Annotated in this window: 53 protein-coding genes and 10 pseudogenes (2 of these 63 only partly in view); 49 read left to right on the forward strand and 14 right to left on the reverse strand. The window is 32.4% G+C overall.

Features of this window, described 5'->3' with window-relative positions:
* On the reverse strand, positions 1 to 168 hold the 5' end (the start) of the coding sequence (locus tag Q3V31_RS26120; protein ID WP_090814594.1) for a GNAT family N-acetyltransferase. 282 nt of this gene lie to the left of the window's left edge; 168 of the gene's 450 nt are visible here — the first part of the coding sequence; it begins with the start codon at positions 166 to 168; its stop codon lies off the left edge, out of view.
* Between the two features lie 383 nt (positions 169 to 551).
* On the opposite strand from Q3V31_RS26120, the gene Q3V31_RS26125 reads away from it, so the two are divergent.
* Genes Q3V31_RS26125 through Q3V31_RS26140 form a run of 4 tightly spaced genes read left to right on the forward strand, consistent with a single transcriptional unit; the run spans position 552 to position 3,182 of the window.
* A complete protein-coding gene (locus Q3V31_RS26125) occupies positions 552 to 851 on the forward strand; it encodes a TIGR04197 family type VII secretion effector (RefSeq protein WP_090814596.1) in 300 nt (99 codons plus the stop codon).
* Positions 848 to 1,198, forward strand: coding sequence for a DUF3958 family protein (locus tag Q3V31_RS26130; protein WP_090814597.1), 351 nt, complete (start codon positions 848 to 850; stop codon positions 1,196 to 1,198). Before Q3V31_RS26125 ends, Q3V31_RS26130 begins: the two co-directional genes overlap by 4 nt.
* A 4-nt stretch (positions 1,199 to 1,202) precedes the next feature.
* On the forward strand, positions 1,203 to 2,768 hold the full coding sequence (locus tag Q3V31_RS26135; protein WP_245749818.1) for an EndoU domain-containing protein: 1,566 nt from the start codon (positions 1,203 to 1,205) through the stop codon (positions 2,766 to 2,768).
* 24 nt (positions 2,769 to 2,792) lie between these two features.
* Complete coding sequence (locus tag Q3V31_RS26140; RefSeq protein ID WP_090814598.1) at positions 2,793 to 3,182, forward strand: hypothetical protein; 390 nt, start codon at positions 2,793 to 2,795, stop codon at positions 3,180 to 3,182.
* Positions 3,183 to 3,878: 696 nt separating this feature from the next.
* Here the strand turns inward: Q3V31_RS26140 and Q3V31_RS26145 are convergent.
* Entirely contained in the window at positions 3,879 to 4,349 is a 471-nt protein-coding gene (locus Q3V31_RS26145) for an NUDIX hydrolase (RefSeq protein ID WP_329767486.1), read from the reverse strand.
* Between the two features lie 337 nt (positions 4,350 to 4,686).
* A pseudogene (locus tag Q3V31_RS26150) lies at positions 4,687 to 4,855 on the reverse strand (IS4 family transposase); the annotation flags it as partial.
* A gap of 1 nt (position 4,856) precedes the next feature.
* On the opposite strand from Q3V31_RS26150, the pseudogene Q3V31_RS26155 reads away from it, so the two are divergent.
* The 25 genes and pseudogenes from Q3V31_RS26155 to Q3V31_RS26270 form a co-directional block, all read left to right on the forward strand.
* A pseudogene (locus Q3V31_RS26155) lies at positions 4,857 to 5,042 on the forward strand (ATP-binding protein); the annotation flags it as partial.
* An 83-nt stretch (positions 5,043 to 5,125) separates the two neighbouring features.
* Positions 5,126 to 5,397 (forward strand): annotated as a pseudogene (locus Q3V31_RS26160) (D-Ala-D-Ala carboxypeptidase VanY); the annotation flags it as partial.
* Positions 5,398 to 5,399: 2 nt separating this feature from the next.
* Positions 5,400 to 5,965: pseudogene (locus Q3V31_RS26165) on the forward strand (N-acetylmuramoyl-L-alanine amidase family protein); the annotation flags it as partial.
* A gap of 224 nt (positions 5,966 to 6,189) precedes the next feature.
* Positions 6,190 to 6,465, forward strand: a pseudogene (locus Q3V31_RS26170) (D-alanyl-D-alanine carboxypeptidase); the annotation flags it as partial.
* Positions 6,466 to 6,572: 107 nt separating this feature from the next.
* A complete protein-coding gene (locus tag Q3V31_RS26175) occupies positions 6,573 to 7,286 on the forward strand; it encodes a M15 family metallopeptidase (RefSeq protein WP_329767487.1) in 714 nt (237 codons plus the stop codon).
* 863 nt (positions 7,287 to 8,149) lie between these two features.
* Positions 8,150 to 8,848 (forward strand): response regulator transcription factor, encoded by a 699-nt coding sequence (locus Q3V31_RS26180; protein WP_098767921.1) that lies wholly within the window; start codon positions 8,150 to 8,152, stop codon positions 8,846 to 8,848.
* On the forward strand, positions 8,841 to 9,950 hold the full coding sequence (locus Q3V31_RS26185) for a sensor histidine kinase (RefSeq protein ID WP_329767488.1): 1,110 nt from the start codon (positions 8,841 to 8,843) through the stop codon (positions 9,948 to 9,950). The genes Q3V31_RS26180 and Q3V31_RS26185 overlap by 8 nt, the downstream gene beginning before the upstream one ends.
* An 82-nt stretch (positions 9,951 to 10,032) precedes the next feature.
* On the forward strand, positions 10,033 to 10,893 hold the full coding sequence (gene vanY, locus Q3V31_RS26190) for a VanY-A/VanY-F/VanY-M family D-Ala-D-Ala carboxypeptidase (protein WP_329767489.1): 861 nt from the start codon (positions 10,033 to 10,035) through the stop codon (positions 10,891 to 10,893).
* 1,037 nt (positions 10,894 to 11,930) lie between these two features.
* Positions 11,931 to 12,248 carry a PadR family transcriptional regulator gene (locus Q3V31_RS26195; RefSeq protein ID WP_046956610.1) on the forward strand — a complete coding sequence of 106 codons (318 nt, stop codon included), beginning with the start codon at positions 11,931 to 11,933 and terminating at the stop codon, positions 12,246 to 12,248.
* Complete coding sequence (locus Q3V31_RS26200; protein ID WP_098435411.1) at positions 12,245 to 12,982, forward strand: DUF2812 domain-containing protein; 738 nt, start codon at positions 12,245 to 12,247, stop codon at positions 12,980 to 12,982. Before Q3V31_RS26195 ends, Q3V31_RS26200 begins: the two co-directional genes overlap by 4 nt.
* Positions 12,983 to 13,424: 442 nt before the next feature.
* Positions 13,425 to 14,000, forward strand: a complete 576-nt coding sequence (locus Q3V31_RS26205) for a sigma-70 family RNA polymerase sigma factor (protein ID WP_001002328.1) — start codon at positions 13,425 to 13,427, stop codon at positions 13,998 to 14,000.
* The gene (locus Q3V31_RS26210) at positions 13,990 to 14,994 is read left to right on the forward strand and encodes a hypothetical protein (protein WP_000345154.1); all 1,005 of its coding nucleotides are present in this window, start codon (positions 13,990 to 13,992) and stop codon (positions 14,992 to 14,994) included. Before Q3V31_RS26205 ends, Q3V31_RS26210 begins: the two co-directional genes overlap by 11 nt.
* A 1,478-nt stretch (positions 14,995 to 16,472) precedes the next feature.
* Positions 16,473 to 17,018, forward strand: a complete 546-nt coding sequence (locus Q3V31_RS26215; RefSeq protein WP_090814602.1) for a GNAT family N-acetyltransferase — start codon at positions 16,473 to 16,475, stop codon at positions 17,016 to 17,018.
* A 101-nt stretch (positions 17,019 to 17,119) separates the two neighbouring features.
* Positions 17,120 to 17,644 (forward strand): DinB family protein, encoded by a 525-nt coding sequence (locus Q3V31_RS26220; RefSeq protein ID WP_329767490.1) that lies wholly within the window; start codon positions 17,120 to 17,122, stop codon positions 17,642 to 17,644.
* Between the two features lie 658 nt (positions 17,645 to 18,302).
* The gene (gene nrdI, locus Q3V31_RS26225; protein ID WP_329767491.1) at positions 18,303 to 18,662 is read left to right on the forward strand and encodes a class Ib ribonucleoside-diphosphate reductase assembly flavoprotein NrdI; all 360 of its coding nucleotides are present in this window, start codon (positions 18,303 to 18,305) and stop codon (positions 18,660 to 18,662) included.
* Between the two features lie 203 nt (positions 18,663 to 18,865).
* Positions 18,866 to 19,906, forward strand: coding sequence for an SMODS domain-containing nucleotidyltransferase (locus tag Q3V31_RS26230; protein WP_329767492.1), 1,041 nt, complete (start codon positions 18,866 to 18,868; stop codon positions 19,904 to 19,906).
* Positions 19,893 to 20,294 carry a type II CBASS E2 protein gene (locus Q3V31_RS31100; RefSeq protein ID WP_098631855.1) on the forward strand — a complete coding sequence of 134 codons (402 nt, stop codon included), beginning with the start codon at positions 19,893 to 19,895 and terminating at the stop codon, positions 20,292 to 20,294. The genes Q3V31_RS26230 and Q3V31_RS31100 overlap by 14 nt, the downstream gene beginning before the upstream one ends.
* A gap of 15 nt (positions 20,295 to 20,309) precedes the next feature.
* Entirely contained in the window at positions 20,310 to 21,266 is a 957-nt protein-coding gene (locus Q3V31_RS26235) for a CBASS cGAMP-activated phospholipase (RefSeq protein ID WP_329767493.1), read from the forward strand.
* Positions 21,267 to 21,653: 387 nt separating this feature from the next.
* A complete protein-coding gene (locus tag Q3V31_RS26240; protein ID WP_329767494.1) occupies positions 21,654 to 22,259 on the forward strand; it encodes a recombinase family protein in 606 nt (201 codons plus the stop codon).
* 23 nt (positions 22,260 to 22,282) lie between these two features.
* Entirely contained in the window at positions 22,283 to 23,101 is an 819-nt protein-coding gene (locus Q3V31_RS26245) for a YkgJ family cysteine cluster protein (RefSeq protein ID WP_329767495.1), read from the forward strand.
* Between the two features lie 792 nt (positions 23,102 to 23,893).
* Complete coding sequence (locus tag Q3V31_RS26250) at positions 23,894 to 24,592, forward strand: hypothetical protein (RefSeq protein ID WP_088010356.1); 699 nt, start codon at positions 23,894 to 23,896, stop codon at positions 24,590 to 24,592.
* A 319-nt stretch (positions 24,593 to 24,911) separates the two neighbouring features.
* Positions 24,912 to 25,124: a helix-turn-helix transcriptional regulator gene (locus Q3V31_RS26255; protein ID WP_090814533.1), complete on the forward strand. Its 213-nt coding sequence runs from the start codon at positions 24,912 to 24,914 to the stop codon at positions 25,122 to 25,124.
* On the forward strand, positions 25,121 to 25,555 hold the full coding sequence (locus Q3V31_RS26260) for a hypothetical protein (RefSeq protein ID WP_329767496.1): 435 nt from the start codon (positions 25,121 to 25,123) through the stop codon (positions 25,553 to 25,555). Before Q3V31_RS26255 ends, Q3V31_RS26260 begins: the two co-directional genes overlap by 4 nt.
* A gap of 18 nt (positions 25,556 to 25,573) precedes the next feature.
* Positions 25,574 to 26,050 carry a small multi-drug export protein gene (locus Q3V31_RS26265; RefSeq protein ID WP_090814535.1) on the forward strand — a complete coding sequence of 159 codons (477 nt, stop codon included), beginning with the start codon at positions 25,574 to 25,576 and terminating at the stop codon, positions 26,048 to 26,050.
* 580 nt (positions 26,051 to 26,630) lie between these two features.
* A pseudogene (locus Q3V31_RS26270) lies at positions 26,631 to 26,876 on the forward strand (integrase); the annotation flags it as partial.
* Between the two features lie 310 nt (positions 26,877 to 27,186).
* Here the strand turns inward: Q3V31_RS26270 and Q3V31_RS26275 are convergent.
* On the reverse strand, positions 27,187 to 28,557 hold the full coding sequence (locus tag Q3V31_RS26275; protein ID WP_329767497.1) for an MORN repeat-containing protein: 1,371 nt from the start codon (positions 28,555 to 28,557) through the stop codon (positions 27,187 to 27,189).
* Between the two features lie 294 nt (positions 28,558 to 28,851).
* On the opposite strand from Q3V31_RS26275, the gene Q3V31_RS26280 reads away from it, so the two are divergent.
* Positions 28,852 to 29,373 carry a hypothetical protein gene (locus Q3V31_RS26280; protein ID WP_329767498.1) on the forward strand — a complete coding sequence of 174 codons (522 nt, stop codon included), beginning with the start codon at positions 28,852 to 28,854 and terminating at the stop codon, positions 29,371 to 29,373.
* 364 nt (positions 29,374 to 29,737) lie between these two features.
* Here Q3V31_RS26280 and Q3V31_RS26285 read toward each other — a convergent pair whose 3' ends face one another.
* From Q3V31_RS26285 to Q3V31_RS26295, 3 genes are all read right to left on the reverse strand, one after another.
* Positions 29,738 to 29,962, reverse strand: coding sequence for a hypothetical protein (locus Q3V31_RS26285; protein ID WP_098403952.1), 225 nt, complete (start codon positions 29,960 to 29,962; stop codon positions 29,738 to 29,740).
* A 51-nt stretch (positions 29,963 to 30,013) separates the two neighbouring features.
* Positions 30,014 to 30,577, reverse strand: a complete 564-nt coding sequence (locus Q3V31_RS26290; protein ID WP_098403951.1) for a recombinase family protein — start codon at positions 30,575 to 30,577, stop codon at positions 30,014 to 30,016.
* A 336-nt stretch (positions 30,578 to 30,913) separates the two neighbouring features.
* A complete protein-coding gene (locus Q3V31_RS26295; RefSeq protein WP_329767499.1) occupies positions 30,914 to 31,837 on the reverse strand; it encodes a DUF4238 domain-containing protein in 924 nt (307 codons plus the stop codon).
* 509 nt (positions 31,838 to 32,346) lie between these two features.
* On the opposite strand from Q3V31_RS26295, the gene Q3V31_RS26300 reads away from it, so the two are divergent.
* Complete coding sequence (locus tag Q3V31_RS26300; RefSeq protein WP_002192535.1) at positions 32,347 to 32,811, forward strand: hypothetical protein; 465 nt, start codon at positions 32,347 to 32,349, stop codon at positions 32,809 to 32,811.
* A 414-nt stretch (positions 32,812 to 33,225) separates the two neighbouring features.
* Here the strand turns inward: Q3V31_RS26300 and Q3V31_RS26305 are convergent, their stop codons facing one another.
* Positions 33,226 to 33,498: an HU family DNA-binding protein gene (locus tag Q3V31_RS26305; protein ID WP_090814662.1), complete on the reverse strand. Its 273-nt coding sequence runs from the start codon at positions 33,496 to 33,498 to the stop codon at positions 33,226 to 33,228.
* Positions 33,499 to 34,075: 577 nt separating this feature from the next.
* Between Q3V31_RS26305 and Q3V31_RS26310 the strand changes: the two genes are divergently transcribed.
* The 3 genes from Q3V31_RS26310 to Q3V31_RS26320 all read left to right on the forward strand — a co-directional run bounded on the left by Q3V31_RS26310 (position 34,076) and on the right by Q3V31_RS26320 (position 35,706).
* A complete protein-coding gene (locus Q3V31_RS26310; RefSeq protein ID WP_098425869.1) occupies positions 34,076 to 34,486 on the forward strand; it encodes a DUF1878 family protein in 411 nt (136 codons plus the stop codon).
* 109 nt (positions 34,487 to 34,595) lie between these two features.
* A complete protein-coding gene (locus Q3V31_RS26315; RefSeq protein ID WP_044440147.1) occupies positions 34,596 to 35,033 on the forward strand; it encodes a GNAT family N-acetyltransferase in 438 nt (145 codons plus the stop codon).
* 190 nt (positions 35,034 to 35,223) lie between these two features.
* A complete protein-coding gene (locus Q3V31_RS26320) occupies positions 35,224 to 35,706 on the forward strand; it encodes an antitoxin YezG family protein (protein ID WP_329767500.1) in 483 nt (160 codons plus the stop codon).
* Positions 35,707 to 35,826: 120 nt separating this feature from the next.
* Here the strand turns inward: Q3V31_RS26320 and Q3V31_RS26325 are convergent.
* A pseudogene (locus Q3V31_RS26325) lies at positions 35,827 to 35,935 on the reverse strand (tyrosine-type recombinase/integrase); the annotation flags it as partial.
* 789 nt (positions 35,936 to 36,724) lie between these two features.
* Between Q3V31_RS26325 and Q3V31_RS26335 the strand changes: the two are divergent.
* A complete protein-coding gene (locus tag Q3V31_RS26335) occupies positions 36,725 to 36,859 on the forward strand; it encodes a hypothetical protein (RefSeq protein ID WP_000442701.1) in 135 nt (44 codons plus the stop codon).
* Positions 36,860 to 37,057: 198 nt separating this feature from the next.
* Here Q3V31_RS26335 and Q3V31_RS26340 read toward each other — a convergent pair whose 3' ends face one another.
* The 4 genes from Q3V31_RS26340 to Q3V31_RS26355 form a co-directional block, all read right to left on the reverse strand.
* Positions 37,058 to 37,186 carry a hypothetical protein gene (locus Q3V31_RS26340; RefSeq protein WP_257150040.1) on the reverse strand — a complete coding sequence of 43 codons (129 nt, stop codon included), beginning with the start codon at positions 37,184 to 37,186 and terminating at the stop codon, positions 37,058 to 37,060.
* Between the two features lie 377 nt (positions 37,187 to 37,563).
* The gene (locus Q3V31_RS26345) at positions 37,564 to 37,743 is read right to left on the reverse strand and encodes a DUF8096 family protein (protein WP_329767501.1); all 180 of its coding nucleotides are present in this window, start codon (positions 37,741 to 37,743) and stop codon (positions 37,564 to 37,566) included.
* A 93-nt stretch (positions 37,744 to 37,836) separates the two neighbouring features.
* Positions 37,837 to 38,166 carry a YolD-like family protein gene (locus Q3V31_RS26350; RefSeq protein ID WP_329767502.1) on the reverse strand — a complete coding sequence of 110 codons (330 nt, stop codon included), beginning with the start codon at positions 38,164 to 38,166 and terminating at the stop codon, positions 37,837 to 37,839.
* 15 nt (positions 38,167 to 38,181) lie between these two features.
* Positions 38,182 to 39,453 (reverse strand): Y-family DNA polymerase, encoded by a 1,272-nt coding sequence (locus Q3V31_RS26355; RefSeq protein ID WP_329767503.1) that lies wholly within the window; start codon positions 39,451 to 39,453, stop codon positions 38,182 to 38,184.
* Between the two features lie 341 nt (positions 39,454 to 39,794).
* Between Q3V31_RS26355 and Q3V31_RS26360 the strand changes: the two genes are divergently transcribed.
* The 6 genes and pseudogenes from Q3V31_RS26360 to Q3V31_RS26385 all read left to right on the forward strand — a co-directional run.
* On the forward strand, positions 39,795 to 40,643 hold the full coding sequence (locus tag Q3V31_RS26360; protein WP_329767504.1) for a hypothetical protein: 849 nt from the start codon (positions 39,795 to 39,797) through the stop codon (positions 40,641 to 40,643).
* 56 nt (positions 40,644 to 40,699) lie between these two features.
* On the forward strand, positions 40,700 to 41,170 hold the full coding sequence (locus tag Q3V31_RS26365) for a hypothetical protein (RefSeq protein ID WP_329767505.1): 471 nt from the start codon (positions 40,700 to 40,702) through the stop codon (positions 41,168 to 41,170).
* Between the two features lie 1,251 nt (positions 41,171 to 42,421).
* Positions 42,422 to 42,613, forward strand: coding sequence for a hypothetical protein (locus Q3V31_RS26370; protein ID WP_070145839.1), 192 nt, complete (start codon positions 42,422 to 42,424; stop codon positions 42,611 to 42,613).
* A gap of 10 nt (positions 42,614 to 42,623) precedes the next feature.
* Positions 42,624 to 42,761 (forward strand): annotated as a pseudogene (locus Q3V31_RS26375) (alanine acetyltransferase); the annotation flags it as partial.
* Between the two features lie 129 nt (positions 42,762 to 42,890).
* Positions 42,891 to 43,703, forward strand: coding sequence for an alpha/beta hydrolase family protein (locus Q3V31_RS26380; protein WP_033658677.1), 813 nt, complete (start codon positions 42,891 to 42,893; stop codon positions 43,701 to 43,703).
* Positions 43,704 to 43,837: 134 nt separating this feature from the next.
* Positions 43,838 to 43,996 (forward strand): annotated as a pseudogene (locus Q3V31_RS26385) (tyrosine-type recombinase/integrase); the annotation flags it as partial.
* A 56-nt stretch (positions 43,997 to 44,052) separates the two neighbouring features.
* On the opposite strand, the pseudogene Q3V31_RS26390 reads toward Q3V31_RS26385, so the two are convergent.
* Positions 44,053 to 44,760: pseudogene (locus Q3V31_RS26390) on the reverse strand (IS6 family transposase).
* 927 nt (positions 44,761 to 45,687) lie between these two features.
* Between Q3V31_RS26390 and Q3V31_RS26395 the strand changes: the two are divergent.
* From Q3V31_RS26395 to Q3V31_RS26430, 8 genes are all read left to right on the forward strand, one after another.
* Complete coding sequence (locus Q3V31_RS26395) at positions 45,688 to 46,554, forward strand: Rgg/GadR/MutR family transcriptional regulator (protein ID WP_016128396.1); 867 nt, start codon at positions 45,688 to 45,690, stop codon at positions 46,552 to 46,554.
* Positions 46,555 to 46,790: 236 nt separating this feature from the next.
* Positions 46,791 to 47,087 carry a WXG100 family type VII secretion target gene (locus tag Q3V31_RS26400; protein WP_002186998.1) on the forward strand — a complete coding sequence of 99 codons (297 nt, stop codon included), beginning with the start codon at positions 46,791 to 46,793 and terminating at the stop codon, positions 47,085 to 47,087.
* A gap of 75 nt (positions 47,088 to 47,162) precedes the next feature.
* On the forward strand, positions 47,163 to 50,834 hold the full coding sequence (gene esaA / locus Q3V31_RS26405; protein WP_329767506.1) for a type VII secretion protein EsaA: 3,672 nt from the start codon (positions 47,163 to 47,165) through the stop codon (positions 50,832 to 50,834).
* Positions 50,835 to 50,874: 40 nt separating this feature from the next.
* Positions 50,875 to 51,369: a type VII secretion protein EssA gene (gene essA, locus Q3V31_RS26410; protein WP_240514177.1), complete on the forward strand. Its 495-nt coding sequence runs from the start codon at positions 50,875 to 50,877 to the stop codon at positions 51,367 to 51,369.
* A gap of 3 nt (positions 51,370 to 51,372) precedes the next feature.
* On the forward strand, positions 51,373 to 51,645 hold the full coding sequence (locus Q3V31_RS26415) for an EsaB/YukD family protein (protein ID WP_016128393.1): 273 nt from the start codon (positions 51,373 to 51,375) through the stop codon (positions 51,643 to 51,645).
* Between the two features lie 3 nt (positions 51,646 to 51,648).
* Entirely contained in the window at positions 51,649 to 52,824 is a 1,176-nt protein-coding gene (gene essB / locus Q3V31_RS26420) for a type VII secretion protein EssB (RefSeq protein ID WP_098426034.1), read from the forward strand.
* Complete coding sequence (gene essC / locus Q3V31_RS26425; RefSeq protein ID WP_329767507.1) at positions 52,802 to 57,277, forward strand: type VII secretion protein EssC; 4,476 nt, start codon at positions 52,802 to 52,804, stop codon at positions 57,275 to 57,277. Before essB ends, essC begins: the two co-directional genes overlap by 23 nt.
* A gap of 93 nt (positions 57,278 to 57,370) precedes the next feature.
* On the forward strand, positions 57,371 to 57,671 hold the 5' portion of the coding sequence (locus Q3V31_RS26430; protein ID WP_097881443.1) for a DUF5082 family protein. 131 nt of this gene lie beyond the right edge of the window; only the first 301 of its 432 coding nucleotides appear in the window; the start codon lies at positions 57,371 to 57,373; its stop codon lies off the right edge, out of view.

The raw sequence follows: 57,671 nt of genomic DNA on the forward strand, positions 1-57,671 counted from the left end.
ATCGTCTTTAAGTACTAAGTAGTATGCTCCTTGTTCTAATGTTGTTTGTACAATTTCTTTTACTCGTTTTTGTGTAGGTTTAAAAGTCTTGACTGTTCCTTCGTATAGAGCATTATCTGATTTTGCTAGAATTTCATTCAGATCATTTTCACTAGCTTGTTTAATCATATTTTTCTCCTTTGTTTACATAAATTTCGATATAGGAAGTAGTTTTAAGCATTAGGTAATATAAATTTCATTTGCTGGCTCTTATTTTCGGCTGGTTTTTAGCTTTCGCCAAGCCGAACAGACCAAAAACGGGGTTAAATTGCTCGACTTGGACTAGCAATTGTACCAGCCGAACCGCTTATATCTATCGATCCAATCAATCAGCTCTTGCCATATCTAGTTACGTTAAAATCGTGGGGTTTAGCCCCCACACGACTAGCCAGCACTCACACCCAAAAACAAGGGGAAACATATGTTATGTATCTAATGCAAGACATTTTGATGTTTTCTCGTTTCATTTTGATATACTTAATTGATTTTTTTCACACTGAGGAGGTAATACATTGCCTGATATTAAAAGTGATTTAAGTGGGGCGCAACAGAAAGCGACCGCTTTAAAAAGTGCTACAGACATGATGATTCAATCTTCTTCAATATCAAGTGAGGCAGATACACAAACAACGGTTGCTGGCAATACGAATGCACAAGAAGCGATTCAGATTGCACAAGAGACAACGAAACAAATTGCGCTTGCTATTGCTACAGCGGCCAACAATCTACATAGTGTGGCAGAGAATTTTGAAGCATTAGACCAATTGGCGAGTCAAACTGTATTTAACCGAATGGGAGGGTTGAATTCATGACACAAACAGAATGGGAAAAATTGCATCAAAAAGAACAAAAACTAATGGAACAAGAAGAAACAATGGCAAAAGAAATAAGACAAATAAAACAAGTAAAAGATATATATGATGATCACTTTAGGAACTCCCAGCGTGTAATGGATCAACTGAGACATCTATTTTATAAAAATGATGAGCGTACTTTTTATGAAACGACAATGAGTGAATTTTCAAGGGAATCCAAAAAAATTATGAATTACGTAGACGAAGGAGAACGAAAGTTAAAGGCTCGATATAAAATTGTTGAAAATAAGTTGAGTGATGTAGCATCTGAAAAAAGAAGAGCTTCATTAGCTGAGAAGGAGTAAACATATGAGTATTAACATGTATGTTTCAGCTTCTCAGAGGCAAGCATCGAGCGCAAGTAATATATGTAAACAACAGATTCAAGGATATGAACAATTACAAAAAGCGATCAATGATTTTACCATGAACAGTCCTTTTTTAACGGGACAAGCATATGATTCAGCAAAGAAATATTTTTCTTCGGTCTTATACCCTCTTGCACAAGCAGGTATACTTTTAACTGAAGCAGTCGAACGTGCGGTTAAGAAGTTTCCGGAGACATATGTTGCTGAAGTCGATAGTGGTGATTTGAAACAAGCAGAGTTAGAAGCAAAAATTAATCAGGTCAATTCGATGTTATTACAGGCAGAGAACATTCAAAGTAATCTAATGTCGCTTAATGTACCAGATCTTGTTGGTATGAAAACAGCCCAATTATCAGCTAATTCAATGCTCATTCATATGTATCGTGATGTTAAGAAAAAGTTAGAAGAAAAATTACAAAAGTTGATAGCTTTTAACGCTAGTTCTCCTCATATATTTTCAGAAATCGCCTCTTTACAGCAAGCAGTTAATCAAGGATTAGCTCAAACTAAAACAGCATGGAATGCTTCAAGTGGTACTTTTACGATTCCAAGTCCAGAGGCATTAATTTGGACAAAAGGCATTCAAGACAAATGGAAGGATTATGTAGAACGTCATGAACCTAAAATAGAGGTACGAGCTGAAAAGGTAAATAAGGGTTCTGTAGGAGAACATACACATTATAATGTGTATGTTGATGGTGTTTTTGATGAGGATAAAACGAAGGAACTTAAGTGGATGTTTGATAAGGAATCTTTCAAAGAAAGCGCTCATTTCATAGGTGATTTTGTATTCATTAATGACATTTATAAATCAGCAACCGGTAAAGATTGGCTGTCAGAGGAAAAAAGCAGTAGAACGGAAGCAGCTGGAATGCTAGTTTTATCAGTCCTTCCTACTAAGAAGTTAGAAAATATAGCAAAAGAGTTAAAGGGTGGGAACAAACTTTTAAAAGGTGTAGAATTAACTGAAAAAGAAGAGAAAATATTAAAAGAGGCAGGGTTGCTTGACAAAGTTGGCAAAGTCGAAAATGTTGGGAAAGCCAGCGTGGTTAACAACTTTAAATTTGGTGATAATGCCGAAAATCATCTGAAAAATGTTGAAAAAGTAAATGCAAAAAGGGGAGTAAGTGGTGGTCATAATCTAGATGAATTTAGAAGAACCTTAGCTCCAAAGGATGTAAACTTTGAAGATTTAATAATAACAAAGAAATCTCATCCTACAATTAATGGTGTGTACGAAATTGAGTATAGGATTCCACGTAAAGATATGGCAGGAAATATTGCTAAACCTATAACATACAAAGATATTTATACGCCGAAGACAGTTTATGATCCAAAAGTAGTTTCAGATGCGCAAATGTTTGAATGGGGAAAAAATGCAATGCAAAATGGAACAATTCAAGCCGATGGAAGAACTGTGATAGGTACATCTTCTAATGGGTTAGAATTCAAAGGGTTTCTTGATTCAGAAGGGAATATTAAAAACTTTTATCCAATGTTAAACTAACTTTAGATTTTTAGGAGGAAAATAATGAGTGAGTATATTATTGTTACTGATAAACCAACAATTGATAAATTAATGTTGACGTATTTTTCAGTAGTAAATGACAAACAATTTAAGAAAGCTTTAAGATGCTTTTCTCAAAAAAGAGGATATGGAGAAGAATTTGTGGCAGTTCTTTTTAAATATGATTTTGATGATTTTGATTTAGCACAGCTTTCGAAGCCCATAGATGATTCTCATGTGATATTAGAAATGGACTATCCCGCTGCTGATAGAGATACTCAAGTCTACTTAACTTTTAATGAATTTTATGATTATTTGATTAACAGAGTTTCGGCTATTATAAAGGATAATCCAGACGAAAAATCTGAGTTAAATAAGCTGTTATTAGAAGTGAAAATAGGATTTAATTTATAAACTTGTCTATTTTGTTAGATTCTGAGAGTAAAGAGAATATTTTCAACACAGATTAAGTAACATCAAAAGGTGAATATCCTATACACCACTAGTTAACATAAGGCTACTATATTAAAGAATTTACCTAATAAATTATTCTAGGACTTGATTTTTCAAGTCCTTTTTTTGTTGTTATTTTGTGTGTCTCTTTTTGGGGATACACAAAAATCTCTAAAACTACTGATATATCAACTTTTTTAAAACTTTTTAAAGTCCTTCTCTTCTTACTCTCTATATAAGGGCTAAAAGTTCCGCAAGGAACAGGTAGTATTGCTTCCTCCTTGCAAAACTTTTTTCGGCTGGTTTTTAGCTTTCGCCAAGCCGAACAGACCAAAAACGGGGTTAAGTTGCTCGACTTGGACAGGCAATTGTACCAGCCGAACCACTAGTCCATTCGTTCTTATTATTTATCTTTTATGATATGTATTTACGCATATTTAGGGGCTATCCCCTCGCTTCGCTTCACCCCAGCCTTCACCATTCCACCCAAAAACAAGGAAGACCCAAGGACAAGATCAAAAAAAACTAAAAAACTAGCCCCTGTAAGAGGTGCTAGTTGACGTAAAATTCGAAAGCGGAAGTTAAAAGTTTTTAGTTTCTTGCTCAATTAAAGCGCCCGTTAGTTAAAGATTATGGATAATTAATTTGAAAGTGTTTTTATCTAAATACACCTTTTCTTTTGGAAAGCCAATCTTCTAAGGCATCTTCGTGTAGTTTTGTGAATAATTTCGGTATTTGGTCTATTGGGAAGTATTTTAAATCTAAAGTCTCAATACCATCTACTGTAAGTTCCCCGCCAATTGGCTTGCATTGAAAACAATGAACGATAGTCTGAGCTTTATCTCCGTTCGGATACTCACCAGAATATTTAGAGTAGACACCTATAAGATGTTCAACCTCAACAATTAATCCTGTCTCCTCAAGTATTTCTCGTTTAGCGGTTTCTTCAAGAGATTCTCCAAGTTCCATAGCACCACCTGGAAGACCCCACTCGTTTCTATCTCCCCGTTTTTGTAAAAGGATTTCATTTCGTTCGTTATAAACAATACCTCCAGCAAAATTAAGAAATATTAAATCGTGCCCTACTTTTTCCCGAATATAACGGATGTAGTCCTTATTTGTAGCCATAAATTTCCCCCTATTTATATAAAAAATACAAATTAATTATATATAAAGATGGAGTGAAATGGTAATAAGAGTTATATTTTTCCTTATTTAACTGATCTGTCATTTAGTTGAATAAGAAACAGTGTATAGCGTATACATGTGTGGTTAACATAACGTCTCATTATCAGTAGTAAAAAAACTCATTCCTTCTAGAGTTAGTACCAATGTCCATCAAGCTAATACTTTGAAGTCTCCAAAAAACGTAAAATTTTATTTTACAGTTATTTATGAGAATTTAACTTATTTTTTTCGTTTTGGGGAACAACCAATTTCTTAAGTTGATGGGCATGTGGTACTACCCCTGTTAATCGATTAAAAATAACACGTGCAAACAGTTGTTGTTTATCACCAATATAAGCATGTTTTAATTCAAATGCTTCTCCGGGCTGTAGTTGGTTTAAAATCTGTTTCACATCAATTTTTATGTATTCCCATTGTTTCTTAATTGCACCATTATTAAAGCATTCGTATCTTTTCGATATGTTTTATACAGGTGATAAAGCTAGAACGAAGCAGAAAGGTGGTACAGGCCTTGGGTTATTTATTGCAAAAAATATTGTCGAGCAGCATAATGGGACAATCACTGCTGAAAGTAATGTAATTCGAACTGTATTTGAAGTGAGGTTACCGAAAGAAGGGATTGTGGAAATTTAATAAAAATTTTAACTTTACCCCACTTTTTATTTAAATAGTTTTTTCTATCCTATACGTAAGTAAGGTTAAGGAGAAAACTAGAAATGAAAAAGTGGGTATTTTTTTGCTTTTTATATTGTGCACAGTATGTGCTGGTATTTATATAGTACCATTATTCCAAAATGGCGTAGAGGTTAAGAGAGTGGAAAAAGATGATAAGGTAGCTTCTACGCATACCGAAAAGAAAGAAATTACAAAAAAGCAATTTTATAAAGGTGATCTATTACTAGTTAATCAAGATTATCCAGTTCAGAAAGATAGCATAAAATCCGATATTATAAATTTATTTCAAAATAAAGAGTTAGTAAGAGGCTATGGAAAACAATTGTAATTGACCCTGGTCATGGCGGGGAAGACAGAGGAACAAAGGGAAAGAAATATGGAACAATAGAAAAAGATCTTAATTTAAAAGTATCCCAAAATATAAAAAAAGAGTTAGAAGAGAGAACGGATGCGAAAGTCATTTTGACACGTGAAAAGGATACTAGCTTATTATCAGAGACGAAGCAAAAAGAAGAATTACAAGCACGGGTAAATATAGCTAAAAATCATTCAGCAGATCTTTACATTAGCATTCATCATGATGCTTTTGAAGATACGAGTGTGCAAGGAATAACAACTCATTATGGAGCGAATAAATGGTCAGATAAGAAATTAGCAAAGAGCATACAAAAAGCTATTTTCAATCAAGATGTAGATGCTCGAAATAGAGGCGTTAAAGGTAGTGATTATCTTATTTTAAGGGAGAATTCAACTCCAGCTGTTTTAATTGAGTTAGGATTTACTTCGAATGAAAGTGATGAGAAACGAATGAATTCAGAAGAATTCCAAACAAAATCAAAAAAGGTATTGTTGATGGGATTATTGGATATTTTACAGCATGAACTTGTTTGTAATTAATCAATTAATGAAAAGATACAATTCTTTCAATAATATAAATAGAAAGAGTTGCATTCTTTAGAGTGAAAATCTTCCTCTTGTCTACAGGATAGTGTATTTCTTTATTAATTTCGACATCATCTGCATTTTATCTTTCTCTATTAATCTGTTTATTGTAAAGGCAAGATTAAACATAATAAATCTATTAATCAAGCCTAAATATTTTAATGGTACAACTTTAAAAATCACAAATAAGATGCTCTATACATCTAGTAATAAATTGCATTTTCAAGGAATCGATGGTTTAAAAACGGGATTTACAGATGAAGCAGGCTATTGTTTTACAGGAACAGCAAAACAAGGTGAAAGAAGAATGATTTCTGTTGTCATGGGAACCAGTGTAGATGCCAAGCGATTTATAGAAACAAAAAAATTATTTTCATATGGGTTTCATAAAGTTTATATACCTTTTTTTGAATCTGTAAAATGTATTTTGAAATTATAATAAATAGTTAAAGTGAAATTATATAAAAACCTCCCGGCAATTTATTAGATCGTTACATCACAATACGAAACAGGTTATAAAAGTGGTATCTATAAGGAGTAGATAAAATGAATAGAAAATTAATAGGCGGCTTAGTAGGGGTGAATTTTTTACTTTTCCTGTGCATATGTAATTTTCTCCCAAGTATATTTGATATTGCTAAAAGTAAAGAGAACATTCAAAGTGGTGATGGGGGGGTTATAACTATTACCTTTCCAGATGCTGTGGATGTGGTAGTGAATAAGCATAGAAAACTTCCAAGTAATTATAGACCTAATGATTTAATTGTGCCCAATGTTAAGTTTTCATTTGATGAAATTCTAGAGAAAAATTATATGCGAAAAGAATCTGCTATTGCTCTGGAAAAATTATTTTTCTTAGCAAAACAAGATGGAATAGTATTACATGCCATATCTGGTTTTCGCTCTGAAAAATATCAACAAAGTGTCTATAGGCGAAATGTAGAGACGCAAGGTCAGTTACAAGCTGATAAAGTTTCTGCAAAGCCAGGGCATAGTGAACATCAAACAGGGTTAACGATAGATGTTTCTGCGGATAGTGTCAATAATACATTAGAAACTCAATTTGCTAACACAGCTGAAGGAACCTGGTTAAAAAATAATGCTCATCGTGCCGGTTTTATTATTCGTTATTTAAAAGGAAAAGAACACATTACGGGTTATTCATATGAACCATGGCATATTCGATATGTTGGTGAAATTGCTAAAGATATTTATGAAAAAAACATTACCTTAGAAGAATATCTGAACATAATAGATTAAACTGTTTATCCCCCTTACATAGGGGTTCGACCGAGATACATGTAATTTCGGGTCACATACTGCATTCTATTTCCATTATCAGGATTTAGTGTAACAAAAAGGTATTTCATTAATAATGTTACGGATTATTTTTGATTTTGTTACAGCTAATTCAACGGTTAAGATATTTCATATTTTTAAATATAAAACGTAACAAAAACGACCGATTATGTTACAAATAACATCGAAAAACACTTATTGGTAAATAATGTATTTCTATGACCTAGTTTTACACGTATCTCGGCTGAACCCCTAGATACATTCAGAATCTAATTTAAACTAGATTCTTTTTTATTTATGGAAGCGTCAAATATTCCCCACCTACTATTTTTAAATAACCCATAAGTTAATCTCCTTACATACTACATGTGGAGTCTTTTTTGCATAAACAGTTATATAACCGGGTTATAGGAGTTGTAGCGACAATTCGTTCACTCATACACATAAGGCGACTAAATCTTTTACTTAATACTTACTGGTCCGTTGCACAAAACTAATATTTCTAGCAAAATCTCGTCAGATATAGAAACAGACAGATAAAAAATGCCATCCTTTCTAATTTAGCTTGTTTAGAAAAAATAAAGGTTTTTAAGTACTTTTGGGTATTAAAATATCTTAAGCTAAAGGGCATTTATGATGAAATCACTAAACTGGAAGTTAGATTCCCTAGTACTATGATCCAGTTTTACACGTATCTCGACTGAATCTCCCTATTGTACAAGCAGAGTGGACTAGTATAAAATCGTGTGTATGAAAATATATAATGAGCAAATTTTTTAGAACGCTAATAGAATAGAAACGAAATGATATAGGAGTGGGGTAAAATGAATCGAATTTCAATTTTAATAGCTGATGACGAAGTGGAAATTGCTGATTTAATTACGATACATTTAGAAAAAGAAGGGTATCATGTTGTGAAAGCGGCTGATGGGAAAGAGGCGATTCGCGTTATTCAGTCTCAGTCAATCGACTTAGTTGTGTTAGATATTATGATGCCAAAAATGGATGGATATGAAGTGACGAGGCGGATTCGTGCGAAACATCATATGCCAATCATTTTCTTAAGTGCGAAAACGTCTGATTTAGACAAAGTGACAGGTCTTGTACTAGGCGCGGATGATTATATGACGAAACCTTTCACCCCAATTGAATTAGTTGCGCGTGTAAATGCACAGCTACGCCGATTTCTTACGTTAAATCAGCCGAAAGTAGTGGAGAATAAATCCGATTTAGAAGTAGGCGGAGTTGTTATTGACCGTGAGCAAAGAACAGTAAATGTGTACGGAGAACAAATTGGGTTAACGCCAAAGGAATTTGATATTTTATACTTATTAGCGAGTCAGCCGAAGAAAGTGTACAGTGTGGAAAATATATTTAAGCAAGTATGGGCAGATGATTATTTTGAAGGTGGGAATACAGTTATGGTACACATTCGTACGTTGCGGAAAAAGCTTGGGGAAGATAAAAGAAAGAATAAGTTAATAAAAACAGTTTGGGGAGTAGGGTATACTTTCAATGGATAAAAAGATCAGAGGTTTTCGTTCGGAGATGGTTATGCTATTTGCGTTAAGCATGATATTAGCTGCTGGCGTAACGTATATGATGTATGAGGGATTACGCCTCTATTATAATTCAGCAGTTCGTTATGCGGAGGATCCCTTAGCTCAATTTCGTTCAATGATAAGGCAAATTGGGGATATTAATTTCTTTTTAATTATATTTATCCCTCTATCCATTATGTTTTTCTACTTCCTTACTAGACCGTATTTAAAGTATTTTGATGAGATTTCCAATGGGATTCATCATCTTGCAAACGGTGATTTTACAAATCAAGTTCGTGTTTCATCCAATGATGAGTTTGGATATATCGCCCGCGAAATTAATGTTGCGAGTGAGAAATTAAAAGAAGCAGTTGAACGAGGAGATTTTGCGGAAAATAGTAAGGATCAGCTCATTGTTAACTTAGCTCACGATTTAAGAACGCCGTTAACATCCGTTTTAGGTTATTTAGATTTAATTCTTAAAGATGAGAATTTGACAAAGGAACAAATTAAACATTTTTCCACAATTGCTTTTACGAAATCCGAAAGACTGGAAAGTTTGATTGATGAATTATTTGAAATCACGAGAATGAATTATGGGATGTTGCAGCTTGAAAAAAGACCGATTAATATAAGTGAATTGATTATACAGTTAGATGAAGAATTGTATCCGTTATTAGAAAAAAAAGATTTAGAGGCGAGATTGAATATGGATCCTCATTTACCTATTAACGGTGACGGGAAATTATTAGCCCGAGTATTTGAAAATCTTTTAACGAATGCGATTCGCTATGGGTATGATGGAAAGTTTGTTGATGTGAACGGATATATTGAGAGTGAAGAGGTAGTTGTACAAATTATAAATTACGGAGATAGCATTCCAGAAGAGGAGTTACCGTATCTTTTTGATGTGTTTTATACAGGTGATAAAGCTAGAACGGAGCAGAAAGGTGGTACAGGCCTTGGGTTATTTATTGCAAAAAATATTGTCGAGCAGCATAATGGGACAATCACTGCTGAAAGTAATGTAATTCGAACTGTATTTGAAGTGAGATTACCGAAAGAAGAGACTGCGGAAATTTAATAAAAATTTAAACTTTACCCCACTTTTTATTTAAATAGTTTTTTCTATTCTATACGTAAGTTACGTTAAGGAGGAACTAGAAATGAAAAAGTGGGTATTTATTTCTCTTTTTTTATTATGTACAGTCTGTGTAGGCTTTTATATATCACCATCATTTCAAAAGGAGATAGATGTTAAAATTGCAGAAAAAGATGATAAGGAAAAAGCTGCAAATACTAAAAAGATAGAGGTTACAGAAGAACAAATTTATAAAGGGGATTTATTATTAGTTAACAAAAATTATTCAGTTAAGAAAGATAGTGTTAGGTCTGATATTATAAATGTAGCTCAAAATAGTGAATTAGTAAGAGGCTATGGTGTATTGGATAGAAATATTCGCTTATCAAAGGATATTGTGAAAAAGTTTTTGAACGTTATAGATGCGGCAGGAAAAGAAAATGTTAATCATTTTTTGATTAGTAGTGGCTATCGGGATTTTCAAGAGCAAAGACAGTTATATGAAGAAATGGGCTCTGATTATGCACTCCCAGCAGGATATAGTGAACATAATTTAGGGTTATCACTGGACGTTGGATCAACTCAAACGAAAATGGAGAAAGCTCCTGAAGGAAAATGGATTGAAGAAAATGTGTGGAAGCACGGTTTTGTGTTACGCTACCCGAAAAATAAGAGTAACATTACAGGCATTCAATATGAGCCATGGCATATACGTTACGTCGGTTTACCTCATAGCGCAATCATGCAAGAAAAGAAATTTACTTTAGAAGAATACTTAGATTTCCTGAAGGAAAAAAAGGAGATTTCAACTAATGCTGAGGGGAAAGAGTATAAAGTTTCTTATTATAAAGTTTCAAACAATACGACCATTAATGTCCCGATAAATCAGCATTATGAAATTTCAGGGAACAATATGGACGGAGTAATTGTGACGGTTCATCAATAGTAGTTTACACTTTATAAATTAAGCCCATATCATTAACTTTCAAACATTTGAGTGGTAAGGCTTTTTTATTTTATCTTTAGACATAAAAACTTTATGACGAAGTAGAGAGGATTCTTAAGTTGATGGGCATGGGGTCACCATACATTCCCATCAAGCTAAGGTTTTAAAGTACCCCCTAAATGGAAATTTTGTGATTTTATAGCACCGAAGTTTATTTTTATAGTTTTGAGGGTAACTTATTTCCTAAAGTTGATGGACATGGGGTCACCATACATGCCCATCAACTTAACATTTTGAAGTATCCCCAAAATGAAAAAATTGTACTGTTAAAGGTAAATATAGGGGTACAGCCAAGATACATGTAATTTTGAGTCATAGGCTTACTTTTATTTTCAAACATAATCAAATCGGGGTTTTCTCTATAATTTTTAAACTAAGTATCATACACCCTAATCATACAATTGAAACAAATTATTTTCAGTAGCTAACTAATGAATGATTAGGGTTAACCGATAATAAACAAATTACTTAATAAAAATAGACGAAACAATATTTATAAGCTCCACAAGTTTTATCTGGAAATAAAAGTAATCCTATGACCTATTTTCACACGTATCTCGGCTGTACCCCACTAGTTGGTCTTAAAAACCTTATAGTTATTACTGTAACTTTGTAAAAAAGATTGATCGTTTAAAATAAAGATTGATAATTTGAAATAAAGTTTGATAAAAATTATCTCTTGAGTTATTCTTTGAGATGATTTTTTTATTGGACATTTATGTTAAAATTGATGTTTATCTTGTAAAAAACTGTACTTAAACTAACGAAGCAGTTTAGTTATAGAAGGATAATGGAAAAGAACATCATGTATTTGAAAATTTAACGAAGAGCCCATTGTAAGGGTTCTTTTTTGATTATAAAGGACAAATATCAAATTATGATATAACTCTAGACACATATATCACATCATGATATATTGTTCTTAGATAGATGTATCACATTATGATATATCTTAAAAGGATATAGAAGGTGATGGATTGAAGAAAACGGAGCAATTAACGGATTCAATGTTTTATATTATGGCTGCTTTAATTAAACCAAGGCATGGTTACGCAATTATGAGCTTAATTGAAGAAACAACAAATGGTGCAATTACTATAGGACCTGCTTCAATGTACACGATTATAAAAAAGTTATTAAAACAAGAGTGGATTTATTTGTATGATGGGTCGGATTCAAGGCGTAAAACATATCTGCTTACTGACAAGGGCAGAGAAGTATTAGAAGAAGATGTGAAGATAAGAAAACTGATGATTAAATTAGCAGAAACTGGATTGAAGGAGGGTGAAGAATGAGACAAACAAAGTATATTATGTCAGGTGGGTTAGCTTTTTCTGAGGATAAGGATATGGAAAAATTACGCCGATTTTCTTTGAAGGGATGGCATATCAGTGATTTTAAGTTTATGGGATATACGCTAAAAAAAGGGGAAAGCTCAGATTATATCTACAGTGTAGATTATCGTTCATTAAAAGAGGATGAAGAAGAAGAATACTTTGACTTTTTTTCATCTTCTGGATGGTCGCATATTGCCTCAGAAGGAGATATTCATTTATTTCGAGCACAACCTAATACAAAACCGATTTATAGTGACCGTGACACATCCGTTGAAAAGTATGAAAATTCAGCCCGTTCTATGAATTATTTTGCCATTCCGTTCGTTTTAATAACAGTACTCGCATGGGTTGTGGCAATAATAAGCTCGGGCACATTACAATCAATACTATTTGCAATAGCAGTTATTTTCACAGTCATTGCCATTCCAACAGCTATGACTGTAATCGCAACATACAATAACAAATGGAAGGTAAAAGAAAAAAATGGATTAGTTAATCTTTTGAAAACTATATCAGTCCTTATCTTCTTAATAGCTGTTTTTATATTGTTGTATGTCGATGGCAGTGCAATTAACATTCTTGCGTCTATGATCATTGGAGCAATAGCACTTCCAACTGCTATTTGGGCTATCATGTCTCTTTATCATAAAATGGGGGAGAGAAAGCTTAAGGAATCGAATAATAAAGTTTAGGCATTGTTATTGAGCTAACAGAGGCTTTAGTTGAATAAGGCTCATTTAATTGATCAAACTTTTTTATAAAATCTAATACTCAGTTAGAAAGATTAACTCCATTTTGATCAATCTTTTTTCAAAATGGAGTTTTTGCATTGTTGAAAAAAGAAAACTCCTCTCCGTTCGGGGAGGAGTTTTCTCTAATATTAAAAATTAGCTTCCTATAACTATAATTATGTAAATACGAAACCCCCTCAGCAAGTAAACTGGAGGGGTTTTTTCTAGATACATTGAATACCGATAAGTGGAGTTATGGTAACTTCAAATGAGTGAAGTATTCATCATATATATGTTATATATGAAATTCAGAAAATATTTTTAATAAAAATGAACTTTTTTTAACTATCGAGCGAATATAGATATGAAAGCTGTTTTGCAGGAAATAGAGGGGGCCCTTAGAGTGAATGAAATTGAATTAAAGAAATGGCTTCAACAAATGGTTACCGGTGACCAAAAAGCCTTTCAATACATTTATGACGCTACTTGTAAAGATGTATATCGAACTGTAGCATTTCTTATAGTCGATAAGCAAGACATAGATGATATTGTGAATGAAGTGTACATTCATATGTGGAAATCACTATCGAATTACGATTATAATCGTTCGTTTCGATTTTGGCTGCACGGTCTGATTGTATGTCAAGTAAAAGACTGGAGAAGGAAGGCTTGGCGTAGATTTCGTATTTTAGAGCGGAAAAAGGCATTTCGACAGGAACCTTTTTATATAACAGATGAAGGGGTTCTGCATATGGAAACACGTAGTGAGTTATTGGAATTAGTAAACAAATTATCGTACAAGCATCGTGAAGTGGTGATTATGCGGTATTTTCATGAATACAGCTTGGATGAGATTACATTGCTCATTGGAATCCCTCTTGGTACGGTAAAATCTCGATTATATACAGCATTAAAGAAATTACGAAAAGAGATGGAGAATTTGCCGATTGGAAAGGAGAACCAAGCTAATGGATTTTGAAAAACAATTACATAATGACTTGAAGAAAGCAGCAAAAAATATGCAACCTTCGAAAGAATTACAAACAAGGGTATCAGCTTCTTTTCAAGCATATAGACAAGAAAAAATGAAAAGGAGAACTCATATGAAAAAACGGTTCATAACAGCTATAGTTGCAGCCGCGGTTCTTGTGCCTACAGGGGTTTTTGCAGGTCCTAATTTACCATCATTATTAGAGAAAATAATTGGTACTTCTGAGGAAGCAAAACAAAAGACGGGTACTTCTAAAGAAGGATATGAAAGCTTGAACAAAAGTCTTGAAGTGGCGAAACAAATCTTTACAAAAGAAGAGTTGGAACGTTATACAGCTTTATTAAAAGAAGATTTCAATTATATGAAGAGAATTAGTGTTGTAGAAAATGGAGAACGACACACGGACATGGATCGATACAATTCCCTTACGCCAGAAGAACACAAAAAAGCGGAAAAAATCACGTCAGAATTAAACGTGTATCAAGAAAAGATAAACGCCAGTTTCACTTACACTTTAGAAGAAGCACAAAAATTGGCCGTTTTTCCAATTAAGCGTCCTACGTATCTCCCTGCAGGGTATGTATTAGAAGAAACAATGGCTAAAGCACAAGCCACAGTAGGGACACCTAAACCGGTTGTGGTAATGAGATATAAAAATAGTGAATCGGATAAAACAAAATCTACTGCTGAACAAGGATTCACAATCGTGCAATCTGACATTGAGACTACTAATCACGACTATATCGTAGATGAAATAGGTCCTTTTACCAATAGTAAAAAATTCACTTTTGATACAGTAACTGATTATACCCTTGAAGGATATTCCATTAGCTTTGGAAAATATCGATCTGGTAAGATAAAAGGAATGAAACTAGTTGTTCCAGAAAAAGAAGGGAAAAGTGCGTATCAAGTATATATTAATAGTAGTATACTATCCCAAAAAGAACTTGAAAAAGTATTGCTTTCAATTGTAAAACAATAGGATTATTTTTCCTTTATCGACTACATTTCTTGAAGTAATAGCAAGAGTTTGACGAATTATATTATAAAAACATCCCGAATATATCCATAGTTGTTACTTGATTCATGAATAGGAGATGATTCTTGAAACGTTTTTATTTTTGGTATTTTGAATGTATACTTTTGTTATATAAATTGAGGATATGAGGGGAATTGGTGAAAAGTCAATGTTTTCGGCAATTTGAATGTAAACTAATATTCAAAAGTTTACATTCATATTTATAATAAATAAAAAGCACTTTTAAATTTTTTTAAAGTGCTTTAATTTGATGTTGATGTGATGGAACCTCAAGTATGTAGAAATTAAAAAAAGTCCCTTCATAATGCTAAAGTGACTTTGCTCACACAAATGATCTGCACATCAATTCATCTTTGATATACAGATCATTTGTATGATAATTTTTATAAATAATTGCTAAATAATGAACTTACATAAATGCTTTTAAAAGTTCTTGAACTAATGGAAGTGCTGCACCTACAAATTTTAAAACTGCCATTGCGATTGTCATATTATTTCCTCCTCTGTTGTTGATGCTAAGATGTGATTTATCTTTATGCTTTTATTATAGTAAGCGCTTACATTTTTATCAATACATTCTTATATGCAATATTACATATTTATATATTTAGACAAGAATTAGACCCCTGATAACGGATTTTATGTAAATAAGCTGTCCATATGGACAGCTTATTGTATTTTTTGCTTAGCGTATATTTTCTTTACAATGTGGGTGGTACGCCTTTACTAAGTTGTTCTTTCCTGTTGCAGAATCCTTGTCTTGTTATAAGGATTCTCTTGTCAGTGGTTTGCGTCTATTTAAGAATTATATGTATCGATAACATGAAATTCATTTTCTTATAGTTAATTAATCCTAAATATAAAAATAGGTCTTTCTATAAGAATGCTATATTCTTCTCTATTTACCTATACTTATAATTTTACTAATTTATTATGATGTAGATATTAATTTAAAGTTATTTATACAAAACAACAAAATGGATTTTTTAGGTAGAGAAAATGATATACCATTCTGCTTTCTTAATTCACATAATTTTCAAAATTAAAATCTATGGATGTTAATTTTTGTTATATAATAAACTTGTCAAAGCATTACCCCTGTAGTTTCTATGATGATAGTTTGTTTGTCCCGTATATTCACCTGAAACTAAAAAGAACTTGTAGGATTCCTACGAGTTCTTTTTGTTCTTCGGATTGACGGATAGTAAATGTTATTAGGGATACCGCTAACATTTCGGAAAAAAACTACGATAAGAGCATGCAAGATTATATACAGTTTTTCGGCTAATCCAGTAACAAACGAGAACCTTAAAACTCACGCCAGGATAGGAATGTATAAAATGATGTATAGAATAATACAAAAGGAATTTATAAGATTTGACGAGAATAAAGTTGTATTAAAAGGATATCGGAGGTTTTTTATGAAACTAGTAGGACAGCAAATATATCTTCGACTTTACAAAATTTCTGACGCGAGCGAGTTAGCTAACTTACATACTAGAAATCGCGAATTTTTTCAACGAGTTTGTCCATTACTCCCAAAAGTCTTTTATACAGAAGAACATCAAAAAATAAGAATTGAACGGGCATTAAAAAAGAAAGATAAAGGCCAAGTATACGCTTTTGGAATCTTTTTAAAAGCAACTGATGAACTTATTGGAGACATTTCATTAACTCAAATTGCTAGAGGTCCTGTCCAAAGCTGTTATACGGGATTTACCTTAGATAGGGAGCATAATTCAAGGGGCTATACAACAGAGGCTCTTCAACTTGTTGTAGACTTTGCTTTTAGAGAATTAAAACTACATAGAATTGAAGCAGGAGCTATGCCTGACAATATAGCATCTATTCGTGTATTAGAAAAAGTAGGGTTTAAAAAAGAAGGTATAGCTAAAGAAAATGTAAAGATTAATGGCAAATGGACAGATCATCAAATATTAGCTATCATCAACAGTTTGGATGTATAAGCTCAGTTCACTTCCAATAATGAGACGTTATGTTAACTCTACATGTATAGGATATACAACATAAATTTATGGTAAAATCTTGTTAAAAAGGGGAAATAATCATGTTAATGGATTTAGAAATGGATAAAGAAATGCATCCAACAGTTGCTCTTTTATATGCAACAGTTAAGGATACATACAAAAGATTAAATATATTAGTATCAGATATAACACAAGAAGAACTGGATTATAAAGGACCATCTGAAAATCTAAACAGTATAGGTCAATTATTAAAACACTTATCAGTAGTAGATTTACACTGGGTATATCGATTAAAGAATGAACCTATACCTACAAATATCCAATTAGATTATGGTCCAATGATTAATCCAAATGGAAAACTTCCTTCAGTAAATAATGTATCTATTAATGAATTAATAAAAGCATATGATAGAGTGCAAGAGATGTTTCATTTAGAATGTACAAGGTTATCTGAAGATGATTTAAATCAAGTTGTTTCATACGAAAATGGAAAACAGGCAACAATTAGATGGGGAATATGGCATATAGCTGATCATAATCGTTATCATCAAGCTCACATTAGCTTGCTAAAAAAAATATATAGGGAAAAACAAGAGAATATTTAACTTCCGACAACGAATTTTACGTTAACTAGCCTTTTTTTCAGGGGCTAGTTTTTTTGCTTAGCGTGTTTTTTTCCGAAATGCTGGCGGTACCCCTTGTAGCTCTTGTATACACGATAATTGATAAAGAAGAGAATTTACATTATATATTTGTAAAAGGTATTTTTCGTGTTGAACACCCTGAATAAACTTTTCATACATAAATTGAAACTCCATAATAATAATCTTTTTCTATAATAGTTATCTTTTAGTACGTAACGAGCAACGAAAGTATATGTATAATATTTAATAAGGTTAAATTGATAAATGTAATCGTTTGTTAGAACAGATTATCACTTCATGTCTGTTCTTTTTTGCGTGATGCTGGAGAAATATATCCCTCCAGCATTTACTGTTTTATGACAATAAATATTGTTAATTTTTTTAAAATGAGGTTAAATGCGTTGACCACTTTTTTGAAAAGCACTTTATTGACATGAGTTTTAGAATGTTGTTTCATAGTCTTTGTATTAAAAAAAACGACGATTATGTCGAAAAGTAAAAGTTAAAAAATAAAGATTATATACATATATCTTGTGTCTTATTTTGAAACGTAATACAATATATAGAGAAAACAAGAAACGACATACAGAGAATATAGATTGGAGAGGGAGGGTCGGAAATGTTAGTTGCATATGATTCTATGACAGGAAACGTGAAGCGTTTCATCCACAAATTAAATATGCCGGCCGTTCAAATTGATGAAGCTCTAGTATTAGATGAAGACTTTATTCTTATTACGTATACAACAGGTTTTGGCAATGTACCAGAACGTGTTTTAGACTTTTTAGAGCGCAATTATGAAAAATTAAAAGGCGTATCTGCAAGCGGCAATCGTAACTGGGGAGACATGTTCGGTGCAAGTGCTGACAAAATTTCTGCTAAATATGAAGTGCCTATTGTATCAAAATTTGAGTTATCTGGAACAAATAACGATGTAGAATATTTTAAGGAAAGTGTGCGGGAGATTGCGACACATTGAACTGAATAATGAAATCACGCAAATATTACGTATACAACAGATTTTGGCAATGTACCAGAACGTGTTTTAGACTTTTTAGAGCGCAATTATGAAATTTTATGAATTTGCACACTAAAAAGTCTAAATCCTTATCAAGATGGACTGGTATTACGTAAAGAACAAAATATTGCTGAAATATATTATAAAAAAAGGAGGACTAACATTTGAAATTAACATCATATTTCAAACTATTTATTAGTAATTTAAGTTTAAACAAAGGCCGAAAAGAAAGAATAAATAGCGCTTTAGTAACATGGGAAGAACTTTTAAGTACAGATGAAGAACTTAGTGAAAAATTCAAAGATTTTTATTCACAGGGTTCCTATGCTACCAAGACAGCTATTCGTCCATCTGATGATGGTGAATTTGATGTAGATGTTATTCTTCTATTAGATGTGAAAAAGGATGATTCAAAAGAATTTTTCAACTGGGTTGTTGAACGTGTAAAAACTAAAAAAGCATATGAAGACAAAATCAAAACAAAAGATCGGTGCATTCAAATTAATTATGCTGGAGATTTTCATGTTGATATTGTTCCCGCTCGAACAACTTATGGTGATTCCATTCTAATTCCTTCTAAAAAAGAAGATGACTGGGTAAAAACTAATCCAGCAGGCTTTAAAAAATGGTGTGACAAAAAACACATCAAACATGATGAAAAATTCCGCTCTACAGTCAAAATACTAAAGTATTGGCGTGACCAAAATGTCAGTAGTAGTACAGCACCAAAATCCATTTTACTTACAACATTAATTGGACATTATATGATCGCAAAAAGCTCTTATGCTGAAACACTTGTAGAAACAACGAAAAATATGGTGATTAAGTTAAATGCATTAATTGAAGATAAAGAAGACGATGAAGTAATTCAAATATGCAATCCTTCTTTAGAAGACGAGAATCTGGCTAGGGATTGGACTGTTAATAAATGTCGCATTTTTAAGAATAAATTAGACAAATTACACCAACAAAGTCTTGAGGCCCTTGAAGAGTCAAATAAGGAAGCTAGTATTATAAAATGGCAAGAGATTTTCGGTGCTAAAAAATTCCCGTCAGAACTTCCAGAAGCTGCGAAAATGGCATCTGCAGTAGCGGCAGGCTCTGTGTTTGTTAATAGTGATGGTATACTGAATCAAAACAACCAAGGATCAGTAATCAAAGAGCATCGTTTCTTTGGTGTAAATGCGGATCATGAAAAAATTTAGAAAGCGATACTTATCTATTCCCAAACAGTGTCTAAAAATCCAGCAGTGTTTTCCGTCCTTTAAATACTTTAAGGAAGGATATTGGATAGGTAGGTTAAGACCCACCTCTTCATCATCTTTTTATACTGTTAAGATTATTTATAAAAGATTTAGCCCAAAAGTTTTTATTATAGAACCTTGTATTCATAGAGAAGTCCCTCACCTTTATGGCGACGGATCACTTTGCCTTTATTATCCCAATGATAATAGCTATAACGATTCCCTATTTATCGCGGATACGATAATTCCTTGGACAGCGGAATGGCTTTATTATTATGAAAAATGGTTAGAAGATGGTATTTGGTGGGGACCAGAAGCACCTCATACTCTTATAAGAAATGACAATTAAGGAGGAATTAATAGATTGATTGACTGGGAAAGCGTAAAAAATAATAAATGGACACCACGTAAAGAGAATGAATTTAAAATACTTGCTATTGATGGAGGGGGTATGAAAGGAGTATTCCCAGCAAAATACTTATCTGACATCGAAGAGCAGGTAGGCAAACCAATTTATCAATATTTTGATTTAATCGCTGGAACTTCTACAGGGGGAATAATTGCATTAGGATTAGCAAATGGCATTTCAGCCAAAGACATTTTGGAATTATATCTTAAGAGAGGTAAGGATATATTTGGGAACAGAAGAACTATACTTCCTATCTCTAAAGATTCCCACTATGGAAATGATGGATTAATTCAGGTGTTACAAGAAACTTTTGGGGACAAACTACTAAAAGAAGTTAATACTATGGTTTGTATACCTTCAATTGAGCATCAAAAAGCTAGTCCGAAAGTATACAAAACACCCCACCATCCACATTTTATTAAAGATGGTAATATTGAAATATGGAAAATAGCTTTAGCAACATCTGCCGCACCGATTTATCTACCTGCAGCGGTTATAGATGATAATGAATGTAAAATTGACGGGGGATTATGGGCAAATAATCCTGTATTAGTTGCCATTGCTGAAGCTGTTAAGTTGGGCTATTCATTGGATCAAATTAAAGTTCTCTCTATTGGAACTGGAACAAGTTTATATGAGGTTGATAACAAACATGCTATAAGAGGTGGCATGGTATCATGGGGAACAAACTTAGTTGATTTTACAATGCAAGCACAATCCAAGGGTGCATTTTATACAGCTTGTTACTTAATCGGTAATCGATTATCCCGTATAGATTTTGAAACAGGTGTAAATTACAAGTTAGATAATACGGAATCTAATATTCTAGCAAGACTACAACATGAGGCAAATCAAAAGTTTCTAGATTCCTTTGAAAAAGGTAACATCCGCACTCAATTCTTTAGTGAATAAAAAAGTTTAAAGTTGAATTGTGTATACGGTAATTCATCTCCCTAAAGAGGAGTTATTCAAATCACGTAAGTTAATCCTGGATATTATATAACCATCTAGGCATTCTACATAGTTATTAAATCAAAAGCTATCTAAAAATTAGATAGCTTTTTTATTGTTTCAAAATTGCTATTGGTTTAACTGTTAACCCTGGATAAATAATTGAATAGTTGTTTTATAAAAACGTCCCAAAAGGTACACCTTTTGGGACGGTACAAACCACATGAAATATCAGTCCCAAAACCTCAAAAATTAAATTTTGGAACGTATCTAAAAAACAGACACCTTTTGGTACACTTTTGATATAATATGTAGTATACAACATCAAGAGAAGGAGATTTTGATACTTTGAATAACAGAAAATTCGGATACATCCGTGTGAGTAGTAAAGATCAAAATGAAGGTAGACAACTAGAAGCGATGAAACAAGTTGGTATTGATGAAAGAGATATTTTCATTGATAAACAATCTGGTAAGGATTTTAATCGTCAAAAATATCAACTTGTAAAAATGATGTTACGAGAAAGGGACATTTTATATGTACAATCCCTGGATCGTTTCGGAAGAAACAAGGAAGCTATTTTAAATGAATGGAGGGATATTACCAAAAATATAAAAGCACATATTGTTGTAATTGATATGCCTTTATTAGATACAACTAAGTATCAAGATAACTTGGGAAATCTCATTACAGACCTAGTACTTCAAATTCTTTCGTGGCTTGCTGAAGAGGAACGCACAAAGATAAAAGTTCGGCAACAAGAGGGGATCCATTTAGCTAAAAAACAAGGAAAACATCTTGGAAGACCTAGGGTAGAGATTACAGAGGAATTTATCATGGCTTATAATTCCTGGCAGACAGGAGAGGTTACTGCCGTAGAAGCTATGAAACAAGCTAATCTATCTAAAACTACATTTTATCGACTTGTGAAGAGGTTTGAAAATAAAACGTAAAAACAAAGTTGAGGAGGATAAAAGTGGGTAGAAATGAATTATGTTTTTGTGGTAGTGGCAAAAAACAGAAAAAATGTCATGATGATGTAGATCCGAATAGTTATATAGGAAATCTGTATAAAAAATATTTTAAAATAGATACACTCATTTCAGATTTCAAAGCTACACATAAAGAGTTTGAAAATCACCCTTGCGGAAAAGGATGTTTCAATTGTTGCTATGATGTCTTTCCTGTTTCAATGTTAGAATTCGAATTACTTTTAGAAGAAATGCGTAATATTGGCATAGGGTTTGCTGAAGCTGTTTTTACAAAGGCACTTAAACATTTAGATTCACTACGAATCAATAATCCTGGATTATACAAGAGATTAGAAGAGGATATAAGTTTTCAGAATAAGAGAAAAGTTGATTCTAAAGACCTAGAACAATATCAACAAACAGAAAGATTCCAATTCCCTTGTCCCTTATTAGATGAAAATAATGGAAGATGTACAGTATACAATAAAAGACCTATGGTCTGTAGAACCTTTGGCACTACTCATGATTCTCTTTTACTTATGATAAGTAGTCCTCAATCAGCAGTTTGTGAAAATATCCCTAGTATTCATGCTAATGCATTACAAACACCTGAAATTGAACCTTCAGACTCACAAATAAATAGCATGCTTAAAACAACATACCTAGGACAAGAAACGCTTATACGGGCATATCCAATTGTTTATTGGTTCAAGATATATCACAATAAGAACAAGAAAAAAGGAAAACCTGTTTATTCTTCTTTAGTTCCTTCTTTTTTTCATAAGAAACTAGGAACTATTACAATTGCTGAATTAATGCCCTAATCATTTATATGGCTGTACCCCTAATTGAAAAGATAAAATATCGCAATTGTAAAAAGTCACATGCTGACATTGATTATACATAAAGTAATCTCTATAAATATTATGTAAATTTTATATAAAAAAAGCATCCGTTATGGTTGCTTTTTTTTACGATTCTGGTTCAAATCTTAATCGATTATTAATCCAGTGCTATACCTAATTCAATAACTACGGATTCATTCTCATACCAGTTGTTCTCTATTTCTTGAATATTATATCCCTCTCTGGGAAGAGTTTTCCAAGTGTCAAACAAGGTCAAAGTTAGGAGTGTATTTATAAGAGCCGTAATGGCATTATTAAGAAAATGATCTTCAATACTAGGCGTACCGCCAACATTTTAACGGAAATATACGCTAAGCAAAATTCGACATGGGAAAACGTTGATTTTACTACTCTAAGCGATATCATCAGTAGGTATTTGAGACGAATGCACTTCAATGTAAAAGGTGCTAAAAAAAGCTTAAATAGTGTCTCAAAACTCATCTTTAAATCAAATTCTCAATTTAACTCGTGTTATGGAGTTTTGAGAATCCCTTAGCGTATAAAAACGTTAAAATGTGCGTTCTACCCCATCGCCATCAAGCTAAGAAAAGCGAATACCCCAAAACGAAAAAATTGAGAACGAGAAGTGATTTTTTATTGGCCTATATCCTTTATGTAGATAGTCACAAGAGTTAATATGTATAATATATAAACTAAAGAATAGTTGTTATAAAATTCGTAACAAAAATTCATATGGAGGGTATTAAAAGTATGGAGAAAAAAATCTTATCTGAGACAGTAAATGACATGATATTATCTGGTAAGAAAGTTGATACAATTAAAAATATAGATGAAATTAAAAGAATATTTGCCAATGAAGGAATACCCATTTTTGATAAAGTAATTGATTTTCAAGTATCATTTGGTGGCATTTGGTATAAAATTGGTGAAAGATTTTATAAGGGTTTCCAAATGGATATGTTTTACTTCAATAAATTTGAAGCAAAATATGAACTTAAATTTTTTGAAAAAGAAAACGGAAAATACTATGTTCAATGTATGGATTATCATTATGCAGGAGATTTTGGACCTTGTATTGATGAGGATGGGAAAATATATGATTTCTGCATGGGAAGTTTTTTCATTAGAGCTGACAATATAGAAGAATTTTTAGACGATGATGCAATTAAATATTATATGGTTAATAAGCATAAAACTTGGCTAAAACGTGGGGCTAAAATTAGTGAAATTGATGAGTTTAAAAAAACGGAAGCTTTAAATAAAATTAAGAGAGAATCATTTTCAGATAAATATTTTGAGTGGTGGTGCAATACCGAAGAAACAATTTTTGTAAGAATTGATTTAGTAAATAAATATAGTTATGCAGAAGTATATTGTAAAGATCAAAAGATATTAGAGCAATTGTATAAGTCGGACATACCAGTAAGTGTTTTTCCACCTAATAACTGAAAATAAATATTAATTTTGAACCAAAGTAGTTTATTTTAGAGGTCCGGCCACATCGCTATCAAGCTAAGGTTTTACACTATCCATAAAGCAAAAAAAACGCCATCCTTTCCTATGATTCTACAGAAAGAATAGCGTATTTTTTCATTTTATGGGGTATTTTTTTTGTTAGCTTGATAGTGATGGAGTGGGCCCTCTTTTTCAACTTAAGGGCAATTCATGTCGCATTTAGCAATTATTTATTACAAAATGCAAATGATTGTTTACATTTTGTTAGTAATCATTTACAATTACAGTAATTGTAAATGAGGAAAGGGAAATTATGATGCTAGAAAACAGAGTTAGAGAATTACGGGCACGATTTAGATGGACTCAGCAAGACTTGGCCGATGCAATTGGGGTCACAAGGCAGACAATTGGATTAATAGAAAAAAGTGATTATTCTCCATCTGTCACTATGGCGTTAAAAATAGCTGCTGTATTTCAAGTTACTGTAGAAGATGTTTTTTATTTAAAGGGAGAGGAACGATTATGATAAAACAGGTTTTAAGATCTCCACTTATAGGGGCCAGTATATTTGTGTTGATTATTGCATTTTTACTATTTTCTCTTATGAATACACAAGTCATTTTAGCAAAGTTATGTTTTGGGATTTTAGTGACGGTTACTTTTTTCTGGCTCATTCTCACAAAGCTTTATAACCGAAAGAATCCTCATGATAAGATTAGATTATTTGGTTTTATACCATCTGAATTTCGTGAAATAGATGAAGGGCAGCAGTGGGTAACCTATAAGGCTTGCCGAAATGTGTATATTTACTATAGCATTGCACTTCCAGTAGCGGCAGGGATTTGCTTCCTCTTTTCTCAACATAATTTTGTTCCATTATTGTGCATTGGTTTACTGGGTGCAGGTCAATACATTGTCTATTGGTTAACTACTATTCTTATTTTAAATCGTATTTAATAGAGGGGATGAAACAATATGGTGGAGTGGGCTCAAAATGCGGGTGCATTATGGCAATATGTAGTGTTATTTCTTTTAGCTTTTGCCCCATGGATGGATGTATCAATCGTTGTACCTCTTGGTATCGCATGGGGGTTACAACCATTTGCAGTAGGAGTAACAGCATTTGCAGGAAATCTTATTTTGGTTCTATTACTCGGCTTCTTCTTTAAACAGTATGCAAAATGGCAAGCAGCAAGAAAACTAAAAAAAGGTATAACAACACCTTCTAAAAAAGAAACCCGATCAAGACAAATATGGGAACGATATGGTGTCCCTGGTTTGGCTCTTCTAGCTCCAATTCTCGTAGGAACTGATATTGCAGCCATATTAGCTTTAACATTTGGATCTAACCGGACACACGTCATAAGTTGGATGACGGTCAGTCTAGCAGTATGGACAGTCATTTTTACAGTTGCTGCGATGTATGGGCTTAGCTTTTTAAATATTATTTAGGATATCATGATGATTTTAGGTAATCTAAAATCGTTCACTACCTAAAAATTATGGAGTGATGAAGTGAGTATAATATCAAGACAAAAGCTTTGACCAAAAACATTTGAACACTCAACTAGCTGTACGATATGGTCATAGTACCGTAGCTCACGAACCTATATGGATAGGGCCACATTACTATCAAGCTAATATTTTGAAGCAGTCCCAAAACAAAAAAATTGTGCATTTTCATCTGGAGATGTCAATTTTCTCGTTTTGGGGTATTTGCTTTTCTTAGCTTGATGGGCATGGCGTTCTACCCCTATAATGAAAATGCGGTTTGAATTTAGTTGTGAATTTGGAATAAAGTCACGATTTTTGTAAAAAAGATGCGAAGTTTTGAACAAAGCTGTGATCCTCTATTTCTTCGATCAAAGAATTTTAAATGAGTTTTTATCAAACTTTTTTATAAAAAATAACTCCTCCACAAAATTATATCCAACCATTTCGATCAATCTCTTTTCAAAATGGATGGGTTTCTTCTATTATAAAATCAACATTTGTAGCACGATTTTAATTGAACTTTATTCCAAACCAACACTATGACGATGATGCACCGAAATTTCTAACTGAAATCTCGGTGCAAAAAATGATTCGTTTAGAAGTGAAACGTGCCAATCTTCGAAAGGGAATTTCTGCCCAACATTTTCGGAACACCTTTGTTTTAAGGGAAATTAATCAGAAAAAAACACCTGAACATCTCATGCAGCAAATTGGATTTAAATCTCACTTATCCCTAAAAAGATATTACGATTACTATAAGAAGACCGAAATAAAAACAGATTAAAAATTAGCACTTAATATGTAACTTTTATACACCTACAAGTTTTCAATTGTTTTAAGGAGGAAAAGAGTTTATAAAAATTGCTCAAAAATTAGGAGTTACCCCACCTGCCAATTTTGGGTTTAATGAACAGTAAGTAGCTAAAACTGATAATTCCTTGTCCAATTTCAACTATCGGGCGCGATTGTAGAAAAGAAGTAAAAGGGCGATACATATTAGTTATGTCTAATATGTATCGCCCTTTATTTTTTTGACTTTTTAAGATTAAGGTCTTGATAAGAATCACTACAAGCTCTTTCTGCTTTCCATATGCTTATGTTAATCTCGAGCCATCTTCATCATAAATTACTATATTTTTTTCTTTGTCTTGTGCTAAAGTCACATTTTTTTCATTCCACTTGGCTTCAATATATTCATGATAATTCCTCATACCACTACGTATACCGTTATTTCGTAACCAAGCTTCATTTTCTAATTCTTGTTTGTACTGTTCTATATCTGGTTCTTCTTGTGCACTTGCTTCAATTTGTTCCACTTGATGTTCTTCTTCTCTCCTCATTCTTTCTAAAGTTTGCCCATAACCGTCAATCTTGAAAAGAAGACCTTCTCCAGTAACCGGCTTACCTTCACGTATTTCCCCTGTGAAATTCTTAACTTCAAATGAAAGATCGCATGCGGTTGCTATTCCATTCCACGGCATTCGATTTTTATATTCACCTTTAAATAATTCTTTATCCTTCTCAAATCCAACTCCATTATAAAAAACATGTTCTTTCCAAATACCCTCAAATAATTTTTGTCCATCCTCATTAAAAAGGGTTCCTTGACCGTCTCTGAAGCCATCTTTAATTTCTCCATGATAACTAATCTTCTTATTTTTATGAAATAAGGTTGTGATTCCATTTAAAACTCTACCGTCCTTAAATTCGCCATTATAGAAATATTGTTTACTATCATCATTAGTTAATTTATATAGAATGCCTTTTTTTATTGATAGTGCTTCACATGTAATCTCATAACATTTTTTTACAGAATCATAATATCCATAAACAGTTCCTTTAACAAATTGTTTTGATTTAAATTGACCAGAACATTTTATTTTCCCATCCGTATTATAAAGTTCTCCATCACCTACAAATGGTTCTTTAGTATCTCCTACGAAGAAAAGAGCTCCATTTAAATAAGTTTCATAAACAGGTTTTCCGTTTATTACTTTTTCCTTAGGTTTCTCTTTAGAAGAAGCAAATGTTAAACAATTTATTTTTTGTAAGATGATATACAAATCAATGCCGACTAAATCATCAACTGAAGAAACCTTAAGTTCAATCAATAATGAAGATGGAATAATATCAGCAAATACTTCCTTGGATAGTTCTTCAAGATACCTTCTTAACTCCTCATTTGGTTTATCAACTTTATATTCTTCTAATATATTTTGCAAAGCATAAAATTGTTCATATAATTTGTAAACCCTATTCAACTCTTGGCTTGTAAGCGCATCTCTTAGATTAGCTACATTTTTTATCCAGTCCGCACTAAAATAAATTCTATTGGGTTTAGGAGGTCTGTTTTTTAACAAACAACTTATGTATAAATCACGTAAATTTGAAATACCTCGTTGAATGTCATAATAAACAATAAGAGCATTTTCTCTAACTGTTTCTTCATCACGATTTTTCTCCAATTCCTGTAATTTCTGAGAAACTAATAAACTTCTCCTACTTACCTTCCATACTAACCAACTAAAAAATGTTGTTGTGGATTTAAAATAAAGTTACGACGTTTATAAAAAAGACGCGATGTTTTAAATAAAGTCACGATGTTTATAAAGAAGTTGTGATATTTTGTCTCTTTCAATTTAGGAATTCTAGGTGACCGGAATTACTTACACTTCGTTTTTCTTAGTGAACCAACAACGCAGATTAGTTACACAACAATAATTAAAATATCAGAACTTTAGGAAGAAGGGGGGATTATAATGAATAAAGAAATTCAAGAATTGTTTGATGATCTCAATTTATTTGCCAGACAAATTGCAAACGTAAGATTGTTAAATTTGTCATTTGATGTATATGAATCTAGTGATGAGTATGCAATGCAAGTAGACTTAACATTCGCCAGAAAAGGTCAATTTGATAATATTCAAGAGGCATTTTCTGCACTATTTAAAAAGGAATTGTTCGATGGAGAAGAATGGGATATTAGTGATGAGCCAGACCCTTCAGACGAACAATGGCTAACAGCACTAAAAAATGTTTGGATTAATACATACTATTCAAGAGTATGTATTAGCATAGAGTCAGTAAACAAAGATGACTTTATAAGTAGATTTAAAAGGGATTTAGCTAATGTAAATGCACCAGAACAAGTTATTAAAGAACTTTTAATTAGATTAAGTCATATTGAAATAATACAAGTACAAAAGGGATATTTTTATGATTGTATATTCGGACAATCTGATAGCTATTATTTTTTGTATGGATGGGGAATATATGATTAAAATCATTATAACGACTAAGATTGTGTCGAAACGTACTTAAAGTAACGGGGGCGTTGGTGAAATATCGGATAACAAAACAATCAAACTTCTTTATAAAATTTTTATACCAATTACCAAAAAAGGACTCCATTTTAACCAATCTTTTTTCAAAATGGAGTCTTTGGGTTTAACGTAAAATCAAGGTACATACAATATTTCTAATCCAACTTTAATTCAAACTTACACTTCTTTGAAAAAGGAACAGATGACAGATTACTACTCCAACTCCTAATCAATTATAATTAATCGTGTAGCGATATTCAATTCACTCTAAACTATAAGGCGTATCGCCAACATTTTTGTTCGAATTTTTTAAAACCAACAATTACGCCATTGTTTTCATTCTCATAATTGTTGTTAACCTGGCTAATTCTTTAAGATAACAATATTCGCATATTTTTTGATTAGATAGTTGTAGAGTTCTAATTTTAATATTCTTCATTTCCTTTTTATCAGTCTCTTCAAAATCTGTAGCAGCTTCCTTTAATTTTCTTAATTGCATCCGATTAACAGGCTCTATTTGTTCATTACATAATAAACATAATTTCATAATTTCACTCCATCGTAGTTAAAGATTTTATTTAATTTTCTATTAATCCATTTAACTTTCCTTACTTTCTCTCTTCTTCTTAGCACGTAACAAAGTACTTTCACTGATTCCTGTCATTTCCGCCACCTGTGTATAAGAATTAGTTTTTAATAATTCAAGTGCAAGATCTATCTGTTTCTTCGTATATTTCTTTGGTCGTCCTTCTTTAAAATCTGGTTTCAGCTTAGCAATTGCTTTTCCTTCTTGTGTTCTTTCAAAAATCATATCTCGTTCAAATTCTGCAAAGGCACTCATAATAGTAAATATTAACCTACCTGTAGGTGTATCTTCTATCACACCCATATTTATTACATGTACCTTGATTCCTTTTTCAAATAATATTTTAATTGTTTTCATTCCATCAATAGTTGACCGGGCAAAACGATCTAATTTTGTAATAACAAGCGTATCACCATTTTTCAACACTGAAAGTAGTTCTTGAAATTTTGGCCGTTCAAATTTAGTTCCAGTAAATTTTTCTGAATAAATTTCTTCACAACCCTCTTTTTTTAACATTTGAATTTGTGACTCTAAATCCTGATTCAAGGTACTTACCCTTGCATACCCATATTTCACCTAAAACTCTCCTTTTTTTCGCTTCACTTATGAATACCAGTTATGACGGTGGTTTATATACTGATTTTATCACACACCCAAAAAATTACAACATCACCTTCAAAACTTTTAAGTTATGAATAACCTAACTTCATAACCTTTACTCCAGTAATTACGAAATCTACACAGATAACTTTATTATGTATACTCAGGATGCAAAAGAACACTTAAAATTAGTGCAAATTATCTCCTAAAGTGACAACCCTGTTTTTCAAGACATTTCTGAGCGACTTTGTGACCAGAGATAAGAAAGTGTGATTCTCGATGCGTCTGAGAGTACAAAAAAGAGCCGAAATATTAAATGTTCGGCTCTTTTTTTAATTTACGTTGGCTCCGACGGTGTTCTACGCTCTTCACAACTCGTTCCAGTAATGATTTATCCGGCGCAATGATGAATCGTTTAGAGGAAGAAGCAGTCATTAAGTTGATTTCTCGCACTTGCTCACGTGTTAATGTTATAGAAATTTCTTTATTACCATCGTTCTTAATCGCCAAACATACATCAGGACTCAACGGTATGATTTTAGCCGAACCATGCGTGATAAGACCTACTCCTTGCCATTCCGGCAAATCACGAGGGCGAGTCATATAAAAAGGATGATCGCTCGTCAAGAACTTAGAACCTTTGCTTGGACGTAGGAAATACCAATTCTGTTGGCACAATATGTATGCTTCTTGATTAGCAAACTCCATCATAAACTTTAGATGGGTTTCAGGTGGGTGTTCCAAACGAACCCGATCGTTCTCATACAAATCAATAATCTCATCAAGTGCCTCTTCACTAATTTGCTGTGTAAAATCAGTTTTCCCAAAATGGGCTTTGTGCGTTTTTAATAATAGCTTTGAAACTTTGTTATGTGCATTCTGTAAGAACGCAGAATGCTTTTCTCGATATTTCGGAGTACGAAGATGTTGAAACGCTACAAATAGTGCAAGATACTCTTTATCTTCCTTTTCTAACTTTCCAGTTTCTAAGAATCGATCCATCACGACTCCGAATTCCGTTTCAATAAACTCGCTTAGGATTTCTTCGATTACATAATCCTTAGATCCGTCTGGTGAGGTTACCGTATAAAAGTTCTTTTCTATGGTAACTTCTTTGGGTCGTTGCTGGCGGTACTGTTTTTTCTCTGCATCATATATATGCAGCATCCCTTGTGGGTTGGAAAAACGTTTCAGATATACCTTTGGAACAGTGTGTTGGCGCACAGGTTTTGACATTCCCCTCACCCTTTCTTTTACTTCAGAGGGACCAAAATGCATCCATCTTATTATCTATAATATAAATACTATCAATTTCTAGTATTATTATAGCTTCTACAAAGAGACAAAAAAAGAGAACTACCAATCTTTCTATACGTTGTCTCTACTCATATATTAGGGGTCACCATACATGCCCATCAACTTAAGAAAAGTAAATACCCTCAAAAAGAAAAAATGAGTTGAATTCTCAAAATAACTAATTGTAGAGAAAGAGAATTTTCATTTAGGGTATACTTCAAAACCTTAGCTTGATGGCGATGTGGTGGAACCCCATAAAACAGAAATTGAATTTGAATAAGCATTCCTGCGGGAGTGCTTATTTATTTTATTTGCAGGAAATTATCACCATTTGTCGAATTATATATGCTGAAGGGTGATAGAAATGAGTCATAGAAACCTTTTTATACTGGCAATGAATACGTAAAAACAAAAACATTCACTTATAACGGTTAATAGGAGGAATTATCATGAAAAAATTAGCTACAATTGCGTTGACTGGTGCGTTAGCTTTAGGCGGTTTAACGGTTATGAATTTAGATACACCAAAGGCACAAGCTGAGGAATGGGATGGCTGTCATTATATCTGTGGTCCTGGCGAAACAGTAAACGATGTTACGGTTAAAATACATTCTACACAAGTTACTTTTGGTAATAGCTTAATTGCAAGAATCACGAATGACCGAGCTGAAGAAATTCATTACAATGTCAGCATCGAAAAGAAAAACGGAGATAGCTGGGGAGAATTTGAAACTAATTTCAAATGGAACAATCAGTGGGTTCCAGCTGGCTCATATGATGAAATTTCAACTTTCACAGGATATGGCGATGATGTTTATGAAAATGGCACATACCGATACAAAGTTGAAGTTGTAAGCGCAGATGGTTCTATTGATACAATTTACACAGCAGGAATGACAGTTACAGGGCGATAACTCATGACTGAGCTTTATTATTTATGATTGTATCTTCGATAATATCATTGATAATTGCGTTGATATTATTATTAAAATAAGCTCTTCGGATCTTATTTTTTTTATATAAAAATTGAATATTAATATTCTATTATTGAGTTTTGTCCTCTGTTCATAAACATAAGATTTTCTGGACAGATGTCTCTTAACGTACAGAAAACACTTAAGATGTGTCCGATTTGTGTCTAAACGTACAATTTTCCCGAAATGGGATGGTGAGACCATGCCCATCAACTTAAGAATTTGCTTTACCCCCAAGCGCATTTTTTCATTTTAAGAGGTATTTTATTTTGTTTGATTGATAGTGATGTGGCGAGACCCCTACTAAAAAAAAGGATCTGATATTCATATCAGATCCTTTTTCACTATGTATAATTATTTTACTGCTACTTTTAATTCTTTTCCGGCTTTAAAAGCAGGGACTTTAGATGCAGCGATTTGCATTGCTTCACCTGTTTGTGGATTACGTCCTGTACGTGCAGATCTTTCACGCACTTCAAATGTACCAAAACCAAGAATCTGTACTTTCTCTTCATTTGCAAGCGCATTTGTTATAGCATCTAATACAGCTTGTGTTGCTGCAGCTGCATCTTTTTGTGTAAGTTCTGCTTTTACTGCTACCATTTTTGTTAATTCGGTTTTATTCATTTTTTGCACCTCCTTGCATGTAATAAGAAATTATTATAACGTACCTACGTTTCTCATGTAAATAAAGATATATAGAAAAAGCCCTAGCAAGAGCTAGGGCAATTCTGTGTAATATTAGTACCAGGGAAAAGGATTTCATCACATAATTTATATTTCAACATCTTTATTAAACAATATAAAGTGATGCTTTAATTATAATTTTGTTAATGTTTTCTCATTTTCGTTATGGGGGCATTTAAGAATCTTAGCTTGATAGCAATGGGATACCGCCAGCATTTTGGAAAAAAACCACGCTAAGAGTATACAAAGTTTTATGCAAAAAATAGGGAGACATATGGAACTATAGGGAAGCAAAAAGTCGCTCTAAAATAGGAATGTATCAAAAGATGCATAGAGTCATAGAAAAAGAAAAAGGCGAATCTCTTGTGAGAGTAAGAGGACGTCTTTTTCTTTGCTACTGATAATTGAGACGTTATGTTAATTAAAATTGTATAGATATACATCATAAATATTTGTATTTTAAGTTGCATTTTGTTATCATATCCTGGTTATTCTAGAAAAATATGGGGGTAAAAACGTGGATTTAATTAAAGAAGTGACTTTATTAAAATATCAATTTAGACTTATGCAAAGTATGGTTCAGTCAGACGAATTCCCATTTTATAGATTTGTTATAGATTATGAGTTTGAAGAAGAACAAGTAAAAGCTTTAACAAAAATTTTAATTGCGTTTCATGATCGATTAACTAAAGAAGAAGTTTCCATTTTTGCTCAAAATGATCATTTATTTTCTAAATTTAAACTTCCTTTAGATATGCTATACAGCTCCAAAAAACCTAATTTAGATGAGTTTAAACTATATGTCACTAAGATCTTTTACCAAGAATTTGAATTGAAATACTTATTATTAAATTTAAAAAAACAATGTATTTTTGTAAATGTTTGTGATTATCTTCTAGAGCAATTACAAATTAGTAATAACATTTAATTCTATGAATAGAAGAGCCCCTCAATTAAGTAATCTAAAGGGCTCTTGGTAATTTCCTAAATACATTGACTTCCGCTAACGTGCGTTATGTAAAAAAAGGAGGGGAAATATGATTAAAAAAGCTAGTAAAAATGATCTGAATAAAATTCTAGCAAAATCAGATAATGCTCTATACGAAGGAACGGCCAAGACCTTTAAACCTACACAAGAACGAGTAAAAGAGATTGTACAAACAACATTAGAACAAGGAGCATACTACCTAGTATCCAAAGATGATGACGACTTAAAAGGATGGATTCTAATTGGCAGTGGTAAAGATTATTTTTCACAAGAGAGTGTAGGATTCATTTACGAATTATACATTTTACCAGAGTATCGTGGTCAAAAACTTTCAAAGAAATTGATGAAGGCAGGTATAGATGAATTGTCTTTAAAAGGACATAAAGAAATACGATTAAATGTTCATGCAAAGAACTTTGCAAGAGAATTATATAAAGAATTTGGCTTTGTAGATCGACAAATTTCAATGAGTTTAACCTGTAAATAATGAACTTCTGATAACGAATTTTATGTAAATAAGCTGTCCATATGGACAGCTTATTGTATTTTTTGCTTAACGTGTTTTTTTTCCAAAATACTGGCGGTACCTCTATAAGACCTTCTCAATTTAAAATAGGTTATGAGATTAATGGAGAAATTAAAAAAAATAGGATGAAAAATCAATCTGGAGGATAAGTATGGAAACTAAAAAAATGGACATTATCTATCAAGAAATAGGAACAAGAGTTGATGAGATTATCCCAGGTGATTGGGAAAAAATTTATCTATATGCAGAAGTATTAAATGACTCAACAGAAGTATTCTTCTACTTTTCTATCCCTACTAAAGAAGGATTCGTTTATTCAAATGTTATCCCAAAAGTTTATAATGTCGATAGAAAAATTTATAAAGAATTACTATTTGAGTTATTTGATAAATTCGAAGAATTGCGTGAAGAATTTAGAAAAAACGAACAGGAATTATGGACAAATTTGACTTTAACGATAGAAAATTCTGGTAAGTTCAAAATAGAATATAATTATGAAGATATTTTATCTTTTGAAATAGGAAGTATGGATAGACAAATAATATGGATGTATAAAAACCTAGGTATTTTACCAGATAATGAAATCGATAAAAAGTTTTTAGATAATTATCTTAAAAATATAGAAGGTAAATAAAAATATTTATAATTGTGTGTTATGTTACCCTCTATGAATTATCATTCATAGAGGATTTTTTTATAAAATTTAATGGTTAAAAATAAATAATTCTCATACTTAATTATGAGAGGGAGTAGATAGGAATAGAATATAATCTCGTTTGGAGCAATGACGTTTGAGGGCCCATTTTATATCTTCGATCTGTTCTTATGGGTTGGGCATCAATGAGATGTGGTTTTTTGTTTATAGATTTCGGCGTCTTTATTTACAGTGTTTTGAATGTATACTTTCGTTGTGTATTTTGATGATATCAGGGTGTTTGGTGTGAAGTCACTGTTTTCGGTAATTTGAATGTAAACTAATATTTAAAAGTTTACATTCGTATTTATAATAAATAAAAAGCAATTTTTAATGTTTTAAAAGTGCTTTTAACTTGATGTTGATGCGACGGAATCTCAAGTATGTAGAAATTTAAAAAAGTCCCTTCATAATGCTAAAGGGACTTTGCTCACACAAATGATCTGCACATCAATTCATCTTTGATATACAGATCATTTGTATGATAATTTTTATAAATAATTGCTAAATAATGAACTTACATAAATGCTTTTAAAAGTTCTTGAACTAATGGAAGTGCTCCACCTACAAATTTTAAAACTGTCATTGCGATTGTCATATTATTTCCTCCTCTTTTGTTCGTATTAAGGTATGATGATTTTTATAAATAATTGCGGAATAATGAACTTACATTACTGCTTTTAAAAGCTCTCCTACTAATGGAAGCACTCCACCTAAGAATGATAAAACTGCCATTGCGATTGTCATATTATTTCCTCCTCTTTTGTTGATGCTAAGATGTGATTTATCTTTATGCTTTCATTATAGTAAGCGCTTACATTTTTATCAATACATTCTTATATGCAATATTACATATTTATATATTTAGACAAAAATCAGGCCGCTATTAGTCATACCTTAATGGTATCATAGCGAGGTGAGAGTCTTTAAGGGTTCTCCTTAATAGGAGGAAACGGATATGGAAAGAGTGAAAGCGATTATTGAAAGTAATCTGAAATTCAAGAGCTGGGTTAAACAGGTACTAGCCATAGGCGGAATGTTAGGGTTCTGCTTCTTTGTGTTATATTTTTACAGTTTCTTAATTGTTATGTAAATATATACAGCTATACTAGTGGAGTCTTTCCTATAGAGGTAAGGCTCTTTTGTTGTATCTGATGTTGCTTTTAAATAAAGTTATGACGTTTATAAAAAAGACGCGATGTTTTGAATAAAGTCACGATGTTTCAAAGAAAGTTGCGATAAAAAAAGAAATTAATCTTTTGTTTAAAAAGATTAATTTCTTTTTTATGATTTAAATGTATTTTAACTTTATTATAAAAGAGCCTAAATCATAGCCTGTTTTTATTATAGCTATAGCTGAAATTATGGCTAATGGATATTTAATAAATGGATTTTTTAGGGATTCCTGTATATTTTTCATATTGTAAACCTCCATTGCATTGATAATCTTAGTTTATATATTATCATAAATATTTATATAATGATTAATAGTTATTGTGTTTAGCTCTATTAAATATAATGGGAAGAAAGGTACTTAAATTTACAGAGAACAAAATGATCAAACTTTTTTATAAAAATTGTATACTAATTCACAAGGAAAGCATCCATTTTGAACAAACTTATTTCAAAATGGATGCTTCTTCTTTACCATATAATATGTGTTTGCGTAATGTTTCTGATTAAACTTTATTCCAAACCAACAGTATATCATATTGTTCTTTTTATTTTATAAAGAAAAAAGCCCTGGATAGGTAGACTTTGTTATAAGTGTCTACACTATAGGGTACTTTTTAAGGACTATATGATTTTCTTCATACCGCATTGACGACACTCTCTTAAAAAAATGTAATCTTTAACGGAACTCTTGAATGAAGTATTGCCGCAATTATCGCAACGACCGCTAATTTTATCAGGGAACTCTTTGTATGCGTATATTTTACTTAGATCGTATTCTTGTTTAGATTCTTTATTTACCATTTGTTTCACCTACATACATAATAAACTGAATTAATATAACTTAATCATAATAACATGAAGTCTTCACATAGATACTTTTTATTTTGTAGATGATTATGTATATTTTATATCTGTTACACGATTAATTTTTATATATAGTACATTATCATATTGGTTCCTAAATCTTAATTCATTACAGACCATATCGTAGTAATGAATATAACCCACTTCGGAATATACCTTGTTCTGTTTTTGGTATGAAATACTTACTTGCTTATTTTCAGCCATTGCACAACACACAATATCATTTATAAGATCTAGTTTTTGTTCATCTAAAATAGGCATCGGTACTTCGTTTTGTTTTTCATACATTTCATTTAATCCTTCAAATTGTTCTTTTATGGCTGAAAATGGAACCCATCGCATCATACCTCTATCAATCATAATCTGTATTCCTCCTTATGCTTTATGTCCACCTATTTTCCCGTTTCTTTCCCTTTGTGTAGCACCTTTAATAAAGCTAATCCCACGCATAATTGAATTTTTACCATATCTATGCCGGATTCCGTCCATTGTCTTTGCTAATTTCCTTTTAGTATCTTTTTGGGAAGTATCTTCGAAAAGTGACATTTGAATTGCATCATCCCTGGTCAAATTCTTTAGTGTAATATGTATTTGGCGCACCGGATGGCCCGAATGAAATTTTTTCAGTAAGTCTAAACAAGCGGCATAGACATCTTCCGTTAAGCAAGTTGGCTGATCCAAGGTAATTGCTCGTTTAAATCCTCCACCAATGTATTTGCTATAGCCTATAGAAAGCTCAACCGTACGACAACATTTATCTATAGATCGTAAGCGAAAACAGGTTTCTTCTATTTGTTCTAGAAGAAGCATTTTTAATTTTTTGGGGCTAAAACAGTCTTCTAATAATATTTGCCCTTTTGTAATAGAAGTGCTTTTCGGAATGTATTTATTAGCAATTCGGCTCTCATCAATACCGTATGAGAAACGATATAACTCTTCACCTTTTACTTTGCCAAATCGCTTGATTAGATGTTCTTTAGGCGTTATAGCAACATCCTTCAAGGAAAATAGCCCCATGCTGTGCAATGCCTCTTCCGTAGCCTTTCCAATTCCCCATACTTTGTGAAGCGGCTTAATTTCCCATAATTTTTTCGAAACATCTTCGTATGACCACATGGCAATTCTAGAGTTTGAATGTTTACTTTCCACATCTAGCGCAACTTTTGAAAGAAACAAATTCGGTCCAATTCCAATTGATGCGGTTATGCCAGTGGTATCATATATTTCTCTTTGAATCCTTTTAGCAATTACAATTGGATCACGTCCGAAAAGATGAGCTGTTTGTTGCATGTCTAGAAAGCACTCGTCTATGGAATAAACGTGTAGATCCTCTAATGCTACATACCTGGTGTAAATTTCTGTGATTTGATTTGAAATTTCTACAAATCTTTTCATTGTTGCATTCACAATAATAATATTTGGGTCTCTTGGTATTTCGTATAATCTAGTTGCTGTAGAAATCCCTAATTTTTTCAATTCAGGAGTCGCAGCCAATACAATAGATCCATTTCGATTTACGTCTCCAACAACAGCTAGCTTTACTTTCAATGGATCTAAACCTCGCATTACACAAGCGCAACTGGCGAAAAATGAACATAGATCGATACAGAATATCATTCGATTCATGTATTTTGAGTAATCGAACATCATTTTACCCTCCAAAAACAGAACGTTTGTTCCTATTATAAACCTATTGTTTTGGATTATACAATCATTTGTTAGAAATTTTTATCACAATACGGTACGTAAAATTACTATCAATGTAATCAAAAACAATTTATGATTATTATTCTTAAGAACATTGTTCTTATGTGGAAGAAACCAATGAATATTATAAAAACTATATTTCGAAGCAATAGCTACAGCACAGGAGAAGTAATATTTCAGGAAAATACTGAAAAACAATCTATTTTTTGTAATAATATAGTAGTAATTAGAATGCAATTAACAGTAACAGAACCTGTGAACTAGAAAATGGAGTGACTACCATGTACAGATTTCGAAATATTAAAAGCTTATTAGGTGAGTACAAAGAACTGGAAAATCAAGAAATATATTTTTCAGACCTCGATTCATTAAATGATCCAATGGAGGGCATAAGGGAGTATTATTGGAAGGGAGATATTATTGTTTGGAAAAATTTTTTTAAACATTATATGTATAGCCTAACTCATGTATTTTTAATGTCTAAATTATTATCAGAATTAAACAATTCACATATCCCTATTTGGGATCGAGAACAATATTATAGTGAAAAATACAAAAAAATTATTAATATGGTTTATGAACGTGTTTTCAACAGCGAATATATAAATTTCTGTCTGAATTTCTTATCCAAACAATCTAAAGAAACTTCTCAAGACGAACTTTACGTATATTTAAAAATTCTACACTATTTCACCTTAGAAGCTATCTTGGAAGTAAATATGGAGTTAGGTCTATCTTCACAATCAATTAACCCCTTTACCTCCATGATAAGATCTGACCTAATAACAGATTTAAAAGATACAATGGAACAATTTAATAAAAAACCAAACCTTTACAATGACTATATACAAGTATACAAAGCCGTACTAAATGATAGCGAATTAGAAGCTGCCTATAATGTTGAAGAAAATCAAAATAGCCAGAAAACAAAATTTATATATGTTGAATTTACAGAAAGATATTTAAAGAAAATTACTGAGCTGACATATCCAAAATGTTATGTATCTTGTTTTATGGATAATTGTACAAATTCAGCAGTTTGGGGACATTATGGGGATAGTCACAAAGGTGTTTGTCTTAAATTCCGAACTCACGATGCTGATGTACCTACAATTGAATTAAAAAAATAATTGGACATTCAGATTTAAAGAAAATTTATAAATATCGTCCTTTTGAATTTTATAAAATGAATTATTCTAATCAAATTCAAAGAATTAATTTTTTTAGTCATTTGGGATACTTAAAGCATAATGTACTTTTACGACAATGGTATACAGATTCAGAAGGGAATATCAGTAACTTTGCAAATCAATTAAATGATGAAGTTATTAAGGATTGGCAAAAAGAGTACTGGCATAACTATCAAGCTCCATTTTTAAACAAATCCATTGATTGGCAATATGAAAAAGAATATAGATTATTATTATTTAGTGCTTTAGATATCTATACAGAAGTGCATGATAGAAAATTGAAATATAAATTTGAAGATTTAGAAGCTATTATTTTTGGAATGAAAACCTCCAGAGAAGATAGAATAAAAATTATAAAGATCATTAAAGAAAAATGTAAACAAGAAAATAGAAATAATTTTGATTTTTATGAAGCAATAAGTTCTAAGGGTGAAATAACAATTAAAAAGTTAAGAATAAAACTCTGATTTGAAGTGCTTCCTGTCAAGTAGACAGTATTTAAAAAGCACGAATAAATAATCTAAGTTCTATATTTACATAGCCTCAGGTTATTTAATTTCTTTTAAAATCTTTGGTGATTATAAAAGTATATATATATTTACCTACAGAAAATTTAATCCCTTTTAAATTAATTATTAACTATACTCGTTAGCAACTATGTATTTTAAAGTTAAATATTTAAAACTTCTTATGGGGGTACCGCCACATGCCCATCAAGCTAAGATTTTAAAGTACCCCATCGCTATTAAGCTAAGAAAAACAAAAGAGGACCTGCTATGTATAGCAAATCCTCTCCTAAAATGGCAAAGAGTAACTCTTACCTTACTCTTTACGCATATATTACATGATTTTTAGTGAAAATTCTAGACTCTTTATATTGAGAAATAAAGAATTATCGTTTTAATAAAAATTTCATTTTGTAGAAATAAAAACCCTAGTTTCCTAGGGTAATGGTATAACAGCTCAATATATTTTATTCTTTTATATTGTAACGTAATATTACGTTAAAAACAGCAGGTAAATTTAACTAATTTCAGAAAACAAGAGCAGCTAGCAAAAGCTAACTGCTCACCTAATGGAGGTCTTGTTCCAACTAGGTTATCTACAGTATTGACGGAATATCTAGTTTTATTCTTGAAGAAATACGTTTAACTTAATGCATAGCCCACAATCAAAGTTAGTGTTAAAAACACTGATAATAAAAGTGTTAGTAGGGGGGCGGAAACGATTCGGGGAATGAGGGGCCACTATGGAAAATAAATACAAAACAAAGAGTGAAATCTTTAAGTCTTGACTTTTATATCCTTAATTTTAAGGATAAATAAAGTTTCAATTGATAGAAAAGATATTGTTTTAACTAACCATTATCAATAGGGTTTACCCTATTGATAATATAGGAAGGTGTTGATTTTAAAGTATTTAGAAGCTCTCAAATACACTTATCAAAAATATATTATAGAATTTAATCCCAGAGTGGCCCCTCTTACCCAGAATCGTTTCCGTACCCCAATGACATAAGGTTGGTTTGAAATAAAGTCACGATGTTTTGAAAAAAGATGCGATGTTTATAATAAAGTCGCGACGTTTTGAAAAAAGTTGTTGTTAAAGATGGTGTGAATTGGAATTTTACTCCATCTTTTCTTTTTAATTTTGTATAATGAAAATAACGGTATTTATATATTTTTATATTAAACAATTAAGCAGGAGGAATAAATAATATGTTAGATACACTAATAAATCATTTTAAAGATGTAAATTTAGTATGTTCACAATGTGGTAAAACAATTGAACGTGGTGAACGATTTGCAGTTTCTTTAGTATTATCCGAAGACAAAAATATGCCTGTTGGACAATTAGATAAAATATTAGCTAAGATAGCAAACGAAATTTTATGTAGTAAATGTAAATAATACTGAACAATATCTTGAAGAAAATGCACCAGATAAGGCATTTGTAGGTTTGTTTGCTTCGAAAGGAAAAGGTGAGTTTTACGAAAAATATAATTTCAGAAATTACTCACCTAATATGAGAGGAATGTTTAAAATGATTTCCGAATGAACTAAGGAAAAATTGGATTTGTTAAATAGCAATTCAATTGGTTGGAATTTTTTGAACCCTGCGCTTGAGGGCGCTTCAGCGGAAGAGCGAATTGTTATACCCCATAAAAACATAAAAGGAGTATTGCTTATGTCAAAAATAATAATTGAAGACAAAATAGTAAATGGCATCCCGATTATAAGTATGTTTCAAGAAGGATTATTAAATTGTCCATTGGTATTTTATATTCACGGGTATGGAGCAGACTGTGAACAAGCTATGGACTTTGGGTATATGCTTGCAAAAAAAGGGTTTTACTATATAAGCATGGATTGTAAAGGACACGGACAGAGAAAACCAGAAAATGATTGTAATAAATTCTCTGAAGTCTTTCCGCCAGATACTGGTTTGGACATATATGTCCATATGCATGAAGTTATAGAACAATCTGCAATAGATATACAAACCCTTATTAAGTATTTTGAAGGTAGAGACGAGATTGACTTAAATAAAATAGGAATATCAGGTTTTTCTATGGGAGGATATGCATCATTTTATATCGCAGCAAATAACCCAGATATAAAAGTTGCAGTTCCGATAGCAGGAAAGCCAGCTTTTACTAAAGCATGGAAAGACTGCATTCTCTCAACAAATACTTATGAACAATGGAGTAAACAGATTCAGGAAGCAGAAGGAGAGATAGACAAAAGAACGGAGTATTTTCAAATGATAGATCCTTTTGAAAAGTTAAGTAGTTTTTCACCAAGACCATTATTAATAATTAATGGTGATCAAGACACTGATTCTCCATACATCTATTCATTAGAGCTTTATAAAAAATTATTACCAGTGTACTCCAAACATCCCGAAAACCTTCAACTAAGTATGCCTTTTGTAAATCATCAATTTAATTATAGTATGAAACTTGAAGCATGCAATTGGTTTGAAAAGTATCTTATCTAAGTTGCCTGTTCATCAATAGGAGGCTTTAACTAAATAAGACAAAATTAAAAAGTCGATTCTTAGCGTACAGGAATTCGACTTTTTTAGATTGAAATTTGCTTAGCGTATAATATGTGCGTTTTGTCGGCAGGACCCCTTCTCGAAAAGGTGATAAACCCATTAGTAAAATTCAAGCCTATCGACAGTTACAAAAAGCCGGGGATTTTGCCGGAGTCGAATCTTTAGGTACCCATACCATGCGTAAAACATTTGGATATTGGTTTTACAAGCAAACAAAGGATATTGCGGTTCTGGTGCAAAAATAAAACAGAAGAGAATAAAGCATATATATTCCTAACGGAATCGTATCTTATGTTGCAAGTCCAAACAATTGATGGATGAATTCTTTTTGATTTTGTACAGACTGGTTCCGTAAAGCAATCTGTTCTTTTTTAATCATATGCATGGCTTCTACTCCAGAAAGAATGGATGTAGCTGTGTCAAAAGATTTAAGGCCTAGCATAGAACGGATTCGCTTCTTTATAAAGCGATGATCTTGTTCTACTATGTTATTCAAGTACTTTTGTTGTCTAAGTCGCATACCGTTAGGTATGCTTTTTTCTTTTTTTAACTGTTCAATTGCTATAGGATAAGCTGGATTCTTATCGACTGTTATCACACGTGGCTTTGAAACATGAAAAGACCGCAAAGCTTTCTTGAAAAAGCGCTTTGCAGCCTTATGATCTCTTGTTTTGCTTAGGCAAAAATCGATTGTGTTTCCGTTCGAATCAACAGCACGATACAGGTACATCCATTGACCTTTTACTTTGATATATGTTTCATCGACTCTCCAAGAGTCATTTATTTATTTGAGGTAACGTCGGATTCGTTTGTCCAATTCAGGACCATACTGATGAACCCAACGCATAATCGTTGTATGAGAAATGGATAAACCACGTTCCTCCATCATTTCCACCAAATCACGAAAACTTAGGTTGTACCGTAGGTACCATCTTACCATTAATAAGATAATATCAGGCTGATAGTGCTTCCATTTGAACCAATTTTTCTTTTCCATACCGATCACACACCCTTTTAGAGTAATAGTATCAGTATGTCCAAGTTTTAGAGATTACTTGTAATTACCTTGAAGTTTTTGCACCAGAACCGTAATTCGAACCAGAACCGTAATTCGAACCATTTCTATAATGCTAGAGTTTCAACTAAAAGGTATCAGAAAATAAGTTTGATAAGTATTAATTTAACAAGTTAATACAAAATGTGCTAATATAGTGATAAAAAGGAGTTAAAAGGAAAGAAAAGGAAGGGAAAGGAATGCATCTCCATATCTGCTTTTAATATTTGGATTAGGATTGTTTTTTTCAGTTAGACATGGTTTATTAATATTTTTAGCATATTGGAAAGATGAAGTAATTTTGTCAAATAACCTAATTTTATTTGCAATAGGAGTAGTATTATTAATTGTTTTAATGTTTTTTAATAAGCAATGTGGTAAAGCAAAACAAGTATAAATTTATTTAGAATCTAAAAACCTACTTGTTTTTTTATAAAAAATCCAGTTTCAAATCATATTGGAAATAAGAGTAAGTCTATGACCTGTTTTTACATGTATCTCGGCTTTACCCCAGCATGATATAAAATATAGGGATTTGGTTATTTCGTTTTATCATGAAAAAATGATAGAGGAAATTCTGGTGTATCCTGTTAAAAAATAATCTTTTCTATGCATTTTTTTGTTTTGCTTAAATGTAAATGACACTATTGTTTCATCTATCAGTGAAAAATGCATAGGTTCTGGTGCAAAATATATTCTATAAAGTGATTATTATCCACCACCACATAGTAACAACTCCTCTCATTGCTTATTAAAAAATAATAATAAGAGAAAGGCAATTTTTTTGAATATGTAGCGTAATAAGTGATTTTTATAAAAATACGACACATATTAGTCGGATAAGAATCATTCGGAAGGACGAGATGTTTTATGGAGATCGGAGAACTTATTGATTATACGAGAAAACAAAAGGGATTAACTATTAAAGATGTTTGTGGTGATTTTGTTAGTAGATCTGTTTACAACAGATTTGTAAATAATCGTGCAGATACTAGTGTTACAAATCTAACTTATATGCTTTCTAGAATTAATGTATACTTTGATGAATTAAAAGCTTTTGATTACCCAAAGGATGTAAATGTAATCAGTCAGATTATGGGGGAAATAAGAAATGCTTTTATGAAGAAAGATGTAGAAGAGTTAATAAGACTAGAAAGTCTTTGTAATCTAGTTAAAGGGCGAGATGAAATTAAGTATGAACATCTTTCGAGTTTATGTCAGTTGCTCATTGCTAGATTAAAAAATGAAACTCTTGAAACAAGAGAAACTAAAATTTATCAATATTTAATAAACATGCAGACATGGACTCGCTATGAACTAGTTTTATTCAACAACTGTATGTTTGCATTTACGCCTGAATTTATAGAAATTACCCTTGAAAAAGCACTTTTGGGAATCAATCATTACAAAGAATTTAGAGATGGAAAAAGTGAATGCTTTAGGATGTTAACAAATGCAATTATTTTCTTTATCCAGCACGATAGAATGAATCTTATATGGAAATATATGGATAAAATAAATTCATTTTCACTCGAAGAAGAAATGTTTTTTGAAAAAAACCTAAAATTGGTGATTAATGGTATTTGGGAATGTTTGAGAGGAAATAAAGAAGGTGAAGAAATGCTAAAAAAGGCACAGTTGGTCTGTAAATATATAGGTGCCGATAATTATTACAAGATGAATGAAGAATTAATTGAATTTATAAAACAGAAGTACGAAATCAAAATTTCTACATAAGGTTTATATTTTTGGGGAGGTTGTAATTATTAAATTATAACCTTCCTTTTTCTATTTTCTATTTCATTTATTTTTTTTATGTTTATACTATTACTCCTTCTTTCGGTGTGTCATATAAGACACGTGTGTATATAATGAGAGGCAAAGAAAGAAGCTCGCTTGCTCCAAGATTTAAAATAATTTTGAATTATATTATATTATCCGTAAGGATAGTTAGAAAACAAGGAGATGATATTATGGCAGGAGCTATTACGGTCACACCCGAACAACTAAAATCTCAGGCGAAAATATATCAAACGGCCTCTTCACAAATTGAAGACGCTATTCGTAAAGTGAATTCTATGAATTCAACGATTGCCCAAGAATGGCAGGGGGAAGCTTTTCGAGCTTACTTGGAGCAATACAAACAGCTTGAAGGTAATGTGAAACAAATGGAAAACTTATTACAAAGTATTCATATGCAGTTGACCAAATATGCAGATACAGTCGCAGACCGTGACCGTCAGGATGCAGGTTCGTTTGGCTTAAATTAAGTGTTTAAAAAAGGGGTCAGTGCAACTCATTGTGCTGACACCTTTTTTAATTTATCTGAAAGGAAGAAATGTATTTTGATAAAAAAATATCAGAGTTATTTTCCATTACTCATCATTATACTTGGTGGATTATTTCTTATTTTGACTTTCACTTATTTTGGTTTTAAAGATGATAATGTGTACCGGTCTACAAATCAAAAAGTATCCAAGGTTCAATATGTTTTAGTGAATGAAGATAAAGGGGCTGTTTTTGAGGGGAGGAAGTATGAACTAGGTGCAGACTTTGTTACTCTGATTAATCAAGATTCCAAAAATAGTTGGCAGACGGTCAGTAGGAATATTGCTAATGCAGGAATTGAGAATGGTCAATTTGATGCAGAAATTATTATTCCTCAAGATTTCTCTGAACGTCTTTTGTCCCTTCAAAGTATAGCACCAGAACAGGCGACCATTAATTATCGTGTACGTAAAGGGCAAAATGAGATATCTAATCAAGCCGTTCAAACACAAGTAAATGATATTTTGAAAAATTTCAATCAACGAGTTGTGCAGATGTATTTCTCAAGTATTGTAGGAAATTTATCAGAAGCCCAACTAAATGTTAATAAAATTGTTGGAGCAGAAACTGATGCTAAGAAATATCTGATGACAAATATTCAAGATCCATTTAAGGAGTTATCGGGAGGATTTAATAATTTATCAAATGTTTCGAGTATTCTTGATGAAGATAATAAAGGTTTTCTCTCGGAACAACAAGCATTTGTTTCATCCGTAAAAACTCTAATGGATGATAATAATAAGAGCTTAGAAGCAGGCAGTACCTCGACAAAAGAAGCCAAAAAATCAGTTAACGAAAATATCGATAAAACAAATGAAAAGTTAAAAGATTCCTTAAAGCAATTTGAGGATCAATTTAACCAACAGAAAACGCAATTAGAAAACCAACGGAAATCTGATTTATCGGGATATAAAGCAAAATATGATGATTTGAACCAATCAGTGTTTAAACAACTAGGAAACTTTCATACATCGCCAACAGGTGAAGTGAATTCAGCTGGGGTTTATACGGAATTCTTGCTAAACGCCAAGCTATTTCAAGAAACACAAACTGCTCGAATTGATGAACTAAAAGATGAAATTAAGCAATTGCAATCGCAAGTTGAAACTCTTAATGATTTAAAAAAACAGATTGCACAAACTTATTATGGAAGTGCAGAAAAAAATCCGGATACAGCTTCTGTAGAGGATATTAAACAGGCGATTGTGAAACTAATGGCTGATTCAAAAGAAAATAAAGTTAATTTAGATAATCGTTATCGTCAAATGATAGAAGAAAGTCTACCACAAATTCCAGCAGACACTTTAGAAAATCTTTTACAAAAGTTAATTGCTGAGAATATTATAACTGATTCTCAATCTAAAAAATTCCAAGATGAGCTAACTATAGTTCGGCGTTATGCGAAAAATTTTGAAAAAGAAATAGGAAAGGAAGGAAACTTTTCCTATCTAGAAGCTAAGTCTGAACATAACTCTATAATTCCTATAAATAGTAGGGAGGTCACTATATCTATTGATCCAACAAAAGATAATAGAATCTCTTTGAAGACAGACCATACAGAACAAGGAAGTTTAGGAATAAGAAATTTGACGGATCTTTTACCGGTGTTAAAAACAGAATTGGATCAAAAACTCAAATCATATGGGTACATTTCTGAGTGGAGTGAAGTTTCTAATCATGAATTCAGTATTTCATTGAAAAAGAACCCCACAGAACCAGAACCGAAACCACCAGTAGATCCGCCGGTAGATCCACCAACGGATCCAGAGAAACCGAAACCGCCAGTAGATCCACCAACGGATCCAGAGAAACCGAAACCGCCAGTAGATCCACCAACGGATCCAGAGAAACCGAAACCGCCAGTAGATCCACCAACGGATCCAGAGAAACCGAAACCGCCGGTAGATCCACCAACAGAACCAGAGCCGAAACCGGAAACAGGATCGAAACCAGAAACAGAAAATGAGCCTAATAGGCCAACTTCTAAAGAAAAGGATCTTCCGCCGTTACCTTCAAGTTTTAGCTTAACGTTTAAGGCGGATCTTGATTGGACCTTGGATGAAGAAATGAAGAAAAACTCTTTTGTCTCTGTTGATTATTCATGGATTGTTAATGAGCAAACTCAAGTGAATGCCAGCTATGCAGAATATATAGATGTAAATAAGAATTTAATATCTGACTTACCTGAGTTATTGAAACAATTTCAAATGCTTGATAGCACTGCACAGCAAATTGTTACCTTATTTGGAAATCCAGAAGATTCCATATCTATTGATAGCTATGCAGATATGATTAACAAAACTGAAAATCAAGAGAAGACTCTCGAAGAGTTGGCAAATCCAAACTCTGTTTATCGTATGTATAACAATATCACAGGTGAACAAAAGATAGATGCTATTACAGAGAAAATTTATGAAGAATTTAAGAATAAAGGAAATCAACTCTATACAGATATTGAAGGCCAAATAAAAAATTTACAAGAAACAATTGGATCAACAACGGATAAAAATCATGATGGAACAAAAAATACATTATATGGAACTTTAAATCTAATGACTGAACCTCAGAAGTTTCTGAATGAAGCAGAAAAGTTAAATAATTGGTTTGTGCAAGCTAATCAACAGATTAATGAAGCGTATCAATCATGGAAAGAAAATGAAAAAATCCAAGAAGAATCTGTAAACAATGCAGAAAATCAACATCCTGCAGAAAATCAACATCCTACAGAGAACGATACAATACCAATTTCTTCAGAAACAGATAGCTTAGTAAAAGAAATGGAAGATTTAGTTCAGAGTTCAAAGAGCTCGGCTGAAAGTATAGAAAAATCTGCAGCGAAAGCTCATGACATTTCTCCAAAAATTCAGGAGTTGAAAGAAAGTACAGATAATGTTCAGAAAAATGCAGATACTGTTTTGAATAATTTAAATACTTCAGTCACTAAAATTCAAAAGAATACAAGTAAAAATGAAAAATACTCAGAAGAGTTTAGCAAAGTGCTTTCTAATACCAAACGAGGTGGAGCAGATAATTATAAAGTATTCAATTTTCTATCAGCCCCAATTGCTACAAAAGGAAGTTTTGAAGCTACTCGCCAAACGTCTATTATTCCTTACTATATGACGCTTGTTGGAGCTGTTCTTTCAGTCATTACCGGCATTTCCTTATGTCGTACTATTCAACGTAGAGAAATTAAGAAAGATATGGTTTTTATTACACCTACAAGGGTATGGCTAAATGTTCCTAATGTTATGAAGGTAACAGGTGTCAGTCTAATTATCTCACTATTCTTTGCTGGAATAACTACTTTTAGTATTTGGAGAGTGTTTAATATCTCTTGGTTTAGTTACACGTTCCTAACTATTTTAGGTGGAACTTTATTAATAACAGGTTTTTCTCGTCAGTTTAAAAATATAACACTCTATGTTTGTGCTTCAATTTTAGGATTATATCTCATGTTAACACCATTATTAGGAATGCATACTCGTCCGGGTAGTATTGTCGATTTATTTTATCGTTTTTCACCGCTTCAAAACATAGAAAATGGTTATACAGCACTAAGCAATGCTATTCATGTTGGATGGGAAAGTTACTTGTTATTGGTAATTATTATTGTTGTGGGAATTGGTACGAATTTCATTGCTTTTCCAGGTGTGAAAAAGTCAGAGAAAGCTGAACAAAAGCAATAGCTTATGTTGTTAGGAGAAAGGATGTACGAATTTGGAAAAAATGATAAAACCAAAATTTCTCGTTTTTTCTCTTCTAATTTCTTTTTGTGTGACAAATCTTTTTACTAGTTTTAGCAGTCTAGCTTACGCTGAAGATGGAAAACTAACGATTCATAACAACGTGATTTATGAAAAAGAAAATCATAAAAATAATTATTCTGTTACAGGGATAGAAGATTTGTTTTTAAAAGACAAAAACACAAAAAATAAGGAACTTGAGAAAGAAAATAGAAAGAGTACTTCAGGTATAAAAGAAAAATTATTTCTTACCGCTGAGAGTGTAGAAAAGAAACCACAGGATACAATTACCAAGCAGCTGTTTTCTAAAGACTACCAAGCTTCTAATGAAAATGAAGCAACTGTGGAAGATACCAATTATGAAATTCCTAGATGGACCTTCTGGATACTGTTAAGCATGGGTGTGATTGGAATATTAATTTTAGGCTGGTTATTAGGTAAAAGATTTTCAAACCTATTTATACGGAAAAAGGAGTAAACAATGGCAGAAAGAACAATGATTAATATCGAACTTCATGTTAATGAGCAAATACTTGATTTAACAATACCTAATCAGGTTTCTTCTAATAGATTGAAAGAACTATTGGTTGATTCATTATCTTTAGTAAATATAGAATTGCCCACTCATTTTTCATTGGAAGTAAAAAATAAGCCAATTCATTTAGATGAAAATGTTATATTGGCGAAATATCCATTGGCGGATGGTGATCAATTAGCCGTAAAAGAAATTATAGGGAGTTTGGAGGAACACTAGAGTATGGAGGAAATGAAAAATAGTTTGATAGTTATTAAAGAGGAAACTACATCTACTTTTATTAAAGTGCACTTAACAGCTAATCAATATTCTTTGTCAGGTGTAAAGCAATTCCAGTTATTTTTAAATAAAGCACCACACTTTTTGACTGGAAAGATAGAAGTGGCGAATGAAGAAAAGGTCATTATCACTTATGAAAAAGATGAATTATCTTTTTCGCTTGAACAATATGTTAAAAAATTAGATGCATTTGATCGCCTTCTTTTAGCACAAAAAGTAAATTTCTTAAAAGAATATCTTAACCAACCAGTAACGCCATTTATCCATCCTAAAAATATCTTTATTTTTGGGGAAGAGTTGTTTATTGGTCATCGTGGCGTAATGAATACCGTTATTCCTTATCTTTCAACAGAAGAAGTATATCTAAAACAATACAAGGCATTACTTCTATATATTTTAAATCCAAAACTGGATTTTGAGAATCTTATTGATGGGGCCGGTGCAGTCCGAGATCCTTTTTCCGAAAAAATTCAAGAATCTTCTTCGTTTGAAGAGATAGACAAGTTACTAATGGAAACAGTTGCGATTCAAAAGGAAAAAAGAAATGCTACAAGTATACTGGTGAAAAGTAGAAATCACACTGTTTTTAAGTGGGGAACAATTATTCTTGGTCTAGCAACATTAGGTCTTTCAATAGGGATAGGGATATATTCATTAAATATTGTACCTCAGCAAAAACGAATCATAAGTGCCGAATCAAAGTTTATTTCAAATAATTATTCAGATGTTCTAGATACTTTAAAGGAAGACAAACCAGAGAATCTTCCTAAAAGCGCACAATATGTGTTAGCAGTGAGCTCGATTCAACTAGATAGCTTGTCTAAAGAGCAGAAAGAATCTGTATTAGGGACTATCTCCCAAAAATCTAATGATAACTCATTACTTTATTGGATCTATATAGGAAAAGGAGACTTTGAAAAGGCCTTAAATATTGCTAAAAATATTGGAGATAATCAATATATTCTTCACGCCTATACAAAAGTTTATGATGTAACAAATGCAGATAACAAGATGAATGGTTCGAAGAAACAAGAATTACTTTCGAAATATAAGGAAGAGATGGAAAAGTACATGAAGTTATTGGAGGGGAAGACGGATGATCAGAAACCTAAACAATAGATTATCTAGTGAAGGTGTACCAATTGATGATCAAATTGTAAATAAAGCGTCTGTACTCTATGATATTTTTTCATTTGGTCAAATATTTTCGCATCACGAACTAACAATGTCAAAGCCATCAATTAAGATTGGTAACCATGAAATTTCTTTTGATGGCACGCATTTGTTCTTGGATCAAGATCCATGGACAGGTGATATGAAGGACGGAATTCTCGCGTTACCTCATGAAAAATTAGAGGTTTTAACAACTATCAAGCCGAAAACAAATTTTGTGATTTCTTCTTCAAAGGACTCAGGAATCACCATTCCGACTAAGGCTTTTGCTCTGGTCACATTTAATGAAAAGAATGAAACTTACCAGTTAAATCTGTTTTCAAATGGGGTGTTAGTTTACTTTAATGGAGAGAAAGTAGCTCGATTAGAAAAAGTTTTGTCTGTAGGGGATCAACTTGTTATTGATGGTGTGCTTATTGAATTGAGAGAAAAACAATTTAAGTTGTGTAAGATAACCAATGAATTTTCACTAAATTCTTGGGAGATTATTAACGAGATATTTATTCCAGAATACCCAAAAAATTTCCCTGAATTTAGACGTAGTCCAAGAATTCATTTACGAGAGCCTAAAGAAGAGATAGCAATTCAACCTCCAAGAGCTGAGGAAACTGATGGGAGAAGTGATTTATTGCGTACGATTGTTCCGCCATTGGCAATGGTTGTTTTAAGTGGTGCAACGAGCGTATTAAGTAATGGAAACCCTATTATGATGTTAAGCATGGGGGGAGTAAGTTTACTCACGGCAGGGTTCTCTGTTTCAAGTTATATTACGAATAAGAAAGAAGTGAAACAAAAGAATCTTAAGCGAAGTGAGTACTATGAAAAGTATCTTATTCAAAAGGAAAAAGAATTGTCGTTGCTCTCTCAAAAGCAATTTGAAGCTTTAACGTATAACTTCCCTGATATGGATTCATTGTCTTTGATGACAAAAGAATACAGTCCACGAATTTATGAAAAAACTATGACAAATGCTGATTTTATAAGTATTCGTTTGGGTCATGGAGAGATTCAAAGTAGTTATAAAGTCAGTTATCATTCAAGAGAAGAAGATGATGCTTTAAGTAAATTTGCAGAAGAAAAAATTGTTTGGCCACATCAAACGTTAAAAGATGCACCTATTGCCATCTCGATGTTAAATCAAACGTTAGGACTTGCAGGAACAAAAACAGTACTACGAATAGCTGTACAGACAATATTATTTCAGCTTTCCGTTTTACATTCCTATAGAGATGTAGAATTTGTAGCATTAGTTCCAGAAGAAAATTATCAAGATAGTTGGCATGCATGGCGTTGGTTGCCACATTTTCAAATACGGAGCTTAAATTTACGAGGAATTATTCATAATTCACAGACACGTGACATGGTTTTAAATTCGTTCTATCAGTTGTTAACAAAACGTCGGCAACAAGTCAAAGAGGCGGGCAATGAGAAAGTAACCTTTGCTCCGCATTATATGTTTACGATTTTAGACGAGAGCTGGCTCTCTGGGCATGGATTAAATGAATTTTTAGCTGAAGATATGAGTCAATACGGTGTTACGGTCATTTGGGGGAAAGAAGCGTTAAATATGTTGCCAGAGACAGCAACCACAGTTATTGATTATCAAAGTAACGAATCCGCGGTATTAATTAATAATAATAATGAGTACGTGAATCAACTTTTTGTTCCCAACCATTTACCTAAAAGTTATCCAATTGAGCAAGCAATACAACGCTTAGCTAATTTAGAACATGTTGAGGTAGAGAAAAATGCGATTCCAGAATCGATTGACTTTCTAGAATTATATGATGTGAAAAATGTTGGAGAGTTACATATTGGTGCTCGTTGGGAAAAAGCAGACACTTCAAAGTCATTAGCTGTTCCTTTGGGTGTTCGAGGAAAAGATGACATTGTTTATTTGAATTTACACGAACGAGCACATGGCCCACATGGACTCGTGGCAGGTACAACAGGATCTGGTAAATCGGAAATTGTCCAAAGTTATATTTTATCTTTAGCAGTAAATTTTGCACCAGAAGACGTTGGCTTTTTACCGATTGATTTTAAGGGTGGAGGTATGGCGAATTTATTTAAGAATTTACCACATCTTTTAGGATCGATTACAAACTTAGACGGTGCAAGTTCTGCAAGAGCATTACAAAGTATTCGAGCAGAATTACAAAAGAGACAACGGAAATTTGGTGAATTTGGTGTTAATCATATTAATGGGTATACCAAGTTGTACAAACAGGGAAAAGAAATTGCTGATCCTGTAGAAAAGAAAAAATATCCATCAGAACCATTGCCGCACCTTTTCTTAATCAGTGATGAATTTGCAGAATTAAAAGCAAATGAACCAGACTTTATGGCTGAGCTAGTATCAACTGCACGTATTGGTCGTTCGTTAGGAGTTCATTTGATTTTAGCTACTCAAAAGCCAAGTGGAGTAGTGGACGACCAGATTTGGTCAAACTCACGATTCAAATTAGCATTAAAAGTGGCCGATCCAAGCGATTCAAATGAAATTATTAAAACACCTGATGCAGCAACGATTACTCAACCAGGACGAGCGTATTTACAGGTCGGAAACAATGAAATTTATGAACTGTTTCAATCTGCGTGGAGTGGAGCGTATTATAATCCAGATGCACAATATGAAGAAAAAGTAGATGAAAGAATTTGGCTAATTAATCAATTGGGCCAGCACGAATTGTTAACTGCAGATTTATCTCAAGATGATGAAGTGTCCATGAAAAAGGAAGAAAAACAAACACAATTGGACGCGATTGTAGAAGATATTGTGATTCATGCTGAAAAAACAAATGCAGTTCTTCCTGAAAAACCTTGGTTACCTCCATTAAAAACAGAAATTGATAGTCCAAAGATTAATGTAGTAACTTCAGGGGATTCGAAAAGAAATCTTTCAGTTCCATTTGGTTTGATGGATATTCCATCAAGACAAGAACAAATTGACTTTTTACTTGATTTAGAAGAGTTGAGTCACCTTGCAATCTATGGATCTCCAGGCTTTGGGAAATCCACTGCATTACAAACTCTTGTAATGAATTTATCAAGAATTAACAATCCTGAGCAGGTCCAGTTTAACCTATTTGATTTTGGTACGAATGGTTTACTTCCAATAAAAGATTTACCGCATGTGGTGGATATTGTTCGGTTAGAGGAAGAAGAAAAACTGATGAAGTTCCTCAAACGAATTCGCAAAGAAATTCAAAGTCGAAAAGACGCATTTACAGAGTATGGTGTCGCAAGTCTGTCTCAATATGAAGAGAAATCAGGAAAGCAGTTGCCAGGGATTGTTACTATTGTTGATGGTTTTGACTCAATTAAGGAGAGTCCTTTAGAGGAAGCTATAGAATCTGTGTTAAATCAGCTTTTACGAGAAGGAGCAAGTTTGGGACTCTATGTAGTTATGACGGTGCTTCGTACGAACAGCTTCAGAATGAGTATGGCAAGTAATATTCCATCACATATTGGGCTATTCCTTGTGGAAGAAGGTGCAATTCGAGATGTTGTAGGACGTGATGCTTTGATTTCGCAAGAAATTGTTGGACGAGCACAAATCAAACTAGACGAGCCACATGAAGTTCAAATTTATTTACCAACTCATGGAAAAAATGATATTGATCGATTGAATAATTTAGAGCAAGAGATTGCACAGATGAATCAGCAATGGAAGGGCACACGTCCTACCAAGATTCCAATGTTATCTAAAACAATCTCTATGCATGATTTTTATACAAATTCACAGGTACAAGAAATGTTAGATAATCTACAACTACCACTTGCTCTAAGTAAAGAAACCACAAATGTCGTTGGTTTTGTACCAGAAAAACATGGTTATTTTGTGATTGGAGACGATACGCCACAGCAAACGGAATATATTGAGCGTATAATCGTTCAAAACTTCAAACATTTCGAAGGGAAAGCACAAAGAATTGTGTTTAATGGGAGCGAACGATTTGGCAGATTCAAAGAAAGCTTCGATGTGATTGTATCAGATATGGAGTACAGTACTTTTGTTAATGATCTAATGAGTGAAATTGAAGAAAGAGAGACACAAAGTGAAAATCAACCGATGTTTGTGTATATTCCAGATGCGCAAATATTTGGAGATAAAACATTTATTTCGGATGAAACATTCAATAAATACTTAAAAAATGGTTCTAAAGTAGGTGTTTATTTCATTTTCCACGGCAATCAAAAACAAATTGAGAACAGTTATGATGAATTTAATAAACGATTACGAGCAAATATTCCAGCAGGGATGATTGGAACACGTTTAGCTGATCAAGGATTGATAAATGTGAAATCTAGTTATAGTGAACCAACAGTGGAATTAGATGAGTCTCATTTCTTTGTTGGACGAAATGCAGGACGAGTGAAATTAGTTAGTGAGTAGATCAATTTATCTATGAGTGGTGTGTATGGCTGAGTAGTTACAAACAGAAAGATAGTCTTGATAGGGAAATAGATTTTAAGGAGGGAAAACATTATGCCTCAAGAGGAAGATAAAGCCAAAGAAGCTGCACGGAAAGCGGATATCCATGCAAGTGTTGATCGATTTAAGGCAAGTTATGATAGTAAAATGGCTAGTCACAGGGCAAATGCCCAAAAGTTAGAGCGCTTAAAAGCCGCAAAGAGATCTTTACAGGGAGAACTTCATCATTTTGATTCTTATAAGAAAGAGTTTACCAATTTAGGCAGGAGTCTAACAACAAGCCAGTTCAAAGGAACACGTCGTGATAAATTCGATAAAAAATTAGAAGAAATCACAACAGCGCTTGATGCAGATA

This window comes from Bacillus nitratireducens (genome assembly GCF_036320425.1).
GTDB lineage: Bacteria > Bacillota > Bacilli > Bacillales > Bacillaceae_G > Bacillus_A > Bacillus_A nitratireducens.

Coding starts and splice junctions, on each gene's coding strand:
- Q3V31_RS26130 (WP_090814597.1), top strand. CDS start 848: ATGACACAAACAGAATGGGAAAAATTGCATCAAAAAGAACAAAAACTA.
- Q3V31_RS26135 (WP_245749818.1), top strand. CDS start 1,203: ATGAGTATTAACATGTATGTTTCAGCTTCTCAGAGGCAAGCATCGAGC.
- Q3V31_RS26140 (WP_090814598.1), top strand. CDS start 2,793: ATGAGTGAGTATATTATTGTTACTGATAAACCAACAATTGATAAATTA.
- Q3V31_RS26145 (WP_329767486.1), bottom strand. CDS start 4,349: ATGGCTACAAATAAGGACTACATCCGTTATATTCGGGAAAAAGTAGGG.
- Q3V31_RS26175 (WP_329767487.1), top strand. CDS start 6,573: ATGAATAGAAAATTAATAGGCGGCTTAGTAGGGGTGAATTTTTTACTT.
- Q3V31_RS26180 (WP_098767921.1), top strand. CDS start 8,150: ATGAATCGAATTTCAATTTTAATAGCTGATGACGAAGTGGAAATTGCT.
- Q3V31_RS26185 (WP_329767488.1), top strand. CDS start 8,841: ATGGATAAAAAGATCAGAGGTTTTCGTTCGGAGATGGTTATGCTATTT.
- vanY (WP_329767489.1), top strand. CDS start 10,033: ATGAAAAAGTGGGTATTTATTTCTCTTTTTTTATTATGTACAGTCTGT.
- Q3V31_RS26200 (WP_098435411.1), top strand. CDS start 12,245: ATGAGACAAACAAAGTATATTATGTCAGGTGGGTTAGCTTTTTCTGAG.
- Q3V31_RS26210 (WP_000345154.1), top strand. CDS start 13,990: ATGGATTTTGAAAAACAATTACATAATGACTTGAAGAAAGCAGCAAAA.
- Q3V31_RS26215 (WP_090814602.1), top strand. CDS start 16,473: ATGAAACTAGTAGGACAGCAAATATATCTTCGACTTTACAAAATTTCT.
- Q3V31_RS26220 (WP_329767490.1), top strand. CDS start 17,120: ATGTTAATGGATTTAGAAATGGATAAAGAAATGCATCCAACAGTTGCT.
- nrdI (WP_329767491.1), top strand. CDS start 18,303: ATGTTAGTTGCATATGATTCTATGACAGGAAACGTGAAGCGTTTCATC.
- Q3V31_RS31100 (WP_098631855.1), top strand. CDS start 19,893: ATGAAAAAATTTAGAAAGCGATACTTATCTATTCCCAAACAGTGTCTA.
- Q3V31_RS26250 (WP_088010356.1), top strand. CDS start 23,894: ATGGAGAAAAAAATCTTATCTGAGACAGTAAATGACATGATATTATCT.
- Q3V31_RS26255 (WP_090814533.1), top strand. CDS start 24,912: ATGATGCTAGAAAACAGAGTTAGAGAATTACGGGCACGATTTAGATGG.
- Q3V31_RS26260 (WP_329767496.1), top strand. CDS start 25,121: ATGATAAAACAGGTTTTAAGATCTCCACTTATAGGGGCCAGTATATTT.
- Q3V31_RS26265 (WP_090814535.1), top strand. CDS start 25,574: ATGGTGGAGTGGGCTCAAAATGCGGGTGCATTATGGCAATATGTAGTG.
- Q3V31_RS26280 (WP_329767498.1), top strand. CDS start 28,852: ATGAATAAAGAAATTCAAGAATTGTTTGATGATCTCAATTTATTTGCC.
- Q3V31_RS26285 (WP_098403952.1), bottom strand. CDS start 29,962: ATGAAATTATGTTTATTATGTAATGAACAAATAGAGCCTGTTAATCGG.
- Q3V31_RS26295 (WP_329767499.1), bottom strand. CDS start 31,837: ATGTCAAAACCTGTGCGCCAACACACTGTTCCAAAGGTATATCTGAAA.
- Q3V31_RS26300 (WP_002192535.1), top strand. CDS start 32,347: ATGAAAAAATTAGCTACAATTGCGTTGACTGGTGCGTTAGCTTTAGGC.
- Q3V31_RS26305 (WP_090814662.1), bottom strand. CDS start 33,498: ATGAATAAAACCGAATTAACAAAAATGGTAGCAGTAAAAGCAGAACTT.
- Q3V31_RS26315 (WP_044440147.1), top strand. CDS start 34,596: ATGATTAAAAAAGCTAGTAAAAATGATCTGAATAAAATTCTAGCAAAA.
- Q3V31_RS26320 (WP_329767500.1), top strand. CDS start 35,224: ATGGAAACTAAAAAAATGGACATTATCTATCAAGAAATAGGAACAAGA.
- Q3V31_RS26335 (WP_000442701.1), top strand. CDS start 36,725: ATGGAAAGAGTGAAAGCGATTATTGAAAGTAATCTGAAATTCAAGAGC.
- Q3V31_RS26340 (WP_257150040.1), bottom strand. CDS start 37,186: ATGAAAAATATACAGGAATCCCTAAAAAATCCATTTATTAAATATCCA.
- Q3V31_RS26345 (WP_329767501.1), bottom strand. CDS start 37,743: ATGGTAAATAAAGAATCTAAACAAGAATACGATCTAAGTAAAATATAC.
- Q3V31_RS26350 (WP_329767502.1), bottom strand. CDS start 38,166: ATGATTGATAGAGGTATGATGCGATGGGTTCCATTTTCAGCCATAAAA.
- Q3V31_RS26355 (WP_329767503.1), bottom strand. CDS start 39,453: ATGTTCGATTACTCAAAATACATGAATCGAATGATATTCTGTATCGAT.
- Q3V31_RS26360 (WP_329767504.1), top strand. CDS start 39,795: ATGTACAGATTTCGAAATATTAAAAGCTTATTAGGTGAGTACAAAGAA.
- Q3V31_RS26365 (WP_329767505.1), top strand. CDS start 40,700: ATGAATTATTCTAATCAAATTCAAAGAATTAATTTTTTTAGTCATTTG.
- Q3V31_RS26370 (WP_070145839.1), top strand. CDS start 42,422: ATGTTAGATACACTAATAAATCATTTTAAAGATGTAAATTTAGTATGT.
- Q3V31_RS26380 (WP_033658677.1), top strand. CDS start 42,891: ATGTCAAAAATAATAATTGAAGACAAAATAGTAAATGGCATCCCGATT.
- Q3V31_RS26395 (WP_016128396.1), top strand. CDS start 45,688: ATGGAGATCGGAGAACTTATTGATTATACGAGAAAACAAAAGGGATTA.
- Q3V31_RS26400 (WP_002186998.1), top strand. CDS start 46,791: ATGGCAGGAGCTATTACGGTCACACCCGAACAACTAAAATCTCAGGCG.
- essA (WP_240514177.1), top strand. CDS start 50,875: ATGATAAAACCAAAATTTCTCGTTTTTTCTCTTCTAATTTCTTTTTGT.
- Q3V31_RS26415 (WP_016128393.1), top strand. CDS start 51,373: ATGGCAGAAAGAACAATGATTAATATCGAACTTCATGTTAATGAGCAA.
- essB (WP_098426034.1), top strand. CDS start 51,649: ATGGAGGAAATGAAAAATAGTTTGATAGTTATTAAAGAGGAAACTACA.
- essC (WP_329767507.1), top strand. CDS start 52,802: ATGATCAGAAACCTAAACAATAGATTATCTAGTGAAGGTGTACCAATT.